This window comes from Lachnoclostridium sp. An181, from assembly GCF_002160325.1.
Taxonomy (GTDB): domain Bacteria; phylum Bacillota; class Clostridia; order Lachnospirales; family Lachnospiraceae; genus An181.
Map to the genome: position 1 here is coordinate 1 of NZ_NFKJ01000016.1, position 57208 is coordinate 57208.

Below are 57208 nucleotides of genomic sequence, written 5' to 3' on the forward strand. Positions count from 1 at the left end.
CTAACCATCGTCCTATTGTCATGTCCATTCCCCTGTTGATTTAACATGTGTTCGATCGGCAGGGATTCTTTTTCCCCTTATCCAAAATCGAAATTTCCTATAAAATAAAGAAGGAGAGGATGCCCGAAAGCACCCTCTCACTCAAAAGCTATATGTAATTCTATTGTTTGATAAAATTCTATTGATATTCGCAAACATCAACCCATTTCATCAAGAAATCTTTTTCCAAAGCATTCTCTTTTTCAAGCTGAGCAGCAGCAACGATCGGGAGCCATTTCTCCACATACTGTTTTGCTGTATCTGTCTTCTTGCAGAATAACTTCAGATATAAATCTGCTGTGTTCTGGTCTTTCAATGCAAACAACAAATATGTCATTGCAGCGTCTGCCCCTGCATTTCCCTGTGTTGCATGTGCCCAGTCCACAACTGTCATCGTACCATCTTCCGCTACGATAACATTGGTAGGATTAAAGTCACCATGGCATACTTTCGTATGTTTCGGCATTCCATCCAAGCGTGTCAAAAGTTCATATTTCTGTGTTGCGTCAAGTACATTCAATCCATTGATCTGACGAGTAAGTTTATCTTTGAGTTTGTTCATCAAAGGAGCTTTTTTAGAGTGGATCTCAAGCTGAAGATCTACAAATTTTTCCATGTATTCTTCCAGTTTACCCGGATTCTCTTTCATCAGCTCCGCCAAAGTCTTCCCTTCTTTATACTCAAGCAAAAGTGCCCATTTTCCATCTACCTGTGAGACAGAAATCACTTTCGCCACATCAAGTCCTGTTTCCTCTGCTCTCACCTGATTCAACGCTTCATTAAACACATTTGATTTTGGATGGTTGTTTTCAAAAACTTTAACAATGCCCTCTTCACATTTGTAAACCTTTTTGTAAGAACGTTCAACGATAATGTTTTCTTTTTCTAGTTTCATGATGCTTCCTCCTTATCCATGCCTTTTACGTTTTGCACAATTATTTCACCTTACTCATTTGATGATATGTGCGCTTTTACCCAGAGCTCATTTTGAGCTCCGGGTACCTTTGTGAATATTATATCACTTTTTTACTTTCCGTAATAGCATTTTAAGTAGATTTCTTTAATTTCTTTCATCAATGGATATCTTGGGTTTGCACCTGTACACTGATCATTGAATGCCTGCTCAACCATTTCATCTAATGTGTCGAGGAAATATTTTTCGTCAACGCCATATTCTTTGATCGTTTTCTTGATACCAATCTTTTCTTTGAGTTCTTCCAATTTCTGGCAGAACAGCTCAACTGTTTCTTTGTCATCTTTTCCACAGATTCCTGCATACCTTGCTGCCTCAGCGTATCTTGCAAGCGCGCTTGGATACTGATACTGAGAGAATGTTCCCATCTTAGCTGGAACTTCTGCTGCATTGTAACGGATCACTTCTGTCAGGATTACTGCGTTTGCGATACCGTGTGGCAAGTGATGGAATGCACCAAGTTTGTGAGCCATAGAATGGTTCAGTCCAAGGAATGCATTTGCGAATGCCATACCTGCGATGCAGGATGCATCTGCCATTTTCTCTCTTGCAATCGGGTCATTTGCACCGTTTTCGTAAGCAGATGGCAAGTAATCAAATACTGTCTTGATCGCCTGTAAGGAAAGACCTTTTGTGAAGTCTGTAGCCATAATGGATACATAAGACTCGATCGCATGTGTCATAACATCGATACCGGATGCGCTTGTCAAGCCTTTTGGCTGTGTCATCATATTGTCAACATCTACGATTGCCATATCCGGGAGCAATTCGTAGTCAGCGAGCGGCCATTTTACTCCTGTCTCAGCATCTGTAATGATAGCGAAAGGAGTAACCTCAGAACCTGTTCCTGAAGATGTTGGAATTGCTACAAAGTAAGCTTTCTCGCCCATCTTAGGGAATTTAAATACTCTCTTGCGGATATCCATGAAGTCCATAGCCATGTCTTCAAAGTTTGCTTCCGGATGCTCATACATTACCCACATGATCTTTGCAGCGTCCATTGCAGAACCACCGCCAAGAGCGATGATCACGTCTGGTTCAAATGCTTTCATCTGAGCAGTTCCCTGCTGTGCACACTGTAATGTCGGGTCTGGAGCTACTTCATAGAAACATGTATGCTGGATTCCCATCTCATCCAATTTATCTTCGATTGGTTTTACATAACCATTTTTATATAAGAAACTATCTGTTACGATAAATGCTTTTTTCTTGTGCATTTCTGTGCCGAGCTCATCTAATGCAACTGGCATACATCCTTTTTTGAAGTAAACCTTTTCAGGTGTTCTGAACCAAAGCATGTTTTCTCTCCTTTCGGCTACTGTCTTGATATTGATCAAATGTTTTACACCAACGTTTTCAGATACAGAGTTTCCGCCCCAGGAACCGCATCCAAGTGTCAATGATGGTGCAAGTTTGAAGTTGTACAGATCACCGATACCACCTTGAGAAGAAGGTGTGTTGATAAGGATACGGCAAGTCTTCATTGCTGCCGCATGTTTTGCCATTTTTTCTGTCTGTGATGGATGAATGTACAAGGATGATGTATGTCCGTATCCGCCGTCAGCTACAAGCTGCTCTGCTTTTGCAAGTGCCTCATCAAAAGTTTTTGCTTTGTACATTGCAAGTACTGGAGAAAGTTTCTCATGTGCGAATTCTTCTGAAATATCTACTGATTCAACCTCACCGATCAGAATCTTTGTACTCTCCGGAACATCCACACCTGCAAGTTTTGCGATTGTATATGCGGACTGTCCTACGATTTTTGCATTCAGAGCACCGTTGATGATAATTGTCTTTCTTACTTTTTCGATTTCGTCTTTTTTCAGGAAGTAGCATCCTCTGTAAGCAAATTCATCTTTTACCTGTTTGTAAACAGACTCAAGAACTGTTACAGACTGCTCGGATGCACAGATCATACCATTGTCAAATGTTTTGGAATGAATGATAGAGTTTACAGCCAGTTTGATATCTGCTGTGTCATCGATGATGACCGGAGTATTACCAGCTCCAACACCAAGTGCCGGTTTTCCTGAAGAGTAAGCAGCCTTAACCATTCCCGGACCACCTGTTGCGAGGATGATGTCCGCATCTCTCATAACCTGGTTTGTAAGTTCCAGTGAAGGAACATCGATCCAGCCAATGATTCCCTCCGGTGCACCAGCTTTTACTGCTGCTTCAAGTACAACTTTTGCAGCTGCGATCGTACAAGCTTTTGCACGTGGATGCGGGCTGATGATGATCGCGTTTCTTGTTTTCAAAGCGATCAATGTTTTAAAGATTGCTGTTGATGTCGGGTTAGTCGTAGGAATAACAGCTGCGATGATACCAATCGGCTCTGCAATTTTTTTGATTCCGTAAGCTTTATCTTCTTCAATTACACCGCAAGTTTTTGTATTTTTGTATGCGTTGTAAATATATTCTGCTGCATAGTGGTTTTTGATAACTTTATCTTCCACAACGCCCATTCCTGTCTCTTCTACTGCCATCTTAGCAAGCGGAATACGCATTTTATTGGCTGCCATAGCTGCCTGGAAGAAAATTTCATCTACCTGCTCCTGTGTATAAGTAGCAAACTGTTTCTGAGCTTCTTTCATAGCCTGCATTTTGGCTGTCAATGCTTCTACATTGTCAATAATTTCTGGTAAAACTTCGTTTTTCTTTGCCATACCATTCTCTCCTTCTGAATTGAGTTTTTATTTGCTCTTCATGAGTGTAAGTATAAGTTATCGTTATTTTTTTGTCAATAGGATTTTGTTATTTTTTTAACGTTTTCGTATGCTTTCCTCTTTTGCACAACGAAACTTTACTTTTCGACATTTTTCTTGTATCATTCCACCACATCATGGATTTTCTATTTACACAAATATCCAAGCCTGCAGCCATGCCAGAAACATCCCTATTGAAAAGAAAATTCCCATGGGGAGCTCCGTTCCTTTTACAGACTTTCTTCTGACCAAAAGAAAAAGACACCATACCCCAGCTGCAAGAACACCTGCTGAAAATGCCTTCCAACTTCCCTCCACACCAAGAGAGAGCGCTCCAGCTGACATAAGCTTTATATCCCCTCCTCCAAAAGTCCGCACTGCAAGATTGAGGACGATCATAAACACGGCAATAGAGCCTGCGCCCGCAAAAGCTTGAAACACTCCGACTCCGTCATCAGCAATTGCAGAAAGTCCGCAGGCACCTGCGAGCAGAGATACTGCATGATTTGGAATTTTTTTGTAGAAAATATCATATACGGATATATAAATCAGAATAGAACAACAGATAAAAATAAGAATTGCTTGCTGCATGAAACTCCTTTAAAGATAAAATAATAGACGGCCGCTTTGCGAACCGTCTATTGTCATGAATATTATACAAGTTCGATGAGTACTTCCATCGCTGCGTCACCTTTACGCTGTCCAATCTTGATGATTCTTGTGTAACCACCATTGCGTCCCTCGTATTTTGGTGCGATTTCATCAAACAACTTTGCAACCATATCCACTTCTTTTGCTTTTGCTTTTTTGTCAGCTTTGTCTGACACTTTTACCGGATATAAAACTTTGAGCATCTGACGTCTTGCATGAAGTCTGGATGGCATGTCTTTTTTGATCTTCTTTTCAACTTCATCGTAAACAGTTACTTTCTTTCCGTCTACAACTTCTTTTACTCTCTTGCCATCTTTGTCTTTTCTTGCAACTTTTGCTTTCACAGTAACTTCTTCATAGTTGTCTTTTTCTTTTACTGCCATAGCAATAAGACCTTCGGCAATCTTTTTGATCTCTTTTGCCTTTGTCTCAGTTGTAACAATCTTACCGTTGCAAAGCAAAGCTGTTACCTGGTTTCTCAATAATGCTTTTCTTTGGCTTGATGTTCTGCCAAGCTTTCTATATTTTGCCATTTCATTATCCTCCATATTTGTGACATATCACCGCGCTCTTCGGGCTTACCGGCAATATGCTCTGGTTATGCATTCTTCGGGCTTACTAGCCAGATATTATATTGTTTAGGCATCCTCTCCCGGGCTCAATTCAAGACCCAGCTCTTTTAATTTTGCCAATACTTCTTCCAAAGATTTGCGTCCAAGGTTGCGGACTTTCATCATATCTTCAGGTGTTCTGTTTGTCAATTCTTCCACTGTGTTGATGCCCGCTCTCTTCAAACAGTTGTAGGAACGAACAGAGAGCTCAAGCTCATCAATGCTCATCTCAAGCACTTTTTCTTTTTCATCATCCTCTTTTTCAATCATAACTTCAGCAGCCTGTGCTACTTCAGAGAGATCAATGAATAGTTTCAAGTGCTCATTGAGTACTTTCGCCGCAAGGCTCACCGCCTCATCCGGCATCAGCGTACCGTTTGTGTACACGTCCAGTGTCAGTTTGTCAAAATCAGTAATCTGTCCCACACGTGTATTCTGAACTGTCAGGTTTACACGCTCTACTGGTGTGTAGATGGAATCTATCGGAATCACGCCGATTGGAAGGTCTTCGTTTTTATTTTTATCAGCACTTACGTACCCTCTTCCCTTTGTGATGGTCAGCTCCATATACAATTTGCTGTCAGCGCCTCCGTTGAGTGTGGCGATAACTGCATCCGGATTCATAATCTCAATATCAGGATCAGCCTGAATATCCGCTCCTGTAACAACACCTTCTCCTTCAAATTCGATATAAGCTGTCTTTGGCTCATCTGTCTCTGAAGAATTCTTGATTGCCAATGATTTCAGATTCATGATAATCTCTGTCACATCTTCCTTTACCCCAGGAATGGAGCTGAACTCGTGCAGCACGCCGTCAATCTTGACATGACTCACCGCTGCACCAGGAAGTGAAGAGAGCATGATTCTTCTAAGAGAGTTGCCAAGAGTGATACCATATCCTCTCTCGAGCGGCTCCACTACAAATCTTCCATATTTTTTATCTTCTGAAATCTCTGTAATTTCAATATTCGGTTTATTAAAATCAAACACTACAAAGGCCCTCCTTTTGGCTTGTTATATGTTGAGGGATTCTAAATACCCCGTAAAGCAGCATACCAGATATAAATATATTATAACTGGCTGCTGCCATACGGTAAACATATAGAAAGCGCATTTTGCAAACTTTCTATTGTCATGAATACAAATCTTAGCCTATTTAGAATATAATTCGACAATCAACATTTCATCGACAGGAACATCAATTGCTTCTCTTGCCGGAAGTTCTTTCACAGAACCTTTTAAGTTTTCTGCGTCAACATCCATCCATTCCGGTACCATTCTTCCAGCTGTCACTTCCAGAATATCTTTATATCTCTGAGAACCTTTTTTGTTTTCCTTGATCTCAATGGTATCTCCAGCTTTAATAAGGTAAGATGGGATATTCACCTGTTTTCCATTTACCAAAACATGCTTGTGGTCAACGATCTGTCTTGCTTCACGTCTTGTTCTTGCAAAGCCCATACGGAAAACAACATTGTCTAATCTTGATTCAAGAAGAATCATAAGATTTTCACCAGTCATACCATTCATCTGTTTTGCCTTGTTATAGTAATTTCTGAATGGTTTTTCCAATACGCCGTAGATGAATTTAGCTTTCTGTTTCTCGCGAAGCTGAAGGCCGTACTCACTCATCTTTCTGTTCGCTCTTTTTAACTGTCTATTAGATTTTTTATCGATTCCTAAATAGATCGGATCCATACCAAGAGATCTGCATCTTTTAAGAACTGGAACTCTGTTTACTGCCATGTTCTTCTATCCTCCTATTACACTCTTCTACGTTTTGGTGGACGACATCCATTATGTGGTACTGGAGTAACGTCTTTGATACTTGTTACATCGATTCCGCAAGCCTGCAGCGCACGAATTGCTGCCTCTCTTCCTGAACCTGGTCCCTTAACCATAACGTCCACTGACTTCAGACCATGTACTAATGCTGCTTTTGCTGCTGTCTCAGCTGCCATCTGAGCTGCATAAGGAGTAGATTTCCTTGAACCTTTAAATCCAAGACCACCGGCACTTGCCCATGATAAAGCATTTCCCTGTGCATCTGTCAATGTTACGATTGTGTTGTTGAAAGATGACTGGATATGTGCCTGTCCGCGTTCAACGTTTTTCTTGACACGTTTTTTTGTTACTTTTTTTGCAACTTTCTTAGCCATTATAAACTAACCTACTTTCTCCAATATTTCCGAATTTCACTACATCAAGTGCTTATTTCTTCTTATTTGCAACAGTTCTCTTAGGACCTTTTCTTGTTCTTGCGTTTGTCTTTGTCTTCTGTCCACGAACAGGAAGTCCTTTTCTGTGACGGATACCTCTGTAGCATCCGATCTCCTGTAATCTCTTGATATTCAGGGCAATCTCTCTTCTCAGATCACCTTCCACCATCTGTGTCTCATCGATCACTGCACTGATTTTCTTTACTTCTTCGTCAGTCAGATCTCTGACACGTGTATCTGGATTTACTCCAGCTTCCTTTAAAATACGATTAGAACTTACTCTACCGATTCCGTAGATATAAGTTAAGCCAATTTCGACACGTTTGTCTCTTGGTAAGTCTACACCTGCAATACGAGCCATGTGATTTTCCTCCATCTTTCTTCCGGCATAAAAACATTAGCAGCTCCCGAAATCTTCCGGGCCTGAAATGTCGTGCTAATCTTTCTGCCTGGTTGTTAATATTGTCCCAAATTGGGATACAGCATACTGCGGAAGTACCGCTGCATCCAGCTGCTAGATACTACAGCCTTTCTCAGCACCGGTTTCCCGGTCTATAATATGCTCACATACAAATACGGAAAGCACATCCTCTGATTGTCTGTACTCTCCCCTGCTGTCCTGTATATTATAGAAATGACACTGAGTATTATAAGCAATATATAATGTGAAGATGTTCCTCACTATATATCAACAGTAGTTACACGCATCCTTGTGTGTCACTACTACAGCCGCCTTAAATAAATTTACAAACAATGGACATTAACCCTGTCTTTGTTTGTGTTTCGGATTTTCGCAGATTACTCTGACGCTTCCTTTTCTTTTGATAATCTTGCATTTTTCGCAAATTGGTTTTACTGATGATCTAACCTTCACGGTAAATCCTCCTTTCCCTCGTTGCCAATTTCGGTTTTCAAACAAAACTGTAGGCGAACTTTCCTAACAGTTCGCCTAATATTATAGCACTTTGCTTTCCACAAAGTCAACAGTTATTTTATTTATCTCTCCAAATAATTCTTCCCTTTGACAGATCATACGGGGACAACTCCAAAGTCACTTTGTCTCCCGGTAAAATCTTGATAAAATTCATGCGAAGTTTTCCGCTGATGTGCGCAAGCACCTGATGTCCGTTTTCCAACTCTACCTGAAACATTGCATTCGGCAATTTTTCCACAACAGTTCCTTCAATTTCAATTACATCTGCTTTTGACATATTCTTCCTCCTAAATCAACTTCTCTTTCTTATACAATTTCAAAATACGTTTTAGCTTTACATTATCGCTCTCTTCCAGCTCGTAATACCTGCCGATTGGCTGGACATGTTTCTTTTTCTTTTTTTTAGGTTTTTCCCATGTCCTGACCTCTCCGTCCGCCAGATACACGTACCTGTCTTCTTCTCCTATTACTATATAAACATTGTTTTTGTCATGCCCTGCCTTTGATTTGGCGAGCATTCCCATCTTCCATTCTGTCATCACTCTTCCTCGCTAACGTAAAGTTAAAAGTTTTGGCTCTCCACCTGTGATCAGCACTGTATTTTCATAGTGAGCAGACAGTCTTCCGTCTTTTGTCACAACTGTCCATTCATCATCCAGCCAGCGCACCTGCCATGTCCCGGCATTGATCATCGGCTCGATCGCAAGAGTCATACCAGCCTTCAATCTCAGCCCTTTTCGTCCTGTGTCAAAGTTAGTTATCTCCGGCGCTTCGTGAAGATTAGTTCCGATTCCATGTCCGCACAAGTCACGGACAACACCGTACCCGCGCGCTCTTGCGTAATTTCCGATGGCAGCTGATATTTCACCTAGATGATTGCCCTCCCTTGCATACTTTATACCTTCAAAAAAGCTTTCCTCAGTCACTCTGACAAGGTCCTTGGCCTCTTTAGTTCCTTCGCCGACAATGTGTGTCCTTGCGGCATCGGAGTGATAACCTTTATAGATCACCCCTGCGTCCAGACTGACCACATCTCCTTCATGGATGATGCGGCCTGCATTTGGGATTCCATGCACCACCTCGTCATTCAGGGAAACACAGATAGATGCCGGATAGCCATTGTATCCAAGAAAAGAAGGAATACATCCGTAGCTTCTGATGATCTCCTCTCCAAGCTTATCAATATCCAGAGTCGTCATTCCGGGCCTCAATGCCTTCCCCAATTCTTCATGCACTAAGGCCAGGATTCTTCCTGCCTCTGTCATCAGCTCTATTTCTCTTGGAGATTTTATAGAAACCGGCATCTTTTATTCTCCAAGAATTCCGGTGATCGCCTTGAACACATCCTCAAGGTCCACGGTTCCGTCTACAGTTTTTAAAATTCCTTTTTCTGTGTAATAGTCAATCAACGGCTGAGTCTGCTCATGGTATACAGCAAGTCTTTTCTGTACTGTCTCCGGTTTGTCGTCATCGCGCAGGATCAGTTCTCCGCCACAGTTATCACAGATACCTTCTTCTTTCGTAGGAGCGTGCACGATATGATATGTAGCGCCGCAGTCCACACATGCTCTTCTTCCGGACATACGATTTACGATATTTTCATCCGGAACATTGATGTCGATAGCATAGTCCATTTTCTGGTCCATAGATTCCAGTGCTTTGTCCAGTGCCTCAGCTTGAGGAATGGTTCTTGGGAATCCGTCCAGAACATATCCCTTGGTACAGTCGTCCTGGTTTACACGGTCCACTACCAAATCTACCACAAGCTCGTCAGGCACAAGAAGGCCCTGGTCCATATATGTCTTAGCCTTTTTTCCCAGTTCCGTACCATTTTTGATGTTAGCGCGGAAAATATCTCCTGTGGAGATGTGTGGAATTTCATACTTAGCAGCAATTTTTTTCGCCTGGGTGCCTTTTCCTGCCCCCGGTGCGCCTAACATAATAATCTTCATAGCATTTCCTCCTTATAGCATTTTAACTCGTAAGATTTCAACGCAAGTTGCTGAAATAATACGAGCTAAAATAATTAGTTATTTAAAAATCCTTTGTAATTTCTTACAAGCATCTGTGATTCCACCTGTTTGATCGTGTCAAGGACAACGCCAACGATAATGATCAAAGATGTTCCACCGAATGAAACCTGTGCACCGAACACTCCGTTAAAGAAGAATGGGATGATCTGTACGATCACAAGCCCGCATGCACCGATAAAAATAATCTTGTTCAAAATCTTTGTCAAATAATCAACCGTAGGTTTTCCAGGTCTGATCCCCGGGATAAATCCGCCGCTCTTCTTCATATTGTTTGCAATCTCAAGTGGATTGAAAGTAATAGAAGTGTAGAAATACGCAAAAAGTACTGTCAGTATCATATATACGACAAGTCCCCATGAATATTTCAGGTTTGACGGATTACACCAGTTGTTGGAGCTCAAACCGCGAAGGATTTCGCTGCCAATTCCAGTGCCCTGCCCTTTTCCAAGGAAAGCTGCGATCACAACCGGAGTCTGCATCAAAGATGATGCGAAGATTACAGGAACAACTCCCGCTGTATTGACTTTCAGCGGAATACTGGAAGACTGTCCTCCCACACTTCTTCTTCCCACGATTTTCTGAGAATACTGAACAGGGATTTTCCTGATTCCATCCTGCAATATGATTACAAAAATTACAAGTGCTAAAATAATCGCCAAAATAATTAACGCTGCAAGTCCACCTGATGCGAGGCTTTTGCCTTTAATAAACTGGTCATAGAGTGATGTCAGATCACTTGGTATTCTTGAAAGGATATTGATAAGAAGTACAATTGAGATACCATTACCTACACCTTTTTCTGTAATACGTTCACCAATCCACATTAAGAAAGCACTACCTGCTGTCAATGTTACTACAACTACAGCTACATTCACAAAATTGTATTCTGTAAGCAAGCCCTGACGTCCAAATCCGATTGCCATTGCTGTAGATTCAACCAATGCAAGGATTACTGTCACATAACGGGTAATTGCTACCAGTTTTTTTCTACCGTCTTCGCCGTCTCTCTGCATTTCCTCCAGCTTTGGAATCGCGATTGTCAGCAGCTGGATAATAATAGAAGATGTAATATACGGTGTAATGCTCAGCGCAAATATTGACATTCTTTCAAAGGAGCCTCCAGTGAAGGCACTAAAAAAGTTGAATGCCTCCCCTGTCTGCTGTGCAAAGAAATTCTGTATAAATGTCGCGTCAACTCCTGGCGTTGGGAGCTGTGAGCCAATTCTGATTACGATCAACATAAGGAAAGTAAAAATCAGTCTTTTTCTGATATCTTCTATCTGAAATGCTTTCCGGAATGTCTTAAGCATTAGATCACCTCTGTTTTCCCACCAAGAGCCTCGATTTTAGCTTTTGCGCCTTCGCTAAATGCATTTGCCTGAACTGTAAGTTTCTTAGTTAATTCTCCGTTTCCAAGGATTTTTACACCGTCTTTAGGATTTTTAACGATTCCTGTCTCAACCAATGTCTCAACAGAAACAACAGCGTCATTGTCAAATCTCTCTAAAGCACTTACGTTGATGCCAACGATCGTCTTAGAGCTTGGACAAGTAAATCCTCTCTTTGGAATACGTCTGTACAATGGCATCTGACCACCTTCAAAACCTGGTCTTGGTGCTCCTGAACGAGCTTTCTGACCCTTGTGGCCTTTACCTGCTGTCTTACCATTTCCTGATCCGTGTCCACGTCCTCTTCTGAAGTTGTTGCTCTGCTTTGAACCGTCAGCTGGTCTTAAGTTAGATAAATCCATGATGGCACCTCCTTTTCCCTTTTTAATTTTAAGCCTCTTCAACTTTTACCATGTATTCAACCTGTTTCACCATACCTCTTGTGGCAGCGTTATCAGGTAATACAACAGTCTTGTTTAATTTTCTAAGCCCCAATGCTTCCACTGTTTTTCTATGCTTTGGAACAGCACCGATTGGAGACTTTACCAATGTTACTTTTAATTCTGCCATTTCACGATACCTCCTTAGCCCAGAATCTCTTCAACAGATTTTCCGCGGAGTTTTGCAACTTCCTCCGGAGTTTTCAACTGACTAAGTCCGTTGATTGTAGCGAGAACTACATTCTGTTTGTTATTGGAACCCAAAGATTTTGTATAGATATTCTTGATTCCCGCCATCTCGATAACTGCACGGGCAGGACCTCCGGCGATAACTCCAGTACCGTCAGATGCTTTTTTGAGCAGTACAGTAGCACTTCCGAATTTTCCTACAAAATCATGTGTGATACTTTCGTTTTCATCCAAAGCAACACTCACTAATTTTTTCATAGCATCCTCTTTTCCTTTGCGGATCGCTTCCGGAATTTCGGCTGCTTTTCCTAAACCTGCACCAACATGGCCATTTCCGTCGCCAACAACTACTAAAGCTGTGAATCTGAAGTTACGACCACCTTTAACAACTTTGGTAACACGTTTAATTGATACTACTTTTTCTGTTAATTCCAATTGACTAGCATCAATACGATTTTGTTTCATGTGTTCCTACCTCCTAGAATTCAAGACCAGCTTCTCTAGCTGCGTCTGCTAATGCTTTTACTTTTCCGTGGTATATAAAGCCGCCTCTGTCAAAGACAACAGTCTTAATACCTTTCTCGATCGCTTTTTTTGCGATCACTGTTCCCAAGTATGCTGCTGCATCAACGTTGTTAGTTTTTTCCAGTTCTGCCTTCACGTCTTTCTGAAGAGTGGATGCTGAAACAAGAGTATTTCCAACTGTATCGTCAATAATTTGAGCATACATATGATTATTACTTCTAAACACAGCCAAACGTGGTCTCTCAGCTGTGCCGCTGAAACGATTACGTAATTTTCTGTGTTTGTTTACACGAACTTCTGTTCTGGATTTTTTACTAACCATCTTCACACTCTCCTTAATTATTTTTTACCAGTCTTACCAACTTTACGTCTAATCACTTCATCAGCATATTTGATACCTTTTCCTTTATAAGGCTCTGGTCTTCTCTTATCTCTGATTTCAGCTGCGTATTGGCCTACTTTTTCTTTACTGATACCCTTAACGATGATCTTGTTCTGTCCTTCCACAACACTTTCAATTCCTTCCGGATCGATCATCTCAACCGGATGAGAGTATCCTAAGTTCAATGTCAGTTTATTTCCGGATTTTGCTGCTCTGTAACCTACACCGTTTACTTCAAGAACTTTCTCGTAACCCTGTGTCACACCAACAACCATGTTGTTGATCAATGTTCTTGTCAAACCGTGCAATGATTTCATTTTCTTGAGATCATTTGGTCTTGTAACAACAACCTGCTCGCCTTCCACTTTGATTTCCATCTCAGTTGGAAGTTCTCTTTCAAGAGTTCCCTTCGGACCTTTTACAGTCACTTTATTGTTTTCTGTAACCTCGACAGTTACGCCTGCCGGAATCACTACTGGATGTCTTCCGATACGTGACATATCCAATTACCTCCTACACTTAAATTTTCGGAACGGGTTTTCCCATTCTGTTTTCAGTTCTACCAAATAAAGCAGAGAACTTCTCCGCCGACTTGAAGTTTTCTTGCCTCTTTGTCTGTGATCACGCCCTGGTTTGTAGAGATGATCGCTGTACCAAGTCCTCCAAGAACTCTTGGCAACTCATCTTTTCCAGCGTATACACGAAGACCTGGCTTAGAGATTCTCTTAAGGCCGGAAATAACTTTTTCGTTTTTATCTGCACCATATTTCAATGTAATATGGATTGTTTTGAATACGCCGTCTTCTACAATGTCATATTTCTCGATGTATCCTTCTTTGTAAAGGATTTCTGCGATAGCAAGTTTCATTTTAGATGCCGGAACATCTACTGTATCATGTTTTGCAGTGTTTGCATTACGGATTCTTGTAAGCATATCTGCGATTGGATCACTCATAGTCATTTGAAGTTGCCTCCTTAATTTTTATTTTTTGTTACATCCTTCAGATGCTCACCGGCTTTTCGCCGGCTCGCTTCCACTACGGATATCCTGTCGTTTTCTAAACTATTATATCTGATTTTATCAGATTTTGAAAGTCTTTCTTTTTTACCAGCTTGCTTTCTTTACACCTGGAATCTGTCCTTTGTATGCCAATTCACGGAAGCAGACTCTGCAGATTCCGTATTTTCTCAAATAAGCATGTGGACGCCCACAAATTCTGCAGCGGTTATATTCTCTTGTGGAGAATTTCTGTTTGCGCTGCTGTTTGATTTTCATTGCTGTCTTTGCCATGAATTTCCCTCCTTAATTATTTTGTAAATGGCATATTGAAGTGTTTCAATAACTCACGTGCTTCTTCGTCTGTTTTTGCAGTTGTAACAAAGATTACGTCCATACCTCTTACTTTATCAACTTTATCGTATTCGATTTCAGGGAAAATCAATTGTTCTTTAATACCAAGAGCATAGTTGCCTCTTCCGTCAAATGCGTTCGGATTTACTCCTCTAAAGTCACGTACACGTGGAAGTGCAAGGTTGATCAGGCGGTCAACGAATTCATACATTTTCTCGCCTCTCAAAGTAACTTTACATCCAATCGGCATACCCTCTCTGATCTTAAAGTTTGCAACAGAATTTTTTGCCTTTGTGGCAACAGCTTTCTGTCCTGAAATTTTTTCAAGGTCAGCGATCGCTGCTTCCAATAATTTATGGTTTTCTTTCGCCTCTCCAACACCCATGTTGATGACAACTTTGTCAAGTTTCGGCACTTCCATGATGTTTTTATATCCGAATTTTTTGATCATTGCATCAACGATCTCGTTCTGATACTGTTCTTTTAATCTACTCAAAGTCCTGGACCTCCTTCCTCAATTAATCAATCACGTCGCCTGTTGATTTTGCATAACGTACTTTTTTGTCTCCATCCATTTTAAAGCCGACTCTTGTAGCTTTTCCTTTGTGGATGTACATTACGTTGGATGCGTCAATAGGTCCTTCTTGATGGATGATTCCACCGTTCTGGTTAGCTGCGTTTGGTTTTGTGTGTTTTGTGAGCATGTTCACGCCCTCAACCAGCACTTTATTGTTCTTTCTGTCTACAGAGAGAACTTTTCCTTCTTTATCTTTGTCCTTACCAGCGATTACTTTGACCAAATCACCTTTTTTGATTTTCATAGTTGACATCCTGGCACCTCCTTACAGTACTTCCGGAGCTAAGGAAACAATTTTCATAAACTGTTTCTCACGAAGCTCTCTGGCTACTGGTCCAAAAATACGAGTTCCTCTTGGGTTTTTATCCTCTTTTATGATAACTGCTGCGTTCTCATCAAAACGGATATAAGAACCGTCTTTACGGCGTGCGCCCTTTACAGTACGCACTACTACAGCTTTTACTACATCACCTTTTTTAACAACGCCGCCTGGTGTTGCATCTTTAACAGTAGCAACGATAACATCGCCGATATTTGCATATCTTCTTGTAGAACCGCCTAAAACACGGATGCAGAGAAGTTCTTTTGCACCAGTATTGTCTGCTACTTTCAGTCTACTTTCTTGCTGTATCATGCAGGTAAACCTCCTTCGATTATTTCACTTTTTCCATAATTTCGACAAGTCTCCATCTTTTATCTTTGGACAGCGGTCTTGTCTCCATAACTTTTACTTTATCACCAATGTTGCATTCGTTGTTTTCGTCATGCGCTTTCAATTTGTAAGTTCTCTTTACGATTTTGTTGTAAAGGGCATGTTTTACATGGTCTTCAACTGCAACTACGATTGTTTTATCCATTTTGTTGCTGATAACTTTACCAACACGGGTTTTTCTAAGATTTCTTTCCACCGTAATTCTCCTTTCCGCTGGACAGCGAATGAAATTTATTACCTTCTAATCATTATCGGTATGCAAAAATTATTTTGCAGCTTTCTCTGTGATCACTGTCTGAATTCTTGCGATATTTCTTCTTACTTCTTTAATTCTGCTAGTATTGTCCAACTGGTTTGTTGCGTTCTGGAATCTTAAATTGAAAAGTTCCTTTTTAGCAGCTACTAATTCTTCATTCAATTCTGCAGCTGATTTTGCTCTTAAATCTTCTACAAATGTATTAATTTTCACTGTTATCACCGCCTTCTAAGTCTGCGCGAGAAACTATTTTGCATTTACAAGGTAACTTATGAGTTGCAAGACGAAGAGCTTCTCTGGCTACTTCTTCCGGTACTCCGGCGATCTCAAACATCACACGTCCCGGTTTTACAACAGCTACCCAGTATTCCAATGTTCCTTTACCGGAACCCATACGAGTCTCAGCTGGTTTTGTAGTTACAGGTTTATCTGGGAATATTTTAATCCAAACTTTACCGCCACGTTTGATGTAACGTGTCATAGCGATACGGGCAGCCTCAATCTGGTTTGAACGAATCCAGCACGGCTCCATTGCAACGATACCATATTCACCATTTGAAATCGTATTTCCTCTCATGGCTTTTCCTCTCATGGAGCCACGGAACTGTTTACGACGTTTAACTCTTTTTGGCATTAACATTATTTATCGCTCCCTTCCTTAGTAGCCTTTGTTGGAAGAACCTCTCCTTTATAAATCCAAACTTTCACACCAACTTTTCCGTATGTTGTGTCAGCTTCTGCGAATCCATAGTCAATATCAGCACGAAGTGTCTGAAGCGGAATTGTTCCTTCGCTGTAGAACTCTGTACGAGCCATATCTGCTCCACCGAGACGTCCGGATACGGAAGTCTTGATTCCAAGAGCTCCTGCTTTCATACTTCTTGACATGCAGGATTTCATTGCACGTCTGAAGGAAATACGGTTTTCCAGCTGCTGAGCAATGTTCTCAGCCACAAGCTGTGCATCCTTGTCCGGTCTTTTGATCTCTTTGATGTCTACGATCAATTTCTTGTCTGTGAATTTAGCAAGTTCTGCTTTCACTTTTTCAATCTCAGCTCCGCCTTTACCGATCACGACACCTGGTTTTGCTGTATAGATAATGATTTTAACGCGGTCAGAAGCTCTCTCGATTTCCATCTTTGAGACTCCGGCGCTGTATAATTTTTTCTTAAGAAATGTTCTGATTTCATGGTCTTCTACTAAATTGTCAGCAAAATTGCCTTCTGCGTACCATTTAGAATCCCAGTCTTTGATAACACCGACTCTTAAGCCATGAGGATTAACTTTCTGTCCCATTGTTGCCCTCCTTATCTTTCATTGAGCACTACTGTGATATGGCTCATTCTCTTTTCGATTCTGTAAGCTCTACCCTGTGCTCTAGGTCTGATTCTCTTCATTGTTGGTCCTTTATTTGCGTAGCATTCTTCGATATAAAGGTTCTCAACATTCATTCCGTTATTGTTTTCAGCGTTTGCGATCGCTGATTCTAATAATTTCTTTATAATACTTGAAGCATATCTTGGGTTGTAAGTTAAAATACCAAGTGCTGTTGTTACATCCTTACCTCTGATGGCATCCAATACAAAGCATGCTTTCTGGACAGAAACTCTAGCATAAGATAACTTTGCTGATGGTCTGGTGTCCTTGTTCGCATTTCTCTCTCTCTTGATTTGGCTTCTGTGTCCTTTTGCCATGGATGAACCCTCCTTTCGAATACGTTATCTATTATCTAACTCTTGATTTCTTTTCGTCTTTTCCATGTCCTCTGTATGTTCTTGTTGCAACGAACTCACCGAGTTTGTGTCCAACCATATCCTCTGTTACATATACAGGTACATGTTTTCTTCCGTCGTGTACAGCGATTGTATGTCCAACCATGATCGGGAAGATTGTAGAACGGCGGGACCAAGTCTTGATGACAGATTTATCTCCGCTTGCATTCATTGCTTCCACTTTCTTTAACAGACTTGCATCTGCGAATGGTCCTTTTTTCAGTGAACGAGCCATAGGTTCTAACCTCCTTATTTGATACCTTTACCATCTCTTCTTCTTACAATCATCTTGTTAGAAGCTTTGTTTTTCTTACGTGTCTTAAGACCAAGTGCTGGTTTACCCCAAGGTGTGCTCGGGCCTGGACGACCGATTCCACACTTACCTTCACCACCACCGTGCGGATGGTCATTCGGGTTCATAACAGAACCACGTACTGTTGGTCTGATGCCCATGTGGCGTTTACGTCCTGCTTTACCTACATTGATAAGGTTGTGCTCTCCGTTTCCGACAACACCGATAGATGCGCGGCATACGATCGGCACCATTCTCATTTCACCTGAAGGAAGACGAAGTGTTGCGTACTTTCCTTCTTTCGCCATCAGCTGAGCGCTGTTTCCTGCGGAACGTACAAGCTGTCCGCCGTGTCCCGGATACAGTTCGATGTTGTGGATCTGTGTACCAACCGGGATCTGAGAAAGCGGCATGCAGTTTCCAACTCTTACCTCTGCCTCTGGTCCGTTCATGACCTTCATTCCGTCTGTCAGTCCCTGTGGTGCAAGGATATATGCTTTTTCACCGTCTGCATAGCAGATCAATGCGATGTTTGCAGATCTGTTCGGATCGTACTCGATTCCGATAACTGTTGCCGGAATTCCGTCTTTATTTCTCTTAAAATCAACAAGTCTGTATTTTCTCTTCTCTCCGCCTCCGCGGTGTCTTACTGTAATTTTACCCTGTGCATTACGACCAGCTGTCTTTTTCAAGGAAACTACCAAAGATTTCTCAGGAGTTGTCTTTGTGATCTCAGCGAAATCTGAGCCAGTCATATGTCTTCTGGAAGGTGTATATGGGCTGTATGTTTTAATTCCCATTACTGTCTCTCCTTTCAATTCACGTTTATTTTCGCGGTTTCACTCCGCATAGTTTTATTTGTTTCTTATAATCCAGCGAAGATCTCAATATCTGCTGAATCTTCTGTAAGCTGTACGATTGCTTTCTTTGTTTTAGCTGTCTTTCCGTATGTCATTCCGCGTCTTTTTGTCTTTCCGTCAGCGTTCATTGTGTTTACGCTTTTCACTTTTGCGCCTTCAAACATTTTTTCAACAGCTTCTTTGATCTGATTCTTTGTAGCCTCTGTGTGCACTAAGAATGTATATTTTTTGTCAGCCATAAGTGACATGCTCTTTTCAGTGATCACTGGTTTGAGGATTACGTCATAATACTGTACGTTTGCCATTATGCATACACCTCCTCGATGTTCGCTACAGCTGCCTTTGTGGCAATAACTGTGTTATATTTCATGATATCGTATACGTTGATGGAGTTTGTTCTTGCCATCTTTACTCCTGCAATGTTTCTTGCAGAAAGTTCTGCGTTTTTATTCTCACCTTCCAATACAACCAATGCTTTTGCAACGTTTAAGCTGTTGAGCATATTCTGGAAGTTCTTTGTTTTGATTTCTCCAAAGTTCATCTCATCAACGACGATGAATTTGTTTTCTTCTACTCTGGATGTAAGCGCTGATTTGAGAGCAGCTCTCTTTTCTTTCTTATTTAATTTGAAAGAATAATCTCTTGGTGTTGGAGCAAATACAACTCCGCCTCCTGTCCACTGTGGAGCTCTAGTTGAACCCTGTCTTGCATGACCGGTCCCTTTCTGTCTCCATGGTTTTCTTCCGCCTCCGGAAACTTCAGAACGTGTTTTTGCTTTCTGTGTTCCCTGACGTTTATTTGCAAGCTGGCTTACAACTGCCATGTGCATCAGGTGTTCGTTGACTTCAACACCAAACACAGCATCGTTCAAATCGATTGTTCCAACTTCTTTGCCTTCGATATTGTAAACAGATACGTTTGCCATCTGTGTGTTCCTCCTTTCCTAGTTAAAAGCCTAGGCTTTTACTGTTTCCTTGATTGTTACAAGTGATTTTTTCGGTCCTGGCACAGAACCTTTTACCAACAGTAAGTTGTTTTCTGCATCAACTCTAACAATTTCAAGATTCTGGATCGTGATTTTTTTACTTCCCATGTGTCCTGGCATCTTTTTGCCCTTGAATACTTTACTCGGATCAGATGCCGCACCGTTGGAACCTGCATGGCGGTGGAATTTAGAACCGTGAGCCATTGGTCCTCTGTGCTGATTGTGTCTCTTGATCGCACCCTGGAATCCTTTACCTTTGGAAACAGCAGTTGCATCAACTTTATCTCCTACAGCAAAGATATCAGCTTTGATCTCCTGTGCCAGAGCATACTCGGAAGCGTTTTCAAATCTGAATTCTCTAACGAATCTCTTTCCTGAAACACCAGCTTTGTCAAAGTGTCCTTTTTCAGCCTTTGTCACACCATGTCTGTGTGCGATTTCTTTCTTTCCGTTCTTGTCTTTGTTCACAATTTTTTCCTTCTTGTCAACAAAACCAACCTGGACAGCTTCGTAACCATCGTTCTCAACTGTTTTGATCTGTGTTACTACACATGGTCCAGCCTGAAGAACTGTTACCGGAGTCAAAACTCCGTCTTCGTTGAAGATTTGAGTCATTCCGACTTTTGTAGCTAAAATAGCTTTCTTCATTATAATTACCTCCTGTGATTTACAGCGGAACACGATTTACGTGTTCATCCTAAATTTTAGGATTGATACTGTCTTCTTATTTGTTTTTCATTTTGATATCAATGTAAACACCAGCCGGCATTTCCAATCTGGACAGCGCGTCCACAGTTTTCTGTGTCGGTGTGATGATATCGATCAGTCTCTTATGAGTTCTCTGTTCGAACTGCTCTCTGGAGTCTTTGTATTTGTGAACCGCTCTAAGGATTGTCACTACTTCCTTCTTTGTCGGAAGCGGTACCGGTCCGCTTACCTGTGCTCCATTTTTCTTTACAGTTTCGATGATTTTTTTTGCAGATGCATCAACCAACTGATGATCATACGCTTTCAATGTGATTCTCATTACTTGACTTGCCATAAAAAAAGTCGCCTCCTTTTCGTACTTTTAAACTTCAGTACGACAAGCGGTGACTGTACACTCTCCCGTGTGTGTCATGGTATGCTCACACGTTGTTACCATATCTCAATGGCTGTTATTGATTCGTACAGTGACTTGTCGCCAGTTTCCTAACTTGACATTCGCTCCACGGAAAACCTGCCATGTTGGTTTGCCATACCATCCCAATAGGCAGCAACCTCACGTTTCACAGCTATCATGTCACAGCTTTTTCAGTATACCCGAAACATTTTTACATTTCAAGCCTTTTCTTGTTTTTTTTGTATTTTTTTTAATACAATTTTCTACCCAAGAGCTTTCAGCATTTTTACTGATTCGCGTACATATTATATATAGAAAAACAACGTAATATTCTACCCCCTTTTAACCTTTTTCACCATTGATAAGTTTTCTGAAATTCATTGACTTTCCAAAGGGAAATTGTTAGAATTAAACGAAAGGCGGACATATTCGAATCCATTTTATTAAATCGGGGGTTTTGGTTTCGGGTTTGTCTGTTTGTTCTTTGATAACTAAACATTGATAATCTGGAGGGATGATTATGAACATCACATTAATCCTGCGTGCAGTCATTATCTTATACACTCTTGTGTTTGTTGTATTCCTTGTAAAAGACTGTATTGCTCACAAAGAAGATTTCACGAAGAAACATTTGATTGCCAACCTTATTATCGGTGCTGTCACAAACTTCTTCGACACACTGGGAATCGGAAGTTTTGCAACCACACAGGCTGGTTTTAAATTCGCAAAATCCAGCCCGGATGAAACAATGCCAGGTACACTCAACGTTGGCGATGCGATTCCTGTCGTAACAGAGTTCATCCTTTTCTTAAGTCTTGTAGAAGTTGAACCTCTTACTCTTGTAGCACTGCTTGCATCTGCAGCTATCGGAGCATATATCGGCGCTGGTATTGTTACAAAATGGCCTCTTAAGACGATTCGCTATGCTCTTGGTATCGCGTTGATCCTTCTCGCTATTCTGATGGGTTGCAGACAGCTGAATATCGGACCTTTCGGGGCTACAGGAACAGCTCTTGCACTGACTGGTGCAAAATTGGTTCTTGGCGTTATCATCAACTTCTTCCTTGGCGCTCTTATGACAGTAGGTGTAGGCCTCTACGCTCCATGTCTTGCTATGGTGGGAGCTCTTGGAATGAACGTACAGGCAGCTTTTCCTATCATGATGGGTTCCTGTGCATTCCTGATGCCATCTTGCGGAATCAAGTTCGTAAAAGAAGGAAAATACGACAGACCTGCAGCCATCTGCTTGACAATAGGCGGTATGATCGGTGTATTCATCGCGTACTTCCTTGTAAAGAAATTACCGTTAGACATCCTTATTTGGATCGTTATCGTAGTAATGCTTTATACATCTTTTGTATTTTTCAAAGATGCATCCAAAACTCAGAATTAAAAAAACTGCGGCCTTTTGATATGTACCCTCCTTGCTGGACATCCAGTAAGGAGGGTACATATTATTTTAGGTTACAGTTTTTTATTCTTTTAAGATCTTCTTTGCATATTCCACTACTCTTTTGACCGCAAGAGATGCTGTCTCCAGATTTCTCACCGCAATTCCAAGTTCTCTATAATACGCCGGTTTTAAAGGAACTGCCGCTACTTTATCCTCAAATCCTTCCAAAACAAGGCGGGGCAGCACGCTCACACCAAGCCCATTTGCGACCATAGATATGATCGTATAATCGTCTCTGGATACAAATTTCACATTCATTTTATTACCTATCGTTTTATACACATTCGCTACGTCCGAATCAAACTCTTTTGGCGAGACCACCATCCCCTCCTTTTCAAACCACGATACATCAAATTCCCGTTTTTTTGCGTCTTTATGGTCTACAGGTAAAACTGCCACGATCGGATCTGTCGCCAGGGGAATCCATTCCCTTCCCACACTAGCCCCCCGACTGCAAAAAATCATATCCACTTGATTCTCTTTTAACCATTCTTCCAGTTCTCCACTGCCACCTTCCACAAGCTGGACACGGACTCCCGGATAATGTTTCTGAAACTCTTTCAACATTTTCGGCAGCCAGTGCACCGCAACGCTTGTAAAAACCCCAATCCTAACTTCTCCTTCTTCCACTCCACGCACTCTGGCAGCCTCCTGCCGGATCTTCTCTTCCCACTGCAGTATCTCACAGATAAAAGGAAACATATGCCTACCCTCCTCTGTCAAAGACACGCCTGTCCTTTTACGCATCAAAAGAGAAAAGCCAAATTCCTTTTCCATAGCATTGATCATCTGTGTCACAGCAGACTGCGTGTATCCCAGCATTTGCGCTGCTTTTGTAAAACTGCCATACTCCACCGCTGCACGGAAAACCTCATATTTTTTTGCATCCATCGCAACCACCTTCTATAAGATTTTGTAATATTTTATATAATAATTATTTAATTTACTTATATCTCTTTTTATACTATAATGACGTATAGAAAGTCAAGCATGTAATGTCCTCAAAACATACCTCTGATTGACATACCAAAACTATTATTCCATGAATACCCTTTTGGAATACAAAAAAGCTGCGACGCCCCCATATCGCAGCTTTTTTATTTTATTCATTTTCGAGTTTTCTCATCTTAAGTTTCAATAGCGCCAGCGCTTTTTTGCAGTCAAGCTCAGTCATGTTGTTTTCTCCCACAACATTCGTTTCAACGCCTTCCACACTTTTATTGATATCCACAACACCGTCCAGATAATCGTTCACCACAACGAATTGACCTGCCGTCCCGCTGAAATTAAGTCCCGTGACCGCAATACCTCTCGTGCCAAGCTGTTCCAGTGTGTTGGCATAGTCGACATCACTGTTGCCCCATCCATCTGATGAAACAATTGCTCCGTCCGCCCTCATACACTCAGCCCACACAGCTGCCCTTGTTCCCACGAGCATTTTATCGTCATTATCATCCGGTGTTCCCACAATGATTACTCCCATCAAATCTACATCATCATCATTGTACACAACGTCCAACAGAGGATCTCTGAAATGATGAAGCGACGTTTCCTTTGTTGAAGGTCCAATTCCCATTTTCTAACACCTCCTACTGCATAGAACGGATGATTCCGTCCCTGTATTCATTCGGAGTGAGCATTACCGGCATGTTTCCCATATCAATGATCGACTTGCCTCCCTCCACTCCGGATGGCTCTTTTGCAAACAAATGAGTATCATACATTGCTCCCTGGCCAGCCACCTGTCGGATGATCACAACTCTTTTTCTCCCCGGTCTCACCCTGTCATAGTAATCGTGGCGCTCTGTAGCCAGATCCCCTTTAAACTTCTTCATCTTTTCTCTGAAAAGCTGCACAAACTCATCACACGCTCTGTGTGCAGCTGTTGGTCCCGGACGTTCCTGTCCCATTCCTGCTGCAAGTGTCACATCAAAGGAGATGATATAATCGTCCTCTCCAGGAGTTCCCGCGCGTCCAAGGTACAGTTGATCTTTTAAATTTCCTTCCGAGGATCCAAACTCATGGGTCTGTTTTCCGTTTGTATCCACTCCGGTCAGCATCACATACACGCCGGTCAATGTGTGCGTGATACCCTCGCCCAATTTTCCAAGTACCTTTGTGGATATTGGGATGATATCCATGATGGTATTTGTCCACCTGTCATGTTCGCCCGGTTTGATGATCTGAATATCAATTTTCTCTATGTATGGTTCCTTTTTCACAAGGTCATCCAAAAGCCCTTTATTGATCGTCATCTTACCGTCAACGGTAACTGTGTTCTCTTCTCCCCATTCCACTTCTGTCACATGAAAAGCCTTGATAACAAGTCTTCTTAGTTCTCTCTCTTTATCCGGCAGCATTTCTTTACACCTCCCATAGTTGTCCTCCATTGCTACTGGAGGATTTCTCTGCAGCACAGGAAAATATCATTCTCCTGTGTTGCAAAAAAGGGCAGATGCACGCATCTGCCCTCCAGCATTTAAATCCTTAGATTTTTGCTACATACTCGTATGGCAGCGGAACGATTGTTCCTGGAGTTTCAATCTCAACCAATTTCTCCAATGCTGCTTTTACGATCTGTGTCTGCTGTTCCACATTGTGTGGTCCACCTGCATTTGCTCCCATTGGAACCAACGGAGCTACCGCACGTGGTGTTCCGGTCTGACGTACGACCGGAGGAAGAGCTGCAATGATAATTGTAGGAATTCCAGCTTCTTCAATCGCTCTCTGCACCAGAACTGCAGAGCGGTGGCAGGTACCTCAGCCAGCGGTGAGGATAACTGCATCAACATCCTCTTCTGCGAACATCTTAGCGATAGCAGGACCAGTTTCATGTTTGAATTTCTCCTGGTTTCCGCCGCCTCCCATAAATCCTGCATGAACAGGTGCACAAGCTCTGATAAATCCTTCTTTTGCCAGTTCATGGATACGATCGATCGGGAACATACAGTTGATGTCTTTATTAACATCACTGTTGTCATATCCACCATGGGATACCATCAACTCACTGGATGGTGTTGTGTTCTCGATTTTTCTCCATGTAAAGTCACCTGCCAGATTAAATCTCTCCTGGTCTTTTTTGTGAACACCTGCTGCCGTTGCAAGAGCTACAGACATGTCTTTGATTGCTTTTTTCACAGGAGCCCACACCGGCGGTGGAGTAATCGGAACGAATATTTCAGATTGCATTCCTTTAACAACTGTTAAACTCATGATTATACCTCCTTATTATCTATACGCTGCTGACGCATCTCTTCTTGTTTGCGTCTTTCCTTTTCAATGTTGCTGACATATTTTTCGTTTACTTCCGGACCCAACTGTTCCGGGAAACTCATATTCCATCCAAGCTCCTGTCCCACTTTCAGCGGGTAATCACAGATAAACATCCTTTTCGGAGCTTTAAAGAATCCAAGGCGTCCTTTGAGATCGACACTGATACTGCAGTCATCAATATCCACGATCACGCCTTCCATACGGATGATCTTGTCACCATATTGTAATTCTTTCATTGTCAACACCCAGGATTAGTCGTATTTTTCCTTACGTTTCTGGCTCATTGGCAGAGACTGCTCATTTGCAACAAGATCAACTTTCTTGCCGTATGCTTTCTCGATCAGCTCTACGTTTGTAGCTTTTACGTTTGGATTCCATTTCTTCTCTGCCTTTTTGATGTCTTCTCCAGCCATAGCTGTCTTCAACATAGCAAGGGCACGGATTGCATCTTCTGGGCAAAGCGTATTACATCCAAGTACTTCGTTTTCAATACCGGATTCAGATTTATTGTTATCAACCATTGCTGTCATGTATTTGTTACCAACAACAAGTGCACCCTGTACTGCACAGTAGGACATACCAACTACCGGAACGCCTCTCATACCGATCTGCTCCAGATGGCTTGCGAAATCGATGTGGTTGTTTCCGAAACCTTCTGTTGTAACGAAAGCTCCATCAACGTCCATAGCTTCTACTGTGTAACCTACACGTTTGGATACATAGAATTTCTCAGCATTGATCTGAGGAGAACCTACGAATACAACGCCGCAGAGGTCAACCTCTTCATCATGAAGAGCTTCAAGAACCAATGGCTCTCTCCAGTAATGTCTGGACATCTCTTTAGATGCAGGTCCGATACATGTAAGTGCATGGATACATCCGTCAAGAACTTCCAACGGAGATACGCATACAGGAACGTTTCCTAAGTCAACGTTTGCTCTTGCTCCAAGTACTCCAACCGGCTCTACAGGAAGGATGAAGTTGTCATGCATAGCACCCTGTCCCATGATCTCTTTTACGATAACAACTTTTTTCTTTCCAGGACGGCGAACCTGTTTCAATTCTTCTGTGTCTACCACAAGGCTCTCATCCAGTTTCTTGAGAACTGTACGGATTTCCTGTGTGATCACATCGAATGCTGTATGTGCTGCCATAGGTCCACGGCGTTCCATGTTTGTTTTCTCCTGGATTACAATGTTACCTTTGATAAAGATTTCTCCTTTATCTGGGCATCCCGGACGGTTCCACATAATATTTTCATCAAGGTATCCTTCGGAAGAACCAAACTCACCAATCTGAACACCATCTTCATCTGTACCTGTAAGCATCATAACAACACCATCAAGAACTCTTGTCACACCTGTTCCAAGATCAGAGTCTCCCTCTTTTGTAGCGATCGGCTGAACGTCCATGATTGTCTCTGAATACGTGTGGTATTTATCTGGTGTAATGATTTCGAGTTCGAATTTTTTCACCAGTTCCTGATCAGCAACAACATCTGCTTCAATACCTTCACGGATATAAAGAGTTGTTCCTTCAATCTTTGTCTCTGGTCCTCTTTTTACTTCTGTGATCTTGAAGTGTTTTCTTGTAAGTGTTCTGATCACTTTTTCTTCTTCAACAGCTGCCGGTGCCGGTGCTGCTGCAACTCCTGCTACAGGCGCCTCAGTCACCTCTGCAACTGCAGCTCCTCCTGATGTAAGGCCTGTAGGAAGTTCAATATTGATATCCTTTCCTTCACCAATGTGAATTCTGAGAACACCGCCTGCTGCTGGACCTGCTACCGGTGCCGGTGCTGCTGGCGCTGCTGCAACTGGTACTGCTGTTTCTTCTGCTGCCTCTTCACTTGCCACCTCTTTTACTCCATCCAAAACGTCTGGTGTCAGTGGTGTAAGAGAATCACAAGTTTTTGTAAGTGTTGCCCCCAAAATCTGTTCGATTGTCAGACAACCGTCCAAGTTCAATAATCCTGAATCTACCAGATCATCAAAGATAGCTGGGTCTTCAAGATTTGATGCGCTAAGCACAGTGCCTGCTTCTGCTCTACAGCAGAGCACTGCAGGGTCTTTTGCATGTTCTTTCGCTGTTTCAGCTGTAATTGACATATGATTTTACCTCCTTATGTGGTTTAAGAATGGCCAGGTTTCCCTGTGCCTGCATATATATACAACCGCAATGTGCGCGGACCTTAGTCCAAAAAAAGAAAATCGGGGTAACTTTTTGTAACGCCAAAGCGGCAGTAATACCATTTTCCTTAAATATCCTGATCTACTGTTTTGGACACTTTCAGATATCTGTAAAGAGGATGTCCAATCGTCCTCATCACATGATCAGTCTGATGGAATACTTTCAGTTTCATCTTCGGCGCGGAACCCATCACTGTGTTGGAACAGTCGGAACAGTTTCCGATGATGATATATTCTGCTTTATCTTTCTTAAACTGAAGATTGTTCTTTGCCTGTCCCGGACAAATACCCGGTCTTTCACACTTCAGAGCACCGTTTTTCATCTCCATTGCCTGTTTACATCTTGCCACGGAAACAACGGTACCATTCATTTTCTGACAGACATCTCTCATTCTCTCCTCATCGCCGCCGCATGCGCATACGAGAAGTCCTACATTTGCTCCGTGCAGATCCGGAAATTCCATTGTGACGATAATGCCGCCTGTCGTCTTTGTGATCGGAGCTTCCAATGTTGTTGCCTTTCCAGTGAAAGGTCCCCCCATAATGATCTCTCCGTATACGCCGTCAATACCGCCGGCTCTCTCGATCAGCTCTCCAACGCTTGTCCCAACCGGAACATCCATGTAAACGTGAGGTTCATTTCCTCCGTTGAGCTTACCGATGACTGTAAGGTTTTTGCTGAAACAAGGTTTCTTCTCGTCAATTGCCTCTGCTACTCTTGCAAGCGTCTCCACATTGATAACGATTGAATTTGCAGCAAGCGGCAACTTCGTCGGATCCAGCTCAATGCCAAGGCACTCTCTTACTACTGCTCTTTCCTCTCCCATCGGATAAATGTCCGCCAGAAGGTGGATGGAAATAGCCGGCTCGTTCTTCAGAGCCTCTTTTAATACTTTTACAGCCTTCCCATTTTTCTTTTTGATCGCAAAGATTGCTTTTCCGGCATTTGAGATTTCCATCACATATTTCACGCCGCGGATGACCTTGTCCGCCTCTTCCTCGATCTGCTGTATGTTGTGGCGAAGTCCCGGCTCACACTCAGCTGCATTGATAAGGATATATCCTCCTTGTAAATCTGTATCGATCTTCACCCCTGTCGGGAAACCAGCGCCGCCCATTCCTACAATACCGGCAGCTTTTACCATGTCTAATTTGCTGGCATCTTCCGGCACATTGATCGGAACAAATGTTTCTTTCTGCTCTTCATCCGGCTTGATAATGATGCGGTCCTCTTTTACTTCCTCGACCACGCCGTACACACTAGAGAAGATATTTGCTCCCAATCCTGTTGGCGTAGCGATCAAAGTACCTTTTTCTACGTTATCCCCTGCTTTTACAATCGGCTCGCAAGGCGCACCGACATGCTGTCTCAATAGGATCTGTATACTTCCCATGACAACCATCTCCTTTTTTTCTTTTATAGTTTTTTTCTATAAATATTCCGTTACGGATTATTTCAGGATTGTTAGTTTTTTATTTAACATTTTTTGGCGGAGGCATGTGGGAATCGAACCCACCCAGGACGCTCTTAACGCCCAACACTGGTTTTGAAGACCAGGAGGCACACCAGTTGCCCATCTACCCCCATGCTGTTTTTGCGCTCCCTAACTTTAGCACATGTTTTCCGCGATTTCAAGACATTTTCCGCGATTTTTAATTTATTTCATTTTAGCAAAAATATATTGACTTTTCAAGGTATTCCAGGGATAATGAAAATTGAAGAATGAACTGGATACTAGAATGCGTTCTATGCGTTATTATTTTGACATTCTTGCACATCATATTATCGGAAAAAGACATCCGGGAATGTATGCTCCTTGATGCTTTTCATAAAATTTTTATAGATATACTCTATAAATAAATATTATTTTCTTTATTTTTTAAGGAGGGATTGGATATGGCACTTAATCCAAAATTAAATCTGGATGCTTATGAGGCATCTTTCAAAGCAATCGACACACACACAGTGGGGGAATTTACCCGCGTACTTTTCTCCGGATTCCCAAAACTGGAAGGAAATACTCCTATTGAACGTAAACATTATCTTCAGGAGCACTATGACAAGTATCGTCAGGCCCTGATGTTTGAGCCTCGCGGACATCACGACATGTTCGGAGCTTACATCACAGAGCCTATCAGCCCCGAAGCTGATTTTGCCGTATTCTTCATGGATACAGGAGAATACCTGAACATGTGCGGACACGGAACGATCGGCTCTGCCACAGCAATCATTGAAAGTGGACTTATCGAGGCAAAAGAACCTTATACAGAGCTCACTTTGGAAGCGCCGGCAGGACTTATCAAAGTAAAGGCTGCTGTGAAAAACGGCAAAGTTGAGAGTGTGACACTTACCAACGTTCCTGCTTTTCTTTACAAAGAAAATTTAAAGACTGTGATCGACGGAAAGGAAATCACTTATGACATTTCCTTTGGCGGAAGTTTCTTTGCTCTTTGCGATATTACACAGTTAGGATGGGAAGTAACACCGAAAACTATTCCTATGCTGACTGAATTCGGTATGAAACTGATTGAAAATGCAAACAAAGAAAACAAAATCCAGCATCCTGAACTGGATATCACATCCGTAGACCTTGCTGAACTGTACTGCCCAACAACAAGTGAAGGATGCGACATGAGAAACGTCGTAATCTTTGGAGATAACATGGCTGACCGTTCTCCGTGCGGAACAGGTACAAGTGCAAAAGTTGCCACTTTGTACAAGAGAGGAAAACTTCAGCTGAACCAGCCATTTGTATATGAAAGTTTCATTGGTTCCAAATTTACAGGAGTTCCGATCGCTGAGACAAAAGTAGGCGAATTTGATGCCGTTATTCCTCAGATTACCGGAAGCGCTTATGTAACCGGCGAGGCAACTTATGTGATCGATGGCGATGACCCATTGAAATACGGTTTCCAGGTAGGCTAATTTTTCTTAATATCTATTATTTAGCACAATAAAGTTGTAAAAAAAGCGGATTGAAAAATCCGCTTTTTCTTTATATAATAAATTTTAATATCAACAAGGGAGTGAGCGCATTGCCAAGAAAGAAACCTACAACAAAGACAAAAATTGTAAAGGCTGCCTGGAATCTCTTTTACAAAAAGGGATACGACCAGACTACGATCGAGGATATCATAAGTGCCTCAAAAACCTCAAAAGGTTCCTTTTATCATTATTTCAAGGGGAAAGATGCTCTTCTTAGCACTCTTTCTTATCTGTTTGATGAAAAATACGAAGAACTATATGAGGTCGTAGACCCCGCAATGCCCGCTTACGATAAATTACTTTTATTGAATAAAGAATTGTTTGAAATGATACAGACAAGTGTAGACCGAAAGCTGTTGGCCTACCTCTATTCTTCCCAGCTTATCACAAAGGATAAGCGGTCTCTGCTCGACAAAAAGAGACTTTATTTCCGCTGGATTACCGATATTATGGAAGAAGCTCTGGAAAACGGTGAGTTCAAAAATACAAGCTCAACAGATGAATTGGTCCGTATCTACGCAATGTTTGAACGGGCCTTAATTTATGACTGGGCATTGCAAAAAGGAAATTATTCCCTTCCGGAGTACAGCCAGAAACTTTTGCCCCATGTTCTCAACACATTTAAGGCAGGAATATAAAAAGCCCCCCTGCACATAAAATCCGCTTATAGCGGAATCATGTGCAGGGGGAATTCTTTTTTTCAGCAAACTTCAGACAAGACACTCATGAATCTGCTCTTCCTCAATACCGATATCTTTCATCAATTCTTCAATCGCTTTTCTGTCTTCAAGTCCTGTACACCAGGCAAGTCCACAGCCTGCAGAAATTGCTCTTGGAACCGGAATCAACCGCCCAGGAACCTGTTTCTCTTTGCATGCCTTTTCCATGGCCATGGCATCTGCAGTGGTGTGGAACGTGACAACTAATTTCATTTCTTTTTTTCTCATCATTCAATCACAATTTCAAATTCAGAGCCTTTTGCCGTAGTAACGGTCTTTCTTCCGTGAGTCTTTGCAAATTTTTCCACATTTGTCTTTTGATGCGGCTCACTGACCAGAACTTTTACCGGACCTTTTGTCTCTTTTAACGCCTCTGCTGTCATCATCAAAGGCTCCGGGCAGGAAAGGCCTCTTGCATCTACTTCCTTCATTCTTTTACCTTCTTTCCAAGCTTATCACATTTTTCTCTCAAAATCTACGGTTTTATTTTGCTGTTTTCCTTTTATTGCAGACAGCAATTACAAACAACAAAACGATACAGATGATGACCGCTGCTTTTCCTGCAGTTCCAGGTCCTCCTGCCACTGCCGGGGCGTCCGCTGTGGCAGCTGCTGCTGCGGATGCTGCAAGACCAAAATTATGTGCTGCGGCAGCTCCCGCGAACATACCTAACACCGTCACAGCTGCATCCTGGGATCCCTGGCCGGCAAGCACAAGCTGCCTTAATGGGCATCCCCCGGCAAGCACAGCAGCAAAACCAACCACATACATTCCAAGAATGTTCCACAGATGCTGTGCGTGCGCAATCGGCTGTCCTGTAAATCCGATATGGAAATTTCCTGTAGCTACATTGTATATGAGCATCACCACAAAGAGTCCTGCGATGACAGAAATCAGATCAAAACTTCTCACCAGAATCATGTCGCGTATTCCTCCGGCAAAACACATTCTTGATTTCTGTGCCACAACTCCAAATAGAATCCCCCCGATCAACGATGCAATGATCGGCGCGTGCATACTGCCCGGACCTGTTTTACTTGTCGCCAGCAGGGCCACTCCTCCCACTGTGACAAAGCTTAAAATAAAGATGCCAAGCATAAGCGCAGGAGCAACCGTACCGCTTATTTTATTTGTCTCGTAAGCTCTGGAAAGGCTGAAACCTCTTTTGAGGAAAAAGGCCCCCGTACCCACGCCTGCAGCAAATCCAATGAGTGCGACCCATGCATTCAAGTCTCCGGCTGACATTCGAAGTACCATTCGCAGCGGGCATCCCAAAAATACAAGAGACCCAATCATGATCATCATACCGAGAAGAAAACGGATCATCGGCGAAGAACCTGCGGATGACCGGTATTCTTTTGTAGCCACTGCAATCCCGAATGCTCCCAGCACGATTCCGATCGTCTCCGGACGGACATACTGTACAGTTTCTGTCGTATGTAACTTCAGCGCTCCTGCGGTATCCCGCAGAAAGCACGCAATACAAAAAGCCATGTTTGCAGGATTTCCCAGCTTTGCAAGGACTGCTGCGATTATTCCGCAGATGGCTCCCGCAAGCAACAATTTTTTCTTTGAGTCTGTAAAATTCAAAACTATTCCTCCTCATCTCTCATTTCCAATATTCTCATTCTACTGCCAACTCTTCAATCGCCTTGACGGCTGTCCCCACCTCTTCCTCGGTATTAAAGTGTGAAAAACTAAAACGTACAGCCCCCTGCTCCACTGTCCCAAGTGCCCGGTGCATAAGAGGCGCACAGTGCGCTCCCGGTCTTGTAGAAATCCCATACGTCACAAGCAATTCATCACTCACCTCCGAAGAATCATAATCGCGGATATTGAGCGCCACGATCGGGCATCTCTTTTTTGTGTCAAAGTCTCCGTAAATTTTTACGCCCGGAATCTCTTTCACCCCGTTGTAAAACTTCCACATCAGATGCAGCTCCCTCTCCCGGATATTCTCCATCCCTGTTTTCTTTATGTATGCAAGCGCTGCATTCAATCCGGCGATTCCATGGCCATTGAGAGTCCCCGCCTCCAATGCAGTCGGCATTTGGGACGGATGGTTTGGATTGTAAGTGTCAACACCGCTGCCGCCGCTTTTCAGGGGAGGAAGAATGATCCCTTCCCTCACATAGATGCCGCCTGTCCCCTGCGGCCCCAGCAAAGACTTGTGCCCGGTGAAACAAAGGATATCAATATGAGCGGCCTGTACATCAATCGGATACACTCCGGCTGTCTGCGATGCATCCACAATAAAGCGAATCCCATGTCTCTTTGCAGTCTCCCCTATTTTTTCCACAGGCACAAGATTTCCCGTCAGGTTGGAGCCGTGAGTGCACACGATCACCTTCGTATTTGCCCTTATCTCTTCTTCCACATCTTCCAAGCGGATATTTCCCTTTTTGTCCGCCCGGATGATAGTCACCTCCACTCCCTGTTCTTTTAAGGCATAAATGGGTCTTAACACAGAATTGTGCTCCAGCATTGTGGTTATAACATGATCACCTGGATTTAGGCTCCCTTTTATCGCAATATTCAAACTCTCCGTAGAATTTGGCGTAAACGCAATCTGCTTTGGTCCTTCCGCATGAAAAAGTTCAGCCAGCCTTTCTCTTGTTTCATAAATGATCCTCGCTGCGCCAAGTGCGGCTTCCCCTGCTCCTCTCCCTGCATTCCCAAGGGAGGTCATGGCCTCCACCACAGCATTGATCACTTCTTTTGGTTTTTGCATTGTCGTAGCAGCATTATCCATATAAATCATAACATTCACAATCCTCTCCTGTACTCCATTATATAATTACAGATTTTCACTGTCTAATTGCGCTTTCCAATAAAAGGGGGTGGTTTATAGATATTTTCTATAAACCTCCCCTTTTACTATTTCTTCTTTGCACTTAATCCGTATATTTCCTTGACAACTTTTATAAATCGTTCCGACGCTCTGGAAAGCCGAAATTCTCTATTGTACAAAATGTTGATGTTCCTGCCGCCGTTTTCTTTTGGAAACGGGAACACCAGCACTTTTTTGTCTCTCTCCTCCTCCTCGACTGCAAGTCTGGAGATAAACGAGATTCCAACCCCATTTCGCACGGACTGCTTGATCGTCTCCTGGTTTTCCATACTGGCCACAATAGAGAGCGCCTCCGGCTGAATTCCAATCTTCTTCAGCTGCTTTTCCACCTCTTTGCGGGTTCCCGATCCTTCCTCCCTCATGATGACCGGCTCTTCGCTCACCCAGGAGTAGTTTCCTTCCTGCTTTTGTAACTCAGAAAACTTTTCATTGTTTGCTGTAATAATGACTAGCTCGTCCTGGTAAAACGGAATATATCTGCAGTACTTTTTTTCCAGCACAGTTCCCGTAAATCCAATATCCACGCCGTGATTTGCAACCCATTCCACCACCTTGGCACTGTCCATCTGCATAATCTTGAACTGCTCCTTCGGATATTTTTTAGAAAATGTTTTTAAAATCCCCGGCAGAAGATATTGGGACGGTATCGTGGATGCGGCGATGGTGATACAGTGCCTTTTTTCTTCTTCAGACTCTGCAAAAATTTCTTCTATTTTTTTCTCTATCTCCACCATCTGCCTTGCATACCCAAGCAATGTCCTTCCCTCCTCGGAAAGCCGCACTTCCTTTGTATTTCTGACAAACAGTTTTGTGTTCAGCTCCCGCTCAAGCGCTGCGATATGGGCACTCACTGTAGGCTGTGTCAAATACATCTCTTTTGCTGCCCCGGAAAAACTCTTTCCCTCTGCAACAAGTACAAATGCTTCCAATTGTTTTAAATTCATACAAACGCCACCCTTTCGCTCTCTGCCCCTGTCCGTTTCGTCACTTTAATGGAGTCCATATATTCCAGAATCGGCTTTGCACTCTTTCTGCTTGTCTGGAACATATCCCGCACTTCTGCGATCGTGATCATCCCGTCCTTTTTCAGTTTCTCTTCTATTTTTTGTTTTGCCGCATCAATAAGCCCCGGCAAGGTATACATCTCTTCATTCATCTTCACGACAGCGCGCTCATCTAAGAGGATACTTAAAATATCATCCACGATTTCTTTAGGGATTCCTGCAAAATCTATCTGGGAATACCTAAGAAAATCGTACCCTGCTTTTCCCAGATTCTTCTCAAAAACTTCTGCCACCTTTTGGAAACGCGCATCCTTTTCCACCTCAAATCCCGGAACGTGCAGATATTCATTTTTTTTCTCCACAGCCCCTTCTTCCACAAGCCGCTCCAGCATACGGTCAAACACATTTAACTTCATTTTCTTGAAAAACTTCATGTGCACTTCCGCTTTTTTCATTCCGTAGCGGTACGGATACTGTCGGTGATAATCCTTCAGAGCCGGACAGATCGTTTCTTTCGCTCTGTCAAAGTCTGCACGGTGCCATACATATGTCTCCTTCTTCATAGGGAAGGACACAAGAAGTCCGGATTGTTTTAATTCTTCGATATCTGCTGTTACTTCTTCCATGGAAAGCGCTGTCAGTTTTGCCAGCTCCTGGCAAGTGACCATGGTTTCATTGTACTGCTTTACATGCAGTTCAATGACATCTGCGCTGCTGCCCGCCTCTTTTCTTTTCAGCTCTTCGATAGCCTCTTCCTGGAAACGCTTTTTCTTGGAAGGGTTCGGCTCCAGCACCACACCCCCTCCAATGGTCTCCATCGGAGAGTAAAACCGCACGACAAACTTGTCCCCTCTTCTGAGGGCAATCTCTTCCTCCAGACGCAGCTGTACATAGCCTTCCTCCCCAGGTCCGATCTCCTCCTTGTCGAGAAGAACAGCACGGCAGAGGATCTCACTCGTCCCTGTAAACAGATGAAGTCTCATGTGGTTTGTAAGTATTCTCACAGAGGATGGCAGCACTTTCATCTTTACATCCAGCATCATCGTATTTTTCATGCTGTCAGGCGGTGCAAGGACGCAGCCTCTCTGCAGCTCACTCTTCTTGATATTTGACAGGTTGATGGCCACTCTCTGCCCCGCAAAACATTCTTCTACCTCTTTTCCGTGAACCTGAATACTGCGTATTTTGCATTCTTTTTGGATAGGGTACATACAAAGGAGGGTGTCCTTTGTGATCTTACCGCTCAAAAGAGTGCCCGTCACAATTGTTCCAAATCCGGAAAGGGAGAAAACTCTGTCTACCGGCAGCCTTGGAATCGTGTGTATCTCCTTTTCTTCCACCTCTTCCCTTGCCACCATATCGATCACTTCTTTTAACCGGTCAATTCCTTCTCCTGTTGCTGCTGAAACATGTACGATCGGAGCCTGCTCAAGAAACGTACCTTGCAGCTCATCCTTGATTTCCTCCTCCACAAGCTCCAGCCACTCCTCGTCCACCAGATCACACTTGTTGAGAACAAGAATGCTTTTTTTAATGCCAAGCAGCCCCAAAATATCCATGTGCTCCCTTGTCTGCGGCATGATTCCTTCGTCCGCAGCCACCACAAGCATGACCAGATCCATGCCCACAACTCCGGCAACCATATTATTGATAAACCTCTCATGGCCAGGTACGTCAATGATCCCCGCCCTGTCTCCTGATTTCAAATCAAAATAAGTAAATCCCAAATCAATGGTGATCCCTCTTCTTTGCTCTTCTTCCCAGCGGTCCGTATTTCTTCCGGTCAGCGCCTTGATCAGCGTTGTCTTTCCGTGGTCAATATGTCCCGCTGTTCCTATGATGATATTTTTCATACATATTCTCCCGGTTCCCAATTTTTCTCCAGAATACCTGTCCCGGAGAGTTCTCTTACTATCTCATCCATACCTTCTTTGGCAATGGTCCGCATATCCAGCACAATCTCGTCATTCACTGTCCGGGGAATGATCGGCACAGGCAGATGTCTCATCCGCTCTTCCAGCTGTGCGGTTGTAATGTTCTTTGGACGCATGCACACAGCCATACTGTCCAGTCTCTCAAGCGGAAGAGATCCACCTCCAACCTGGGACTCACACTTATCCAGACGTACATCCGCCTTGATGTTTCTTCTCACAAGCATGTTTCGCAATTTTTTTGCTCTTTTTTCCACATCCCCAAAAGATTCGGTGATCATCCTAAGCGCAGGTATATTTTTTAGCGCCCGCTCCTCTGACAAATACTCCATAAGGAGGATCTCCAGGGCAGATGCTGTAAATTTGTCGATTCTAAGAGCTCTGGTGAGCTGGTTCTTTTTCATCATATCAATATATTTTTTCCGCCCCACGATGATTCCTGCCTGCGGTCCGCCCAGGAGTTTATCCCCGCTGAAACAGACAATGTCAGCGCCTGCTTTTATGGACTCCTGCACTGTCGGCTCATACGACAGACCGTATTTGCTAAGATCCACGAGCACGCCGCTTCCAATGTCCTCGATCAGCGGCAGCTCCTTCTCCTTTGCTATTTTTGCAAGTTCCATGACTGAAACAGACTCTGTAAATCCCACGATCCGGTAATTACTTGTGTGCACTTTTAAAAGCGCTTTTGTCTCCTCTGTCACTGCCTCCTCATAGTCCGCCAAATGCGTTTTGTTTGTCGTCCCTACTTCCACAAGCGTTGCACCGCTTTGCTCCATCACGTCCGGCACGCGGAATTTTCCGCCGATTTCCACAAGTTCTCCTCTGGATACAACGACTTCGCCGCCTTTTCCCATGGTGTTCAGGACGAGCAGAACAGCTGCCGCATTGTTGTTAACTGCCATAGCTGCCTCGGCCCCGGTAATTTTACACAAAAGTTCCTCAAAGTGAGCATACCGCTCTCCTCGTTTTCCTTCTTCCAGATTATATTCAAGATTGGAGTATCCCAGAGCAATCTTCCCGATATGGCGGATGTGTTGTTCGCCGATCGGCGCTCTCCCAAGGTTTGTGTGGAGAATCGTCCCCGTTGCGTTGATGACTGGACGCATATTGGGCCTGCTCGCTCTTTTTGCGCGGCGCACGATCCGCTCTTTCAAGGCCTCGACCCTCTCATTTGCCTCTTTCTCGCTTTGACACTCTCCGATAAATGTCCGCAGGGCCTCCAACTCCTTTCGCACAGCCTCCAGTACAACATCATAGCTGCACTCCTCAATAAGCCTGGCGATTTCTTTGCTCTCCAAAAGTACATCCACTTTGGGAATCCTTCTGTACCATATATTTTTCTCCATGTTCCTTCTCCTGTTTTATATAAGACGGATATAATTTGCATCCGGCTCTTTTTCCACTACTTGTCCTATGACCGCTACTTTGGTATCCATATGTTTGCTTTCAAATTTTTCCATCACATCATCCGCCAATTCTTTTGGTACGCTGAGCAAAAGCCCGCCGGAAGTCTGTGGATCATACAAAAGATCCTGCTCATACTCCATGGCTTTTCCCGGGTCCACATACTTTCCGCTGTACTCCCGGTTTTGGTATGCGCCTGCAGGGACAAGCCCCATTTTCGCATACTCATCCGCACCTTTCACAAACGGTATCTTCTTTACATTCAGCTGAAACGTCACTTCGCTGGCCACAGCCATCTCCGCACAGTGGCCGAGAAGTCCGAATCCTGTGATATCTGTACATGCACGTATATTTCTTCCCTCATCCACCACTTCTTTGGCTTTTTTGTTCAGGGACGCCATCACAACCTGTGCTTCCTTTATGGATTCTTCGTCTGCCATCTGTGCCTTGATCGCGGTATTCACAATCCCGTTTCCAATCTGCTTTGTCAAGATCAGTACATCTCCCGGCCTGCTTCCGTAGTTTTTCCATATTTTCTTTGGATGCACAAAGCCGGCAACGCAAAGGCCGTATTTTGGCTCATCATCCTGGATGGTATGCCCTCCTACAAGGACGGCTCCTGCCTCCTTTACTTTATCCGCTCCCCCTGCCAGTATTTCCGCCAGTATGGAGGGATCAAGACAGTTTGGAAATCCTGCGATATTGAGTGCAAGTCTTGGCTCCCCTCCCATGGCGTATACATCGCTTAACGAATTGGCAGCCGCAATCTGTCCAAACATATATGGTTCGTCTACAATAGGTGTAAAGAAATCCACGGTCTGGATCAGTGCGACATCGTCCGTGATCTTGTAAACAGCGGCATCGTCAGATGTCTCAAATCCAACCAGAAGATTTTCATCATAAAATTTCGGCAGCTTGCCCAGAACCTGGGCAAGGGTCTTTGGACCTATCTTTGCCGCTCATCCGGCCGTCTTTGTCATCTGCGTCAGTCGAATCTTTTCTTCCATCCTCTTATATCCTTTCTTTGATCATGCATGAAGTTTTCCTGATTTTACGGGCGGATAATCCTTCCTGCCTGTGCCATTTTCTCCACAATATTGTACATATTTGTCACTGTACCGACTTCTAATTTTTCTGTCAGCCCATAATAATTCAGGCAAGTTCCACAAGTAAGGATTTCCACGCCTTGCTCCTCCAATCCCTTTAAATCTTCCAGACTGTCTGAGCCCTCGGCAGTCAATGTGGCTCCTCCATTGTAAAACAGCATGGTTTTTGGCAGCTCGTCCAGTTGTGTGACTGCAAAAATAAAACCTTTCATCAAAACTTTGCCAAGCTCGTCATTTCCTTCTCCCATCTTGTCCGACGCAACAACTACAATGGTATCTCCTTTGATTTCTGCCTTGCATGTCTCCTCAGTATCCGTGTCCCCGATTTCAGATCCTTTGATTTCTATGCGGTATTTTTTCTCTTCCAATTTTTCTGAAACAGCCTCTGCGCCCATACTGTTTGCAAATTTTGTAACGTTCTTCACTGCGGTCTCATTGTCCACCAAAACCTCCAGCACTTGATTTCCCTTTAGCTCCTGCATCGCCTTTTTTGTTTTAATAACCGGAATCGGGCAAGCGTCCCCGATCGCATTTACTTGAATTTTCATAATCCTATATTCCCTTCCTTCATTTTTACACTTATAGAAATATTCTATCACTCTTTCTCCTATGGGTAAACCCAATTTTTATTTCCTTTTTCTATTCTTATATCGTTTCCGGCTATAAATAGGACATTGTGTTTTTGTGGGATTGCTGATATAATAACTTCGATTTAAAGACAGGAACTCATTCATGATCAAGAAAGGATTTTATAGATATGTGGATAGCAGATGGCTGGAAAGAATACGAAGTGCTCGATTCCTCAAACGGCGAAAAGCTGGAGCGGTGGGGAGATTTTCTCCTCATAAGACCGGATCCGCAGGTGATATGGAATACACCCAAAAAGTTAAAAGGCTGGAAACATCCAAACGGGCACTATCACCGCAGTAAAAAAGGAGGCGGGGAATGGGAGTTCTTTGACCTACCAAAACAGTGGCAGATTCATTACAAAAATCTGACCTTTAACTTAAAACCGTTCAACTTTAAGCATACTGGTCTTTTCCCAGAACAGGCAACAAACTGGGATTGGTTTTCAGAAAAAATAAAACATGCAGGAAGGCCGGTGAAAGTACTCAATCTATTTGCGTACACAGGCGGAGCAACTTTGGCCGCAGCTGCAGCAGGGGCTCATGTAACGCATGTAGATGCGTCCAAAGGAATGGTCGGATGGGCAAAAGAAAATGCAGTCTCTTCAGGCCTTGAGGATGCACCAATCCGATGGCTTGTGGATGACTGCGTCAAATTCGTGGAGCGGGAGATCCGAAGAGGAAATCATTACGATGCCATCATCATGGACCCTCCTTCTTATGGCCGCGGACCAAAAGGTGAGATCTGGAAAATCGAGGATGCCATTCACCCTCTCATCCGGCTCTGCACAAAGATACTCTCCGATGACCCGCTTTTCTTTCTCATCAACTCTTACACCACAGGACTTGCTCCTGCTGTGCTGACTTACATGCTCTCCACTGAGCTTGCTCCTTGGAAAGGAAAGGTGGAGTCACAGGAAATCGGACTTCCGGTCACTTCCAATGGTCTTGTCCTCCCTTGCGGCGCATCCGCTCGTTGGGAAATATGTAGAGATATCATTTAAAAATACCCGGGGATTTCAAATACCCCGGGTACTTTTTTACGGTTTTGCCTTTTTAGGCAGACCGTTTTTTATTCTTTATTTTTTCGTCTGTATACAATGACTCCGCCCACAATTGCAGCTGCTACAACCAAGAGGACAATAATTGCCACCGGGTTTGCAGCATCTCCTGTCTTCGCACTCTTCACAGACTGATTTCCTGTGTCAGATGCCCCTGATGCTTTGTCATTGTTTGATGTACTGCTGCCGGAACCGACTGCCTTTGTATCATCTGTCTGGTCCGGTGTGCCGCTTGTTGATGCCAACAAGTTGTCGATGGATGCCTGAAGTTCTTTTGTAGCTGTCTCAACGAGATCTCTGCCTGCCTGATCGTTGTTCAGAACAGATACCGCTGATGCAAGTGCTCTTGAGAAGACTTCCACATCTGTTTCATTTGCTCCCTCAAGGTTCATTGCCTGAGCCTGATTGATAAGGGCCTCAAGTGCGCTCTTGTCTGGTTTCAGTCTCAGCGCGCTTGCTGCATCCATAAGGGCTTTCCAAGCATCGTCCACTTGTTTCTGGGTAGCCATAAAATCTTCTGCAACTTCTTTTGCTGTTGCAAGGGCAGTATTGAATGTATCCTGACCTTCTTCAAGATACAGGCTTAAGTCCAATGCGCTTGCCCACTCAATGACTTTGTTCAAGTCTTCCTTGTTTGCCATCTTGCGGTTCAGCTCTGCTGTTGCTTTTAAAAGAGCCATCCAAGCATCATCAATCTCTTTCTGCATTGCATTCGGATCGTCTCTTACAACTTTCGCTGCATCCAAAGTTTCAAGGAATGCATCCTTCTTCTCATCGTCAACATAATCATTCATATCCAGACTTTCTGCAAAGGCAATGACTTTCTCAAGGTCTGTCTTATCACCCTGTTTGAAGGAAAGATACTGCATGATATCGATGAGCGCTTTCCAGCTGTTGTCAACCATTTCCTGTGTAACAGTCTTATCTCCTGTTTCTACTTTTGCAACAATATCATTTGCATTTGCCAGTCTTGCTTCAAATTCTGTTACGATTGCCGGAATTACATCTGTTGTATCCACTTTTTTTGCAAGTTCAATTGCGTATTTGAGAACTGCAACGGAAACTTCTGACTCGATTGCCTCTCCAACCGTTACAGTCGCGCTTGCGCTAAGGCCTGCCACGTTGGATGCTGTGATGGTTGCTGTTCCCTCTTTGACACCTTTTACAACACCGTTCTGGTCTACTGTTGCAACTTCTTCATCGGAAGAACTCCATACAATACCTTTTACAAGAGTTCCTTCCTCATGTTTGAGCTGCATTTCCACAGTTTCGCCTATATTGACTTTTGCATCATCCATAGAGATTTCTTCTGCCACTTTCTGTACAGCGAACGGAGCAATCTCTGTGACAGCTGCGAAATCATTTCCGCCGACCTCTATACTGAATTCAATATAGCGTCCCGCCACATTGGAGTCGAACTGAGTCTCAACCCAAGCACCATTGCTCTGAAGATTTTTATCTACAGTTACTGCAGATGCAGATGCAATCTCTTCCTTATTCTCGTCAAGGATTCTGTAGCTGAACTGGCGCACAATACCATTTACATTGGAGTCATTTCTCTGCTGGAATTTAAATCCGCCAAATTCTATTGCTTTTCCAAGGTCTACTGTCAGGATTGCCGGATTTTCAGGGCTGACAACAAAGCCTTCTCCTGCCCAGTTGCTGTGCCACCATGTACCGGAATTTCCGTCTACCGCGTTTCCTGCCGGCTGCAAAGCATATTCTGTGTTTGCAGCTGCAGTCATCTGAAGTCCATCGATATCTACAACTACCTGATCTAATACTGTGATTGTAAATTCGATCGCCTCTGCATTCGGGATTTCTGCTGTCAATACCGCAGTTCCTTTTTCTAATGCGAGAACTTTGTTATCCTCTACTTTTGCAACTTTTTCGTCGCTTGATTTCCATGTCACTTTTTCAAGGTTGCTTCCGCTGATCGTTGCAGTTTCACCTTTGTAAAGCTCTGTCTTGTCAATTGCCACGGAAATAGCGTCCGGATCTTCTTTGATCACAAGATTATCGATAACCAGATCCGTCTCTCCCATGCTGCCGCTGCCTGCCAGTCCGCCATTCTCATAGATACCGATCCATGTCTGTCCGTCTCCGCTTGCAGTGAATGTTGTCTTAAAGTGTTTCTGACCTTCTTCTCCTCTTGCCTGTGCCAGCCAGTTTTCATCCGCCGGAGTTGCTGTTCCTGCACCACTTCCGATGACAAGTCCATATGCCTTATCCGGTCCGGACTGATAATCGAATTCTACTGTGTATACCTTGCCAGCCTCAAAGTGGAAATTCTGAGGAACTGTCTGGAAAATGATACCTGTGTTTGTGCCGTGATGTTTCAGAGAATACTCTCCATCGATCACATCATCGATCACTCTTCCATTCCATCCTGTCTGTGTATATGGTTCATGGAGCTGGGACAGATGAGATACCTGGTCTCCTCCTGCCTGAACACGTCCTGTTACAAACGGATACAGCCCTTCTGCCACAGATTCAAAATCCTGAGTAAAGCTTCCATCTTTCTGGAAGTTGTTCAAAGTTTTTTGTACGACACGGATATCGTCAAAATATGTTGCCCCTTCACCAGCTTTTCTTGCAAATGTAAGATCCGCTGTTTTTCCTTCTGCAACAAAGGATACAAGCATACGCTGCATGTTGCTGCCGTGCTCTTCATCAGATGCTACACTGTTTGGAACTACGGAGCGCATTGTATAGTTGGACGTTTCTTTGTCCCCTGCACACACTGTCATTGTAGCTTTGGCATCGCTTTCATTGTCAACATAGGCAATTGCAACGTAATCTTTTCCTTTTTCCAGTCCTGAAATCTGTGTAGTAACTTTCACATCTTTATCCGGGCTGTTGAATGCCAGTGTCTGATCTCCTGTGCTGTCCTTTTCCACAACGATTGCATCGCTGTCAATATCTCCTGACCACTCATCTGAAGAAAGTTTTTCTCCGGCACCAGGATAACCGTTGAATCCTGGATCCACCACGTAGCCGTCTTCACCAAAATCTGCTTTAAGTGTCTTTTCTCCTGCTCCTTTTACTACTACATATGCAGTAGCTGCTTTTGCATCGAGAGTAACCTTTCCATCCACAACCGGAACTGTCCTCTCATTGATACGTCCCTGGTCAGAAAGTTCATATACGATCACATTTCCACAATCAGTCCAGTCATCCTGAAGTTCCCATGTGGTTGTTCCCCCGTCCAGATTCCAGTGGTACAGTTTTTCTGTTCCGTCCTGGTTGTCTGTCCATGGAAGAAGATAAGAAGAACCTTCTGTATCTGTGTTGAGAATGACTTTATCATTTAATGTGATGGTGCGCTCGATTTCCTCGTCACTTCTCTGCGCTTCGTTTCTTGTTACAACCACTTTATCGCCTTCATCATTCATAAGGCTGATCTGTTTTTCGTGGTTGCCGACCGGTGACTCTTCACCGCTTGTTTCATCGTAATTTACCCAATCAGATACATAGTAGTGCTGCAGGAATTTTGTCGGCAGGTTCTGATTGAATGTCTGATAGATGTAGTTTGTATAGTTCTGGTCTCCTCCCCATCCTTCAAATCCGTAGATGCGGGCTCCGCCAAGCAACGGGTTGTCCGCTGTTCCGCCAAAGCTTGGATAATTGAGAACCTGAGAATCTCTCTGATCGTTTCTGATGAAACGGATGATGTCACTGTTGAATCCTTTGGAGCTTGCTCCTCCGTATGTTGCATCAGTTGACCAATGCTGCCATGTAGAGTCATACTCACCTTGCGCACTGAACTCTGTAGTAAATCTCCATCCAAGAGAATTGATTTCTTTTGCAACTTGTCTTGTCTCCCAGGAATCCTGATACCATACATCCAGATAAATGAAATCCATATTATCTTTTCTGTTCTCTGCATCTTTTTGGATCTCTTCTTTGGATGCCTTCACCTCTCCCTTGGAGTCTTCCACATATTCACCTTTGTCCCAATCTCTGCTGTAGAAATCGGTTCCATTGATTCTGTCATACAACTGCACAAAACGTTTCCATCTTGCCTGGGATGACAGATCCCAAAGCTTATCGATTGTCTTGGACTGGTCAAGCCATCCCCAGCCATTTCCGATTCCATACTCTGCTCCGATCATCGGTTCACAGAAGGATTTTGCTTCCGGATATGCTTCCTGTGCATTTACATGGATACCAATCTCTGTATTATAGTCATGAGCGATCTTGATCAGGTTCTGGAAGTCTTTTACACCGCCTTCTCTTTCAGAAATATCTGCATACTCTGAGTTTGCTGAGTCATGACCTTCATTTCCATAACCTTTGAGCATAACTGCCTGAGGAAGTCCGTCTGTTGCCAGATAAACTTTCTTGATGTTATCAGCCGTCTCAAGATACGGGTTTGTTGTCATACTACCGAAGTTCATAACAATACGGTAGTTTACAAGATCTTTGATCACATCTGAACCGTATGGAATATTCATGATATCACGGAATGCAAGTGCACCATCATTCCAGTCGATATCTCCATCCTGGTTCTCATCTGCTCCGATGGCAACTTTTGTTACAGGGAGTTCACTCACCGGATAGTCTTCATATCTGTCCGCGTATTTTTGTCCGTTTTTGTCACCCAGCTCATAGTACCATGGTGCGCTTGTAAGGCTCATGGTGTCTGCTCCATTGTTTCGAACCACACGTTTGTCGCCCTCTGCTTCAGAGTTGCTGAAAAGTCCTGCGCTCAATTTTCCGTTTGTCAGGAATCCATACAGGTAATTTGTGGAATCAGCCGGGATAAATCCGTCGTTAAAGTTGATATAAACATCTGCGTTGGATGTTGTTGTCGTGGATGCCAGAGCACCTGCAAAGTTTGCGCCTGTCTCAATCGAATCCACAGTCAGAAGGTTAAGATTCGGTACATCGATCGTTGCGATTTTTGCGCATCCGTCCGCCTTCTTAATGTCTGTGACTTGCCATGTCACATCATTGTTTTCCACGCTGATCTTTACTGTCATGTCAAAGTCTAGTTCTGTTTCTGCATCTTCGATGTGAAGAACATATTCCCTGGAAGACTGTGTTGTCTCACCAAGTGTCACTTCCGGTTTGATCGCAACACCATTGATCGCAACTTCATTTAATTCCTGCTCATTTCCGCGGAAAAATGTTTCTGCATCTGAGAGCATCTCATATCTTGCCACGATCGGGAAATCTTTACCAATGTACACTTTCATGACATCAGACTGAATCGTATCATATTGGCTAAGATCCAAAGGTTTCTTTTCCTCCAGCTGAATATCAAAGACATTGTCTTTGTCTTCTTCCAAAGTAACTGTTTCAAGGTATGCCTGGAATTCCGGTTTTGTCACAGCCATGCTGTACTCTCCGACTTCCATGGATGCGAATTGATAATGTCCGTCTGCATCTGTTGTTGTCACTTCTGTTCCAAGACGTACGCTTGCATCCGCTACCGGCTCACCTGTTTCTTTGGATGTAACTGTTCCCGTAACAGGTACAAGAGCTGTGTATGTTTTTTCCACAAGCTGTCCGTCTCTTTCTGCACAGAATCCCCAGTTGTCTTCCATACAGTTTTCACCATTGTATTTTGCATCGGCAAAAGAGATGGATGTTGCACCGTTTGTCTTCACACCAAACCTTCCCTGATCTTTAGTCTTCTCTGCAAAGCTGATCAGATCCTGATTTGTCACACGCACTGTTGTTCCGTTTACTGTAACCGAGAGAGTCTCTCTGTTCAGGGAAATGGACATGGACAGTTCTTCTCCCTCTACCGGGTCCGGAAGTCCTGCGATTCCAGGATAGGAACCGGAACCATTTAAATTGTACTGATAGTACCATTTACTGCTTCCGTCATACCCAACATACAGCCAGTTATTGTCATCCATATAGCTGTAGAATACACCCCAGTTACCGCTAGGTTTTACTGCAAGAGAGAGTTCTCCGCCCTCACCCATGCGTTTGTCATTGTCAAGAAGAAGGATCGGCGCAGATACATTTGGGTTTCCATAAGCATGTCCGCCGCCATTGTTGCGTCCACCTGTGATCTTGTACCATGCTCTTCCTTGTTGGGATGGCTCTTCTCCTTCTCCGTCAGACACTTCCACTGCCGGTTCCCAAACCTGGCCTTCCGCGTCTTTGTAAAGCTGCCAGTTGTCATATGACTGGTATGCGTTTTCTCCAACTGTCACATCGGAGAAATAGATGTCTGTATACGCTTCACCGTATGTTGCAGCCCCGAATCCAACCTGTCCTTCTTTGTCTTTCAAAGCCAGGAAGTCCGCATTGTCTGCAACTGCAGTTCCCTTTTGACCGGATGTTGTATTCTCCACCGTAATGTGAAGACCATCCGTTTCATATGTACCACTGACATTTACTATGTCATTTTGCTGTACTGCAGGCAATCCTTCTAAGCTAGGATAGCTGCCGGAACCATTGTTTTTGAATTCATAGAACCAGTTTGTGGCTCCGTCATATGCGATATAGCCCCAGTTGGAGTCATCTGCATATTTTGTCACAAAACGGAATCTTGTATCCGCATTTGTGCTGCCGAGTTTGAACGTAAAACTAAAGTCCTCGTCCGTGTAACCCGCATTGTCGGACAGGATAAATGCTTCCGGGTTTCCGCTGCCGAAGTGCCCGTTTCCATTTCCGCTGCCGGCTTTCAGATGCGCCATCATCTTAGGCGCTGCCAGTACTTCCAAACTAGGCAGTGCGCCGAACAGTGTCGTGCACACCATAGCCATCACAAGAAAGCTGGCTGTCAGTTTTTTCCAAAACTTTTTCATAATATACTCCTTTCTTTAAAAATAGATTTTTAATGCAGGGGTCCATATAGAGACACTCCCACTTATTATCAAGTATAACCTGTCTCCCCTTTTTTAGGCTTTAGACTTTTGTCCATTTTCTTTGTTTGTTTACCCAAATTTTTGCCTCAGCTTATGCAATATGTATAATTTTAGCCATTTCTTCTATGCACCATGTCCAAAATATCCTGCTAAATTTATCAGATTTGTTTTCTGACTATCCTGTACTCATCGTCCAGCCTGAACCAGGGGCAAGCCCTCACATTTCCGGACAGAAAGCGCATCATTTCATCCTCATCCAGATCCACTTCACAGATATAATACTCGTACTCCTCATCGTACACATAGTTGGCACAATTTTCGCAGCTGCCATTTCCTGCCATATGATCCCCTCCTTTTTCTTTTCAGTATAGCATTCGGTTTCTTTCCTGTATACATTCCAGATGTTATAATACAGACATCAGCATATTGTGAGGAGGTTGATATCATGAATCATAAACAAACCATGAAAGCTGTTGTATACCGCTCAAAGGGATGCTTTGCAATTGAAGAACGTCCAATCCCCCAACTCTTGGACGAGCGGGATGCGATCGTAAAAGTGACATGTGCTTCTATTTGTTCCAGCGACATCCATATCAAACACGGGGCTGTTCCAAAAGCCGTGGAAGGGGTGATCGTCGGACACGAGATGGTTGGAATCGTGCAGGAAACAGGACAAAATGTCAAAAAATTCCGCCCCGGAGACCGTGTGACAGTCAATGTGGAGACCTTTTGCGGGGAATGTTTTTACTGTAAAAAGGGGTTCGTAAACAACTGTCAGGATAAAAACGGAGGCTGGGCCCTTGGGTGCCGTATCGACGGCGGCCAGGCAGCATACGTGCGGGTTCCCTATGCAGACAATGGGCTCAACCACATTCCTGATAATGTGGACGATGAGCAGGCCCTGTTTACAGGTGATATTCTTGCGACCGGATATTGGGGTGCCAAGATCGGAGATATCAAAGAGAATGACTGCGTGGCTGTCATAGGCGCCGGACCTGCTGGAATCAGCACTATGCTGTGCGCAAGACTTTACGGCCCGGAAAAGATCATTGCCATTGACACGAATGAGAAACGCCTTGCTCTTATAAAGGATAAAGGAATTGCCAACACTGTTCTTTGTCCAGGTTCAAAAGACTTTTATCAGACGTTTTTGTCTCTCACCCACGGCCGCGGCGCGGATGTTGTCATTGAGGCTGCCGGCGGTGAGGACACATTCCAGATGGCGTGGCAGCTTGCCAGACCAAACGCCTGCGTATGCATTGTTGCTTTATATGAAAAGCCCCAGCTGCTCCCTCTTCCCGACATGTACGGAAAGAACTTAACTTTTAAAACCGGAGGAGTGGATGCATCGGACTGCGATGAGATCCTCCGGCTGATCTCCCGGGGCGAGCTGGATACACGCTGTCTTATCACACACCGTTTTCCACTCTCTTCTGCAATGGAAGCATATGATATCTTTGAAACCAAAAAAGAAGATGTAATGAAGATCGCCCTTTACATGGATGAACAATAAACTCACATAAAGGAGGATGTTAGGCACTCTCTATAACCCCTGACATCCTCTTTCTCTTTTCTAATGCTATAATCTTGATAGCAGGTCATCCACCGCCTCTTCTTTTGTAGCCCAGCTCGTGCAGAGACGGATGGCGCTGTGCGCCATGTCAATTCTTTCCCAATAGCTGTATGTAAAACTTTCGTCCAGCTCTTTTAGCTTTTCATCGGGAATGACCGGGAACTGCTGGTTTGTGTGGGAATCAAACAAAAGCGGATATCCTTTTTCCAAAAGCCCTTGTTTTAATTTCATTGCCAGGTGATCTGCATGTTCTGAAATCTTAAAGTAAAGCCCATCCTCAAAAAGCGTCTCAAACTGGATTCCAAGAAGTCTTCCCTTTGCAAGCATCCCTCCTTTTTGTTTCATCATATAGCGGAAATCTTGTTTGTACTTGTCATTGACAATGACCACGGCCTCTCCCATCAAAGCCCCCACCTTTGTTCCGCCGATATAGAAGACGTCACATAATTTTGCCAGGTCTTCTTTTTCCACATCATTTGCCTTGGACGCAAGACCATATCCGAGCCTTGCGCCGTCGAGGAACAGCGGAAGATTCCATTCCCTGCACACTTCATGCAGTTCTTTGAGCTCTTCCTTTGAATAAAGTGTTCCGTTTTCTGTAGGAAATGAAATGTATACCATTCCCGGCTGTACCATATGCTCATGGGTGGTGTCATTCCAGTGCGCATCCAAAAGACTCTTCACTGCTTTTGCAGAAATTTTTCCATCCTTCCCGGGAATCGCAAGCACCTTGTGTCCTGTCGCCTCCACTGCTCCTGTCTCGTGGACATTGATGTGTCCGCTGTCCGCGCAGATAACACCCTGATGAGGTCTTAAAATACTGCTGATCACGGTCAGGTTGGCCTGAGTTCCACCCACAAGAAAATGGACATCCGCGTCCTGGCATGCAAACACTTCCCTGATGCGCTCTTGGGCCCGCTTACAATACTCGTCTTCCCCGTATCCGCACGTCTGCACAAGATTTGTCTCCACAAGTTTCTGCATAATACGCGGATGCGCGCCTTCTTCATAATCACACTCAAATTGAATCTTCATCTGTCTTCTGTCCTTTCTGTTTTATAATTGTCCCAGCACTTCGCCGATTGGTTTTTGAATACACAGATCACAATGTACATCCCGCACAGTTGCAGATTTATTGATGACCACCATGTATTTCCCTTTGAAGTAATCGATAAAACCTGCCGCAGGATACACAGCCAGGGAGGTTCCTCCGATAATGAGCATATCTGCTTTTTCAATTGCCCGGATACTCTCACGGATCACTTGGGCATCCAGCTGTTCTTCATAGAGAACCACATCAGGTTTGATGATTCCTCCGCACTCACAGTGCGGGATTCCCCCGGCATTTTTAATATATCCGGCATCGTAAAACTTGCCGCACTGCATACAGTAGTTGCGGTGGATGCTGCCGTGCAGCTCGAGCACATGCCTGCTGCCTGCCAGCTGGTGAAGTCCGTCGATATTCTGAGTCACTACAGCAAGCAATTCCCCTTCCTTCTCCCATTTGGCCAGTTTCTCGTGGGCAGCATTTGGCCTTGCGTCCAAAAACATCATTCTGTCCCGGTAGAATTCAAAGAACTCTTCTGTATGGCTTATAAAAAATGTATGGCTCACCACCTGCTCAGGCGGATATTTGTATTTCTGGCTGTAGAGGCCGCCGCTGCTTCTAAAATCGGGTATTCCACTCTCCGTAGACACTCCAGCTCCACCGAAAAACACAATACGGTGACTTTTCTCCACCATCCCTTTTAACTGTCTTATATCTTCCTCCACATCCATCCCCTCTTTCTCTGTCCAAACCATTGCTTCCCTGTTGTTTCCTTTTCATTCTAACATATTTTGGACAAAACCTGTTATAATAAGAGCAAAGTTGTTTCGGGAGGTGAGAGTTTGCGCACATATTTTCACACAAAGTCAGATATGATTCTTTTTTTCACCGGTCTTTTTTTGTTTGTCAGTGAACTCTGGAAACAATATACACTCACATTTGTTCTTGGCCAGGGACACTATAATTGGTGGTATTTCCCATTTCAGCTGTGCAGCATCCCAATGTACCTTTGCCTTGCCGTCCCTTTTCTTTCCGAAGAAGGCAAACACACTGTAAAAGTATTTCTCATGGATTATACTCTGCTTAGCGGTATTTTTACTTTTTTTGACACAAGTGGACTTTTATACCCTCTTCCCCCACTCACCATACACTCGTATTTATGGCATCTCGTCCTCATTCTGCTTGGACTTTTGGCAGGTCTTACCGCAGATTTTTCCTTTACATGGAAACATTGGAGACATGCCACCTGTATTTTTGCACTGGGATGTGGGATCGCTGAAATACTGAATCTGTCCCTGCACACTTTTACACAGATCAATATGTTCTATATCAATCCCTACTATCCTGTCACCCAGGCCGTTTTCCGGGATATCGCCCATCTATTTGGCCGCCCTGTCTCCCTGATTTTTTATGTTCTTTCCATTGTTCTTGGTTCTGCTCTCTTTCATCTTGCTTTTTTGAGCATTCAAAAAAGGAATCTGCGGATTTACAAATCAAATCTGTTGTGTTAGGATAACAGTATTGTGTTGAAATGGAGGAATTTTATGTCCACGAATATTTTCAAACCTAAAAATATTTTTTTCATATTACTTGGAAATACAGGGATGGCTTTGGCAATCGTCATGTTCATCCTTCCAAACGGACTTATCACGGGCGGAACAACCGGACTTTCTCTGATCGCAGAACATTTTCTTCACGTCCCGATTTCTGTTTTTGTATTTTGTTTCAATGTTGTCATGTTTTTTCTTGGCGCTTTTATCCTTGGAAAAGCATTTGCCCTGACAAGCTTGATCAGTACCTTTTATTTTCCGGTGGCCCTTGGTTTCTTTCAGAAATTTCCGGCTCTTGGAAACATTACAGATGACCGGATGCTGTGTACGGTTCTTGCCGGGATCATGATCGGATTTTCCATCGGCATTATTATCCGGGCCGGGGCATCCAGCGGAGGGATGGATATCCCGCCGCTCATCTTGAAAAAGACAGCCGGACTTTCTGTATCAGGAATGCTCTATGTATTTGATTTTTTGATTCTGCTCGGACAGGCTGTCTTCTCAGAAAAGGAATCCATTTTATATGGCATTCTGCTTGTGATCACCTACACATGTGTGCTCGACCGCGTGCTCGTCATCGGCAGCGTACAGACACAGGTAAAAATTACAAGCCCTGAATATGAAGAAATCAACAAAGCCATCATCGAAAAACTGGACCGCGGCTCCACACTTTTACATGCCCGGACCGGATATCTCCGCAAAGAACAATTCGTGGTCCTCACAGTCATCTCAAACAGAGAACTAAACCGCCTGAACCAAATCGTCATGGACATTGATCCAAACGCATTTATGATCATTGACCGAGTCAATGAAGTAAAGGGGAAAGGTTTTTCCCTCCCCAAATTAAGGCCAGAAAAAAAGAGCTGATATCAGCTCTTTTTTTCTTGGATTGCTTTTAAAATTTCTCTTTTATAGCTCAGGAACGTTTCCGTCAGGTTGAAGTCTTCTCTTCTTGGCTTTGGCTCCCTGATTTTGATCTCTTTCGTGATCCTTCCCGGTTTTCCCGCCAGAATGTAAATACGGTCTGACAAAAGAATGGCCTCGTCAATATCATGGGTGATAAAAATCGTAGACAGGTGAATCTGTTGCATCACCTTTAAATACCATCTGTGCATGGCGCTTTTTGTCAATGTATCAAGGGCTGAAAACGGCTCGTCGAGAAGAGCCATTTTGTCCGAAAACAGGTAAGTGCGCAAAAGCGCAGCTCTTTGCCGCATTCCCCCGGAAAGCTGTGACGGATATTTTTTCTGTGTACCTTCAAGGCCAAACTCTGCAAAGTAAGCCCCGGCCTTTTCTCTTGCACTTTTTTTCTTCTCTCCACGGATCAAAAGCGGGAGGGCTACATTGTCCTCCACAGTGCGGTATGGAAGCAGCATATCTTTTTGCAACATGTAGCTTACGCTGCCGGGCCTCCCTGTGATCTCTTCGCTGTCCAGATAGACATGTCCGCTCTCCGGCATGAGAAGGCCGGAAATCACATTGAACAGCGTTGTCTTTCCGCCCCCGCTCACTCCCAAAAGACTTACAAGCTCATTTTCGTGCACTTCGATTGAGATATCTTCAATAATTTTTTTCCCGTCAAATGACTTGGATACATTTTCAACAATCAAATCAGACATGTTATTTCTCCTCTATTGTGGAAGATAGTCATTGGAAAAACCTGCATCTTTTGGGATTTCCTCCTCAGTCAGCTTATTTTCGTTGAGCCACTGATAGAACGCATTCCATCTGTCCGGGTCTATATATCCCCATCTTTCCACCTCTGCTTTATACCTGTCTGCCAGATATTCCTGGCTTGCCGCAACAAGCTCTTCATCCAGCTCCGGCGCTGCTTTGCACAGAATGTCCGCTGCATCGTCCGGATTTTCAATCGCAAATTCATAGCCTTTCTTTAAGGCATTTAAAAACGCTTTCGCTGTATCCGGCTCTTCTTTTAAAAACTCATTGTTTGCGATCACAACCGGGGTGTAATAGTCAAACACTGGGTTGATATCCTTGAACGCAAAATAATCGGTCTCAAGTCCTGCCACCTTGGTTGCAATGCCTGCCCATGCATAGAAAATCCAGATCGCATCCGCAGATTTTGACTTCAGTGCAGACACCTCATCTGTCACTGTACTCGGAATCAGTTCCACCTTGTCAAAATTTCCTCCATCCTGTTCCACTACATTTTTCAGCATCGCTTTTTCTATAGGAGCGTCCCAGGTTGCATATTTTTTCCCTTCCAGCCCTTTTGGCCGCTCCATCCCTTCTCCTTTTCTGGATACAATGCCGGATGTATTGTGCTGTATGAGGGCTGCAACCGCTGTGACCGGAAGTTTGCCTTCCCCTGCCACTGCCGGTGCCATGGTATCCTGAAAAGACACCCCAAACTGTGCCTTCCCCGCTCCGACCAAAGCCTCCGCACCATCTTCCGGGGGCTGTACGATCTCCACATCCAGTCCTGCCTCGTCAAAATATCCTTGTTCTTCGGCAACATAAAGACCTGTGTGGTTTGTGTTTGGCGTCCAGTCGAGTACAAATGTAATTTTTTCTTTCCCTTTTGTATCCTTCTTCTCATTTCCCTGGCACGCACATAAAGACATCGCCATGCTGATCGCCAGTACCACTGTCAGTACTTTCTTTTTCATATTCTCATCCTTTCTTGCGCGCATTGTCCTACTTTTTGTTTTCCCATGGCATACATTTTTTCTGCAACACATCCACCAGTTTCATCAAAAGAAGACTGATGACAGAAATCAGAAAAATAACGGCAAACATTTTGTCAAACGAAAACGCTTTTTTCACTCTTGTCATGTATACTCCAAGCCCCTCGAACCCGCCAAGCCATTCGGAGATCACTGCTCCCACGACCGCATAGGATGCAGAGATGCGCAGACTTGCAAAAAATTGTCCCATTGCGCCCGGCAGCTTGATACATTTAAAAATCTGGAATTTTCCTGCTCCCATGGAGCGCATAAGGACTATCATATCCCTATCCGCAGATCTAAAACCATTCAAAAGTCCTACTGTGATCGGGAAAAAAGTCACGATCACAATGAGAATGACCTTTGGCAGCATCTGATACCCAAACCACAATACAAGCAGCGGTGCGATCGCCACGGTCGGAACTGTCTGGGTCAGCACGATGATCGGGTAGAGGGCCTGATACAGACGCCCAAAGTGATCCATCAACACTGCCATGACAAAACCAAGGGCAACGCCGAAGAAAAGTCCGAGGAATGCCTCCAAAAGCGTTACCTTTGCATTCTGCATCAAAAGCGGGAATTCTCCTGCAAAAGCTCCCGCCACCTCAACAGGAGATGGCAGCATGTAATTCGGCACAAGTCCTGCCATGGAAACACACTGCCACACAATGAGGATCACAGCGACGGCTGCTGCTGACCACAGCTTACTGGTGATGTTTTGAAACTTTCTTTTCAATCGTCAGCACATCTCCCTCCGGACGGTAGCTCACTTTTATGTAGGCTGCAACAGAAGGAGCCCCTGCGCGCACTGCTATGTGCTGGCACTCCTTTACGATATCCATCAACTCATCGTAATCCCCTTCAATCGTTGTCTCAAAAGGTCCCACATAATAATTCAGTCCCGTGCCCTTAATGTAATCGATCACTTCATCTACAATACGGATCAATTCCTCGTCATTTTCTGCTGATGGCAGTGATTGGATTGCTACACTTGCATTCATTGTTCTTTCCTCCATTTCTTCTGTAAACAAATTTGATACAGGAGCGTATTTCCGAAACAGATTTGGCGAGATCATGCCTCCCGGAGGGTTTTGTTCTATAGGAAATCGAAATTTCCTATAGAATAAAAAACTCCCGGCAGGCATCACCCTTCCAGGAGTCATCACTCATGTCTCTATGATTCCTACGCCGGCATTACCCGGTTCAGGTATATGGGTCTAAAACGGTTTCGGTTTTATTCTCAGCCGGACTCCTCCAGCTCCCCTGCTCTGTTCAGTTTACTTTATCCTTTTTCAAAAGTCAACCCAGTTTGCATCATTTATAACCTGACCTCCATTTTATGCTCAAAATCTTAAAATTTGTTTAATCCCCTTTTCTTTCCCACGGAATCCATCTATAATAGGCAACATAGAGAGCAAAAAGATTTCATCTCTGACAGATGGGAGAAAAAATATGAAGTTTAAAAATCTTTGGAAATCTATTTTAAGCTGGGCGCTATACATTGCGGTCATTCTCTGTCTTGCCTCTTTTGTCAATGCTTTTGTCTTTGAGCGCACAACAGTGGAAGGCCACTCCATGGAAAATACACTGCACGACCATGACAGCCTCGTGCTCGACAAGATCACTTACCATTTCCGTGATCCAAAACGGTTCGATATCATCGTTTTTCCGCACATGCTGAACAATGAAAAAGGTTATTATATCAAACGTATCATCGGCCTTCCGGGTGAGACGCTCCAGATAAGCGAGGAAGGCAGCATTTACATCAACGGAAAAATGCTAAAAGAGGACTTCGGAAAAGAAGTCATTTTAAATCCGGGAATTGCCTCAAAAAAGATCAAACTGAAGGATGACGAATATTTTGTCATGGGCGATAACCGGAACAACAGCCAAGACAGCCGGGACCCGAGTGTGGGGCCGG

67 protein-coding genes, 1 tRNA gene and 1 riboswitch (1 of these 69 cut by a window edge) are annotated in these 57208 nt (G+C 43.7%); of the genes, 8 read left to right on the plus strand and 60 right to left on the minus strand.

Features of this window, described 5'->3' with window-relative positions; all coding sequences use genetic code 11:
- Window positions 1–178 precede the first annotated feature (178 nt).
- The 35 genes from B5F18_RS09910 to rpsJ form a co-directional block, all read right to left on the minus strand.
- On the minus strand, window positions 179–934 hold the full coding sequence (locus B5F18_RS09910) for a phosphotransferase family protein (protein WP_087157508.1): 756 nt from the start codon (window positions 932–934) through the stop codon (window positions 179–181).
- A 131-nt stretch (window positions 935–1065) separates the two neighbouring features.
- Complete coding sequence (gene adhE / locus B5F18_RS09915) at window positions 1066–3678, minus strand: bifunctional acetaldehyde-CoA/alcohol dehydrogenase (RefSeq protein ID WP_087157509.1); 2613 nt, start codon at window positions 3676–3678, stop codon at window positions 1066–1068.
- 189 nt (window positions 3679–3867) lie between these two features.
- A complete protein-coding gene (locus B5F18_RS09920) occupies window positions 3868–4308 on the minus strand; it encodes a prepilin peptidase (RefSeq protein ID WP_087157510.1) in 441 nt (146 codons plus the stop codon).
- A gap of 62 nt (window positions 4309–4370) precedes the next feature.
- Window positions 4371–4901, minus strand: coding sequence for a bL17 family ribosomal protein (locus tag B5F18_RS09925; protein WP_087157511.1), 531 nt, complete (start codon window positions 4899–4901; stop codon window positions 4371–4373).
- A gap of 105 nt (window positions 4902–5006) precedes the next feature.
- Complete coding sequence (locus B5F18_RS09930; protein ID WP_087157512.1) at window positions 5007–5969, minus strand: DNA-directed RNA polymerase subunit alpha; 963 nt, start codon at window positions 5967–5969, stop codon at window positions 5007–5009.
- 162 nt (window positions 5970–6131) lie between these two features.
- A complete protein-coding gene (rpsD, locus tag B5F18_RS09935; RefSeq protein WP_087157513.1) occupies window positions 6132–6725 on the minus strand; it encodes a 30S ribosomal protein S4 in 594 nt (197 codons plus the stop codon).
- A 17-nt stretch (window positions 6726–6742) separates the two neighbouring features.
- Window positions 6743–7138, minus strand: coding sequence for a 30S ribosomal protein S11 (gene rpsK, locus B5F18_RS09940; protein ID WP_087157514.1), 396 nt, complete (start codon window positions 7136–7138; stop codon window positions 6743–6745).
- A 52-nt stretch (window positions 7139–7190) separates the two neighbouring features.
- A complete protein-coding gene (gene rpsM, locus B5F18_RS09945; RefSeq protein ID WP_087157515.1) occupies window positions 7191–7559 on the minus strand; it encodes a 30S ribosomal protein S13 in 369 nt (122 codons plus the stop codon).
- A gap of 399 nt (window positions 7560–7958) precedes the next feature.
- Complete coding sequence (rpmJ, locus tag B5F18_RS09950) at window positions 7959–8072, minus strand: 50S ribosomal protein L36 (protein WP_073105013.1); 114 nt, start codon at window positions 8070–8072, stop codon at window positions 7959–7961.
- Between the two features lie 118 nt (window positions 8073–8190).
- Window positions 8191–8409: a translation initiation factor IF-1 gene (infA, locus tag B5F18_RS09955; protein ID WP_004607275.1), complete on the minus strand. Its 219-nt coding sequence runs from the start codon at window positions 8407–8409 to the stop codon at window positions 8191–8193.
- Window positions 8410–8419: 10 nt separating this feature from the next.
- Window positions 8420–8671 (minus strand): KOW domain-containing RNA-binding protein, encoded by a 252-nt coding sequence (locus B5F18_RS09960; protein WP_087157516.1) that lies wholly within the window; start codon window positions 8669–8671, stop codon window positions 8420–8422.
- Between the two features lie 12 nt (window positions 8672–8683).
- Window positions 8684–9436 (minus strand): type I methionyl aminopeptidase, encoded by a 753-nt coding sequence (gene map / locus B5F18_RS09965; RefSeq protein ID WP_087157517.1) that lies wholly within the window; start codon window positions 9434–9436, stop codon window positions 8684–8686.
- 3 nt (window positions 9437–9439) lie between these two features.
- Window positions 9440–10084, minus strand: coding sequence for an adenylate kinase (locus B5F18_RS09970; RefSeq protein ID WP_087157518.1), 645 nt, complete (start codon window positions 10082–10084; stop codon window positions 9440–9442).
- Between the two features lie 74 nt (window positions 10085–10158).
- Window positions 10159–11475: a preprotein translocase subunit SecY gene (secY, locus tag B5F18_RS09975; RefSeq protein ID WP_087157519.1), complete on the minus strand. Its 1317-nt coding sequence runs from the start codon at window positions 11473–11475 to the stop codon at window positions 10159–10161.
- Window positions 11475–11915 (minus strand): 50S ribosomal protein L15, encoded by a 441-nt coding sequence (gene rplO, locus B5F18_RS09980; RefSeq protein WP_087157520.1) that lies wholly within the window; start codon window positions 11913–11915, stop codon window positions 11475–11477. The genes secY and rplO overlap by 1 nt, the downstream gene beginning before the upstream one ends.
- 28 nt (window positions 11916–11943) lie before the next feature.
- Window positions 11944–12123, minus strand: a complete 180-nt coding sequence (gene rpmD, locus B5F18_RS09985; protein WP_087157521.1) for a 50S ribosomal protein L30 — start codon at window positions 12121–12123, stop codon at window positions 11944–11946.
- Window positions 12124–12137: 14 nt separating this feature from the next.
- A complete protein-coding gene (gene rpsE, locus B5F18_RS09990) occupies window positions 12138–12647 on the minus strand; it encodes a 30S ribosomal protein S5 (protein WP_087157522.1) in 510 nt (169 codons plus the stop codon).
- A 13-nt stretch (window positions 12648–12660) separates the two neighbouring features.
- Window positions 12661–13029, minus strand: coding sequence for a 50S ribosomal protein L18 (gene rplR, locus B5F18_RS09995; protein WP_087157523.1), 369 nt, complete (start codon window positions 13027–13029; stop codon window positions 12661–12663).
- Window positions 13030–13046: 17 nt separating this feature from the next.
- Window positions 13047–13589 carry a 50S ribosomal protein L6 gene (gene rplF, locus B5F18_RS10000; protein WP_087157524.1) on the minus strand — a complete coding sequence of 181 codons (543 nt, stop codon included), beginning with the start codon at window positions 13587–13589 and terminating at the stop codon, window positions 13047–13049.
- Window positions 13590–13648: 59 nt separating this feature from the next.
- On the minus strand, window positions 13649–14050 hold the full coding sequence (gene rpsH / locus B5F18_RS10005; protein WP_087157525.1) for a 30S ribosomal protein S8: 402 nt from the start codon (window positions 14048–14050) through the stop codon (window positions 13649–13651).
- A 144-nt stretch (window positions 14051–14194) separates the two neighbouring features.
- Window positions 14195–14380, minus strand: a complete 186-nt coding sequence (locus B5F18_RS10010) for a type Z 30S ribosomal protein S14 (protein ID WP_016220062.1) — start codon at window positions 14378–14380, stop codon at window positions 14195–14197.
- 16 nt (window positions 14381–14396) lie between these two features.
- Window positions 14397–14936: a 50S ribosomal protein L5 gene (gene rplE / locus B5F18_RS10015; protein ID WP_087157526.1), complete on the minus strand. Its 540-nt coding sequence runs from the start codon at window positions 14934–14936 to the stop codon at window positions 14397–14399.
- A 22-nt stretch (window positions 14937–14958) separates the two neighbouring features.
- Window positions 14959–15270 (minus strand): 50S ribosomal protein L24, encoded by a 312-nt coding sequence (gene rplX, locus B5F18_RS10020; protein ID WP_087157527.1) that lies wholly within the window; start codon window positions 15268–15270, stop codon window positions 14959–14961.
- 12 nt (window positions 15271–15282) lie between these two features.
- The gene (gene rplN, locus B5F18_RS10025; protein ID WP_087157528.1) at window positions 15283–15651 is read right to left on the minus strand and encodes a 50S ribosomal protein L14; all 369 of its coding nucleotides are present in this window, start codon (window positions 15649–15651) and stop codon (window positions 15283–15285) included.
- Between the two features lie 19 nt (window positions 15652–15670).
- A complete protein-coding gene (gene rpsQ, locus B5F18_RS10030) occupies window positions 15671–15925 on the minus strand; it encodes a 30S ribosomal protein S17 (protein ID WP_087157529.1) in 255 nt (84 codons plus the stop codon).
- A 69-nt stretch (window positions 15926–15994) separates the two neighbouring features.
- Entirely contained in the window at window positions 15995–16198 is a 204-nt protein-coding gene (gene rpmC / locus B5F18_RS10035; protein ID WP_087157530.1) for a 50S ribosomal protein L29, read from the minus strand.
- Window positions 16188–16625, minus strand: a complete 438-nt coding sequence (gene rplP, locus B5F18_RS10040) for a 50S ribosomal protein L16 (RefSeq protein WP_087157531.1) — start codon at window positions 16623–16625, stop codon at window positions 16188–16190. Before rplP ends, rpmC begins: the two co-directional genes overlap by 11 nt.
- A complete protein-coding gene (rpsC, locus tag B5F18_RS10045; protein WP_087157532.1) occupies window positions 16625–17281 on the minus strand; it encodes a 30S ribosomal protein S3 in 657 nt (218 codons plus the stop codon). Before rpsC ends, rplP begins: the two co-directional genes overlap by 1 nt.
- Window positions 17282–17292: 11 nt before the next feature.
- Window positions 17293–17679: a 50S ribosomal protein L22 gene (rplV, locus tag B5F18_RS10050; protein ID WP_087157533.1), complete on the minus strand. Its 387-nt coding sequence runs from the start codon at window positions 17677–17679 to the stop codon at window positions 17293–17295.
- A 31-nt stretch (window positions 17680–17710) separates the two neighbouring features.
- Entirely contained in the window at window positions 17711–17992 is a 282-nt protein-coding gene (gene rpsS, locus B5F18_RS10055; RefSeq protein WP_087157534.1) for a 30S ribosomal protein S19, read from the minus strand.
- Between the two features lie 14 nt (window positions 17993–18006).
- The gene (rplB, locus tag B5F18_RS10060) at window positions 18007–18849 is read right to left on the minus strand and encodes a 50S ribosomal protein L2 (protein ID WP_087157535.1); all 843 of its coding nucleotides are present in this window, start codon (window positions 18847–18849) and stop codon (window positions 18007–18009) included.
- A 65-nt stretch (window positions 18850–18914) separates the two neighbouring features.
- The gene (gene rplW / locus B5F18_RS10065) at window positions 18915–19214 is read right to left on the minus strand and encodes a 50S ribosomal protein L23 (RefSeq protein WP_087157536.1); all 300 of its coding nucleotides are present in this window, start codon (window positions 19212–19214) and stop codon (window positions 18915–18917) included.
- Complete coding sequence (gene rplD, locus B5F18_RS10070; protein ID WP_087157537.1) at window positions 19214–19834, minus strand: 50S ribosomal protein L4; 621 nt, start codon at window positions 19832–19834, stop codon at window positions 19214–19216. Before rplD ends, rplW begins: the two co-directional genes overlap by 1 nt.
- 30 nt (window positions 19835–19864) lie before the next feature.
- Complete coding sequence (gene rplC, locus B5F18_RS10075) at window positions 19865–20542, minus strand: 50S ribosomal protein L3 (RefSeq protein WP_087157538.1); 678 nt, start codon at window positions 20540–20542, stop codon at window positions 19865–19867.
- A gap of 76 nt (window positions 20543–20618) precedes the next feature.
- Window positions 20619–20936, minus strand: a complete 318-nt coding sequence (rpsJ, locus tag B5F18_RS10080) for a 30S ribosomal protein S10 (protein ID WP_087157539.1) — start codon at window positions 20934–20936, stop codon at window positions 20619–20621.
- Between the two features lie 580 nt (window positions 20937–21516).
- Between rpsJ and B5F18_RS10085 the strand changes: the two genes are divergently transcribed.
- Window positions 21517–22389: a sulfite exporter TauE/SafE family protein gene (locus B5F18_RS10085; RefSeq protein ID WP_087157540.1), complete on the plus strand. Its 873-nt coding sequence runs from the start codon at window positions 21517–21519 to the stop codon at window positions 22387–22389.
- Window positions 22390–22470: 81 nt separating this feature from the next.
- Here B5F18_RS10085 and B5F18_RS10090 read toward each other — a convergent pair whose 3' ends face one another.
- The 8 genes from B5F18_RS10090 to B5F18_RS10125 form a co-directional block, all read right to left on the minus strand.
- Entirely contained in the window at window positions 22471–23340 is an 870-nt protein-coding gene (locus B5F18_RS10090) for a LysR family transcriptional regulator (protein WP_087157541.1), read from the minus strand.
- A 211-nt stretch (window positions 23341–23551) separates the two neighbouring features.
- Window positions 23552–24025, minus strand: coding sequence for a glycine/sarcosine/betaine reductase component B subunit (locus B5F18_RS10095; protein WP_087157542.1), 474 nt, complete (start codon window positions 24023–24025; stop codon window positions 23552–23554).
- 13 nt (window positions 24026–24038) lie between these two features.
- Window positions 24039–24809 (minus strand): proline reductase cluster protein PrdD, encoded by a 771-nt coding sequence (gene prdD, locus B5F18_RS10100; protein ID WP_334293336.1) that lies wholly within the window; start codon window positions 24807–24809, stop codon window positions 24039–24041.
- 127 nt (window positions 24810–24936) lie between these two features.
- Window positions 24937–25662, minus strand: a complete 726-nt coding sequence (prdB, locus tag B5F18_RS10105) for a D-proline reductase (dithiol) protein PrdB (RefSeq protein WP_087157543.1) — start codon at window positions 25660–25662, stop codon at window positions 24937–24939.
- A 2-nt stretch (window positions 25663–25664) separates the two neighbouring features.
- A complete protein-coding gene (locus B5F18_RS10110) occupies window positions 25665–25958 on the minus strand; it encodes a CBO2463/CBO2479 domain-containing protein (protein ID WP_087157544.1) in 294 nt (97 codons plus the stop codon).
- Window positions 25959–25973: 15 nt separating this feature from the next.
- Window positions 25974–27827, minus strand: a complete 1854-nt coding sequence (prdA, locus tag B5F18_RS10115; protein ID WP_087157545.1) for a D-proline reductase (dithiol) proprotein PrdA — start codon at window positions 27825–27827, stop codon at window positions 25974–25976.
- 149 nt (window positions 27828–27976) lie between these two features.
- A complete protein-coding gene (gene prdC / locus B5F18_RS10120) occupies window positions 27977–29302 on the minus strand; it encodes a proline reductase-associated electron transfer protein PrdC (RefSeq protein WP_087157546.1) in 1326 nt (441 codons plus the stop codon).
- Between the two features lie 94 nt (window positions 29303–29396).
- Window positions 29397–29494: transfer RNA gene (locus B5F18_RS10125), tRNA-Sec, on the minus strand.
- A 311-nt stretch (window positions 29495–29805) separates the two neighbouring features.
- Here B5F18_RS10125 and B5F18_RS10130 point away from each other — a divergent pair.
- A complete protein-coding gene (locus tag B5F18_RS10130) occupies window positions 29806–30834 on the plus strand; it encodes a proline racemase family protein (RefSeq protein ID WP_087157547.1) in 1029 nt (342 codons plus the stop codon).
- A gap of 110 nt (window positions 30835–30944) precedes the next feature.
- Window positions 30945–31532, plus strand: coding sequence for a TetR/AcrR family transcriptional regulator (locus tag B5F18_RS10135; protein ID WP_087157548.1), 588 nt, complete (start codon window positions 30945–30947; stop codon window positions 31530–31532).
- A 72-nt stretch (window positions 31533–31604) separates the two neighbouring features.
- Here B5F18_RS10135 and B5F18_RS10140 read toward each other — a convergent pair whose 3' ends face one another.
- From B5F18_RS10140 to yedF, 9 genes are all read right to left on the minus strand, one after another.
- The gene (locus B5F18_RS10140; RefSeq protein WP_087157574.1) at window positions 31605–31841 is read right to left on the minus strand and encodes a DUF3343 domain-containing protein; all 237 of its coding nucleotides are present in this window, start codon (window positions 31839–31841) and stop codon (window positions 31605–31607) included.
- Window positions 31841–32044 (minus strand): sulfurtransferase TusA family protein, encoded by a 204-nt coding sequence (locus B5F18_RS10145; protein ID WP_087157549.1) that lies wholly within the window; start codon window positions 32042–32044, stop codon window positions 31841–31843. Before B5F18_RS10145 ends, B5F18_RS10140 begins: the two co-directional genes overlap by 1 nt.
- Window positions 32045–32096: 52 nt before the next feature.
- A complete protein-coding gene (gene yedE / locus B5F18_RS10150) occupies window positions 32097–33203 on the minus strand; it encodes a YedE family putative selenium transporter (protein ID WP_087157550.1) in 1107 nt (368 codons plus the stop codon).
- Window positions 33204–33237: 34 nt separating this feature from the next.
- Window positions 33238–34374 (minus strand): aminotransferase class V-fold PLP-dependent enzyme, encoded by a 1137-nt coding sequence (locus tag B5F18_RS10155; protein ID WP_087157575.1) that lies wholly within the window; start codon window positions 34372–34374, stop codon window positions 33238–33240.
- 116 nt (window positions 34375–34490) lie between these two features.
- Complete coding sequence (locus B5F18_RS10160) at window positions 34491–35408, minus strand: selenium metabolism-associated LysR family transcriptional regulator (RefSeq protein WP_087157551.1); 918 nt, start codon at window positions 35406–35408, stop codon at window positions 34491–34493.
- Window positions 35405–37321, minus strand: coding sequence for a selenocysteine-specific translation elongation factor (gene selB, locus B5F18_RS10165; protein WP_087157552.1), 1917 nt, complete (start codon window positions 37319–37321; stop codon window positions 35405–35407). The genes B5F18_RS10160 and selB overlap by 4 nt, the downstream gene beginning before the upstream one ends.
- Complete coding sequence (gene selA / locus B5F18_RS10170) at window positions 37318–38748, minus strand: L-seryl-tRNA(Sec) selenium transferase (RefSeq protein WP_087157553.1); 1431 nt, start codon at window positions 38746–38748, stop codon at window positions 37318–37320. The genes selB and selA overlap by 4 nt, the downstream gene beginning before the upstream one ends.
- A 15-nt stretch (window positions 38749–38763) precedes the next feature.
- Complete coding sequence (gene selD, locus B5F18_RS10175) at window positions 38764–39813, minus strand: selenide, water dikinase SelD (RefSeq protein WP_087157554.1); 1050 nt, start codon at window positions 39811–39813, stop codon at window positions 38764–38766.
- A gap of 44 nt (window positions 39814–39857) precedes the next feature.
- Window positions 39858–40460 (minus strand): sulfurtransferase-like selenium metabolism protein YedF, encoded by a 603-nt coding sequence (gene yedF, locus B5F18_RS10180; RefSeq protein WP_087157576.1) that lies wholly within the window; start codon window positions 40458–40460, stop codon window positions 39858–39860.
- Window positions 40461–40669: 209 nt separating this feature from the next.
- On the opposite strand from yedF, the gene B5F18_RS10185 reads away from it, so the two are divergent.
- On the plus strand, window positions 40670–41542 hold the full coding sequence (locus B5F18_RS10185) for a class I SAM-dependent methyltransferase (protein WP_087157555.1): 873 nt from the start codon (window positions 40670–40672) through the stop codon (window positions 41540–41542).
- Between the two features lie 68 nt (window positions 41543–41610).
- Here B5F18_RS10185 and B5F18_RS10190 read toward each other — a convergent pair whose 3' ends face one another.
- Together B5F18_RS10190 and B5F18_RS10195 are read right to left on the minus strand one after the other, a co-directional pair.
- Window positions 41611–48369, minus strand: a complete 6759-nt coding sequence (locus B5F18_RS10190) for an endo-alpha-N-acetylgalactosaminidase family protein (protein WP_087157556.1) — start codon at window positions 48367–48369, stop codon at window positions 41611–41613.
- 218 nt (window positions 48370–48587) lie between these two features.
- On the minus strand, window positions 48588–48770 hold the full coding sequence (locus tag B5F18_RS10195) for a DUF6472 family protein (RefSeq protein WP_087157557.1): 183 nt from the start codon (window positions 48768–48770) through the stop codon (window positions 48588–48590).
- A 122-nt stretch (window positions 48771–48892) separates the two neighbouring features.
- On the opposite strand from B5F18_RS10195, the gene B5F18_RS10200 reads away from it, so the two are divergent.
- Complete coding sequence (locus B5F18_RS10200) at window positions 48893–49942, plus strand: alcohol dehydrogenase (protein WP_087157577.1); 1050 nt, start codon at window positions 48893–48895, stop codon at window positions 49940–49942.
- A 66-nt stretch (window positions 49943–50008) separates the two neighbouring features.
- On the opposite strand, the gene B5F18_RS10205 is transcribed toward B5F18_RS10200, so the two are convergent.
- Together B5F18_RS10205 and B5F18_RS10210 are read right to left on the minus strand one after the other, a co-directional pair.
- Window positions 50009–51037, minus strand: coding sequence for a threonine aldolase family protein (locus B5F18_RS10205; RefSeq protein WP_087157558.1), 1029 nt, complete (start codon window positions 51035–51037; stop codon window positions 50009–50011).
- Between the two features lie 21 nt (window positions 51038–51058).
- Entirely contained in the window at window positions 51059–51781 is a 723-nt protein-coding gene (locus B5F18_RS10210; RefSeq protein ID WP_087157578.1) for an NAD-dependent protein deacylase, read from the minus strand.
- A 141-nt stretch (window positions 51782–51922) separates the two neighbouring features.
- On the opposite strand from B5F18_RS10210, the gene B5F18_RS13070 reads away from it, so the two are divergent.
- Window positions 51923–52561 carry a TMEM164 family acyltransferase gene (locus B5F18_RS13070; RefSeq protein WP_442911372.1) on the plus strand — a complete coding sequence of 213 codons (639 nt, stop codon included), beginning with the start codon at window positions 51923–51925 and terminating at the stop codon, window positions 52559–52561.
- A gap of 33 nt (window positions 52562–52594) precedes the next feature.
- On the plus strand, window positions 52595–53467 hold the full coding sequence (locus B5F18_RS10220; protein ID WP_087157560.1) for a YitT family protein: 873 nt from the start codon (window positions 52595–52597) through the stop codon (window positions 53465–53467).
- Window positions 53468–53469: 2 nt separating this feature from the next.
- Here B5F18_RS10220 and B5F18_RS10225 read toward each other — a convergent pair whose 3' ends face one another.
- The 4 genes from B5F18_RS10225 to B5F18_RS10240 all read right to left on the minus strand — a co-directional run bounded on the left by B5F18_RS10225 (window position 53470) and on the right by B5F18_RS10240 (window position 56288).
- Window positions 53470–54219, minus strand: coding sequence for an ABC transporter ATP-binding protein (locus tag B5F18_RS10225; protein ID WP_087157561.1), 750 nt, complete (start codon window positions 54217–54219; stop codon window positions 53470–53472).
- A 12-nt stretch (window positions 54220–54231) separates the two neighbouring features.
- Window positions 54232–55185, minus strand: coding sequence for an ABC transporter substrate-binding protein (locus tag B5F18_RS10230; RefSeq protein ID WP_442911373.1), 954 nt, complete (start codon window positions 55183–55185; stop codon window positions 54232–54234).
- A gap of 73 nt (window positions 55186–55258) precedes the next feature.
- Window positions 55259–56023, minus strand: a complete 765-nt coding sequence (locus tag B5F18_RS10235; protein ID WP_087157562.1) for an ABC transporter permease — start codon at window positions 56021–56023, stop codon at window positions 55259–55261.
- A complete protein-coding gene (locus B5F18_RS10240; protein ID WP_087157580.1) occupies window positions 55992–56288 on the minus strand; it encodes a thiamine-binding protein in 297 nt (98 codons plus the stop codon). The genes B5F18_RS10235 and B5F18_RS10240 overlap by 32 nt, the downstream gene beginning before the upstream one ends.
- 162 nt (window positions 56289–56450) lie before the next feature.
- Window positions 56451–56562, minus strand: a riboswitch (TPP riboswitch).
- A 177-nt stretch (window positions 56563–56739) separates the two neighbouring features.
- Between B5F18_RS10240 and lepB the strand changes: the two genes are divergently transcribed.
- Window positions 56740–57208 carry the 5' portion of a signal peptidase I gene (gene lepB / locus B5F18_RS10245; protein WP_087157563.1) on the plus strand. 77 nt of this gene lie beyond the right edge of the window, so only the first 469 of its 546 coding nucleotides appear in the window; the start codon lies at window positions 56740–56742; its stop codon lies off the right edge, out of view.

Coding starts and splice junctions, on each gene's coding strand:
- B5F18_RS10110 (WP_087157544.1), bottom strand. CDS start 25,958: ATGAAAGAATTACAATATGGTGACAAGATCATCCGTATGGAAGGCGTG.
- B5F18_RS10240 (WP_087157580.1), bottom strand. CDS start 56,288: ATGAATGCAAGTGTAGCAATCCAATCACTGCCATCAGCAGAAAATGAC.
- rpsJ (WP_087157539.1), bottom strand. CDS start 20,936: ATGGCAAGTCAAGTAATGAGAATCACATTGAAAGCGTATGATCATCAG.
- prdD (WP_334293336.1), bottom strand. CDS start 24,809: ATGCTGCCGGATAAAGAGAGAGAACTAAGAAGACTTGTTATCAAGGCT.
- rpsS (WP_087157534.1), bottom strand. CDS start 17,992: ATGGCTCGTTCACTGAAAAAAGGACCATTCGCAGATGCAAGTCTGTTA.
- B5F18_RS10085 (WP_087157540.1), top strand. CDS start 21,517: ATGAACATCACATTAATCCTGCGTGCAGTCATTATCTTATACACTCTT.
- rplX (WP_087157527.1), bottom strand. CDS start 15,270: ATGTCAACTATGAAAATCAAAAAAGGTGATTTGGTCAAAGTAATCGCT.
- rplD (WP_087157537.1), bottom strand. CDS start 19,834: ATGGCAAACGTATCTGTTTACAATATCGAAGGCAAAGAAGTTGGAACA.
- B5F18_RS10225 (WP_087157561.1), bottom strand. CDS start 54,219: ATGTCTGATTTGATTGTTGAAAATGTATCCAAGTCATTTGACGGGAAA.
- B5F18_RS09920 (WP_087157510.1), bottom strand. CDS start 4,308: ATGCAGCAAGCAATTCTTATTTTTATCTGTTGTTCTATTCTGATTTAT.
- selB (WP_087157552.1), bottom strand. CDS start 37,321: ATGAAAAATATCATCATAGGAACAGCGGGACATATTGACCACGGAAAG.
- B5F18_RS10160 (WP_087157551.1), bottom strand. CDS start 35,408: ATGAATTTAAAACAATTGGAAGCATTTGTACTTGTTGCAGAGGGAAAG.
- B5F18_RS10095 (WP_087157542.1), bottom strand. CDS start 24,025: ATGGGAATTGGACCTTCAACAAAGGAAACGTCGCTTCATCATTTCAGA.
- secY (WP_087157519.1), bottom strand. CDS start 11,475: ATGCTTAAGACATTCCGGAAAGCATTTCAGATAGAAGATATCAGAAAA.
- prdC (WP_087157546.1), bottom strand. CDS start 29,302: ATGGGAAGTATACAGATCCTATTGAGACAGCATGTCGGTGCGCCTTGC.
- B5F18_RS10140 (WP_087157574.1), bottom strand. CDS start 31,841: ATGAGAAAAAAAGAAATGAAATTAGTTGTCACGTTCCACACCACTGCA.
- B5F18_RS10200 (WP_087157577.1), top strand. CDS start 48,893: ATGAAAGCTGTTGTATACCGCTCAAAGGGATGCTTTGCAATTGAAGAA.
- B5F18_RS10195 (WP_087157557.1), bottom strand. CDS start 48,770: ATGGCAGGAAATGGCAGCTGCGAAAATTGTGCCAACTATGTGTACGAT.
- rpsM (WP_087157515.1), bottom strand. CDS start 7,559: ATGGCTCGTATTGCAGGTGTAGACTTACCAAGAGACAAACGTGTCGAA.
- B5F18_RS10130 (WP_087157547.1), top strand. CDS start 29,806: ATGGCACTTAATCCAAAATTAAATCTGGATGCTTATGAGGCATCTTTC.
- B5F18_RS09960 (WP_087157516.1), bottom strand. CDS start 8,671: ATGACAGAATGGAAGATGGGAATGCTCGCCAAATCAAAGGCAGGGCAT.
- rplV (WP_087157533.1), bottom strand. CDS start 17,679: ATGGCAAAAGGACACAGAAGCCAAATCAAGAGAGAGAGAAATGCGAAC.
- B5F18_RS09925 (WP_087157511.1), bottom strand. CDS start 4,901: ATGGCAAAATATAGAAAGCTTGGCAGAACATCAAGCCAAAGAAAAGCA.
- B5F18_RS13070 (WP_442911372.1), top strand. CDS start 51,923: ATGATTCTTTTTTTCACCGGTCTTTTTTTGTTTGTCAGTGAACTCTGG.
- rpsH (WP_087157525.1), bottom strand. CDS start 14,050: ATGACTATGAGTGATCCAATCGCAGATATGCTTACAAGAATCCGTAAT.
- rplN (WP_087157528.1), bottom strand. CDS start 15,651: ATGATACAGCAAGAAAGTAGACTGAAAGTAGCAGACAATACTGGTGCA.
- B5F18_RS10205 (WP_087157558.1), bottom strand. CDS start 51,037: ATGAAGATTCAATTTGAGTGTGATTATGAAGAAGGCGCGCATCCGCGT.
- rpsC (WP_087157532.1), bottom strand. CDS start 17,281: ATGGGACAGAAAGTTAATCCTCATGGCTTAAGAGTCGGTGTTATCAAA.
- rplW (WP_087157536.1), bottom strand. CDS start 19,214: ATGGCAAACGTACAGTATTATGACGTAATCCTCAAACCAGTGATCACT.
- rplR (WP_087157523.1), bottom strand. CDS start 13,029: ATGGTTAGTAAAAAATCCAGAACAGAAGTTCGTGTAAACAAACACAGA.
- rpsE (WP_087157522.1), bottom strand. CDS start 12,647: ATGAAACAAAATCGTATTGATGCTAGTCAATTGGAATTAACAGAAAAA.
- B5F18_RS09970 (WP_087157518.1), bottom strand. CDS start 10,084: ATGAAGATTATTATGTTAGGCGCACCGGGGGCAGGAAAAGGCACCCAG.
- map (WP_087157517.1), bottom strand. CDS start 9,436: ATGCCGGTTTCTATAAAATCTCCAAGAGAAATAGAGCTGATGACAGAG.
- yedF (WP_087157576.1), bottom strand. CDS start 40,460: ATGAAAATTCAAGTAAATGCGATCGGGGACGCTTGCCCGATTCCGGTT.
- rplB (WP_087157535.1), bottom strand. CDS start 18,849: ATGGGAATTAAAACATACAGCCCATATACACCTTCCAGAAGACATATG.
- B5F18_RS10230 (WP_442911373.1), bottom strand. CDS start 55,185: ATGTCTTTATGTGCGTGCCAGGGAAATGAGAAGAAGGATACAAAAGGG.
- B5F18_RS10210 (WP_087157578.1), bottom strand. CDS start 51,781: ATGGATGTGGAGGAAGATATAAGACAGTTAAAAGGGATGGTGGAGAAA.
- rplC (WP_087157538.1), bottom strand. CDS start 20,542: ATGAAGAAAGCTATTTTAGCTACAAAAGTCGGAATGACTCAAATCTTC.
- B5F18_RS09910 (WP_087157508.1), bottom strand. CDS start 934: ATGAAACTAGAAAAAGAAAACATTATCGTTGAACGTTCTTACAAAAAG.
- prdA (WP_087157545.1), bottom strand. CDS start 27,827: ATGTCAATTACAGCTGAAACAGCGAAAGAACATGCAAAAGACCCTGCA.
- B5F18_RS10220 (WP_087157560.1), top strand. CDS start 52,595: ATGTCCACGAATATTTTCAAACCTAAAAATATTTTTTTCATATTACTT.
- rplO (WP_087157520.1), bottom strand. CDS start 11,915: ATGGATTTATCTAACTTAAGACCAGCTGACGGTTCAAAGCAGAGCAAC.
- B5F18_RS10145 (WP_087157549.1), bottom strand. CDS start 32,044: ATGAAGGAAGTAGATGCAAGAGGCCTTTCCTGCCCGGAGCCTTTGATG.
- selA (WP_087157553.1), bottom strand. CDS start 38,748: ATGGAGAAAAATATATGGTACAGAAGGATTCCCAAAGTGGATGTACTT.
- rpsK (WP_087157514.1), bottom strand. CDS start 7,138: ATGGCTAAGAAAGTTGCAAAAAAAGTAACAAAAAAACGTGTCAAGAAA.
- adhE (WP_087157509.1), bottom strand. CDS start 3,678: ATGGCAAAGAAAAACGAAGTTTTACCAGAAATTATTGACAATGTAGAA.
- infA (WP_004607275.1), bottom strand. CDS start 8,409: ATGTCAAAAGCAGATGTAATTGAAATTGAAGGAACTGTTGTGGAAAAA.
- rpsD (WP_087157513.1), bottom strand. CDS start 6,725: ATGGCAGTAAACAGAGTTCCAGTTCTTAAAAGATGCAGATCTCTTGGT.
- rpmD (WP_087157521.1), bottom strand. CDS start 12,123: ATGGCAGAATTAAAAGTAACATTGGTAAAGTCTCCAATCGGTGCTGTT.
- rplP (WP_087157531.1), bottom strand. CDS start 16,625: ATGTTAATGCCAAAAAGAGTTAAACGTCGTAAACAGTTCCGTGGCTCC.
- B5F18_RS10090 (WP_087157541.1), bottom strand. CDS start 23,340: ATGGATGCAAAAAAATATGAGGTTTTCCGTGCAGCGGTGGAGTATGGC.
- rplF (WP_087157524.1), bottom strand. CDS start 13,589: ATGTCACGTATCGGAAGACATCCAGTAGTGATTCCGGCAGGCGTAACT.
- B5F18_RS10185 (WP_087157555.1), top strand. CDS start 40,670: ATGTGGATAGCAGATGGCTGGAAAGAATACGAAGTGCTCGATTCCTCA.
- B5F18_RS10010 (WP_016220062.1), bottom strand. CDS start 14,380: ATGGCAAAGACAGCAATGAAAATCAAACAGCAGCGCAAACAGAAATTC.
- B5F18_RS10190 (WP_087157556.1), bottom strand. CDS start 48,369: ATGAAAAAGTTTTGGAAAAAACTGACAGCCAGCTTTCTTGTGATGGCT.
- B5F18_RS10155 (WP_087157575.1), bottom strand. CDS start 34,374: ATGATTTATATGGATAATGCTGCTACGACAATGCAAAAACCAAAAGAA.